This window comes from Pseudarthrobacter sp. NBSH8 (assembly GCF_014217545.1).
GTDB lineage: Bacteria > Actinomycetota > Actinomycetes > Actinomycetales > Micrococcaceae > Arthrobacter.
Map to the genome: position 1 here is coordinate 1,661,075 of NZ_CP043178.1, position 55,749 is coordinate 1,716,823.

Genomic DNA, 55,749 nt, shown 5'->3' on the forward strand with positions numbered 1-55,749 from the left:
TTCTCCAGCGACTTCACTGCGGACAGGTCGGCGCCGGCTACGAGGAAGTAGGGCTTGCCGGTCACGCCTACGCCAACGATCTCGGCGCGGGCCGCACGCGCTTTCAGGCCCTCGAGGACCGTGCCCAGTTCCACCAGGGTATTGGGGCCCAAGGTGGTGGGTTTGGAATGATCCAGGCCGTTGTCCAGGGTGATCAGCGCGAACACCCCAGGGCTCTGCTGGCCGGGGGCAGCTGGCAGCGTGATGTCCTGGACGTACGAGTGGGTGATGGTTTCGTCGGGGAAGAGTCCGGCAAGCTTGGTGAAATCGGCGGCGCTCATGCGGCGGCTCCTTCGGTGGTTGCTACTGTGATTGCTTCGTGGTCGTCTGCTGCGACGGCACCGCTGTAATCGGCGTGACGCGGGTTTTCCCAGATGACAGTGGCGCCCATGCCCAAGCCTATGCACATGGTGGTGATCCCGTACCGGACGGAGGGGTCTTCTTCGAACTGCCGGGCAAGCTGGTTCATTAGCCTGACCCCGGAGGAGGCGAGGGGGTGGCCCACGGCGATGGCGCCGCCGTAGCGGTTGACCCGGGGGTCGTCGTCGGAAATTCCAAAGTGGTCCAGGAAACTCAGGACCTGCACGGCAAACGCCTCATTGATCTCGAAAAGTCCGATGTCCTCAATGCTGAGGCCGGCGTTCTTCAGGGCCTTTTCGGTGGCGGGCACGGGGCCGATGCCCATGACCTCCGGTTCGACGCCGGCGTAGGCGTAGCTGACCAGCCGCATCTTGACTGGCAGGCCCAGTTCCGCAGCCACTTCCGAGGAAGCGAGGACGGCGGCCGTGGCGCCGTCGTTCAGGCCGGCCGCGTTGCCTGCCGTCACGCGGCCGTGGGCGCGGAACGGCGTCCGCAGGGCCGCCAGGTCCTCGAGCGTGGTGCCCGGGCGGGGCGGCTCATCGACGCTGTTCACCGTCCAGCCCTGTCCCGGCTTCAGGGTAGCGACCGGAACGAGGTCGGGCTGGATCTGGCCCTGTGCGTAGGCGGCTGCGAGTTTGTCCTGCGAGGCAATGGCGTAGGCGTCCGAGCGTTCCTTGGTTATGGCGGGAAAACGGTCGTGCAGGTTTTCGGCCGTGTTGCCCATGTTCAGGGCGGCGGGGTCAACCAGGCGCTCGGACATAAAACGCGGGTTTGGATCGGCGCCGGAGCCCATCGGGTGGTTGCCCATGTGCTCCACTCCGCCGGCGATCACGACGTCGTAGGCACCGAAACCGATGCCGCTCGCCGTTGTGGTGACTGCGGTCATGGCGCCGGCGCACATGCGGTCGATGGCGAATCCGGGGACGGTGCGGGGGAGCCCTGCCAGAAGGGCGGCCGTGCGGCCGAGGGTCAGTCCCTGGTCGCCTGTCTGGGTGGTGGCGGCAACGGCGACTTCGTCGATCCGGGCCGGGGGCAGGGTGGGGTTGCGGCGCAGAAGTTCGCGGATGCACTTCACCATCAGGTCATCGGCACGGGTTCCGGCGTAGATGCCTTTCTCGCCGGCCCGGCCGAAGGGTGTGCGGACGCCGTCAACAAAAACGACGTCGCGGACAGTTCGCGGGGATCCGCTGCTTCCGTGGTGGCTCACGTTTACTCCTCATCGAGACGTTGGCGCCGTCCGGAGGCCAACGGGCAGCGCTCGGCAGGACGGCAGTGCACACCATGTTACTCGTCAGTAACATGGTGTGCAAGGCTCGGTGAAGGGGCGTTTACTCCGGCGCCGCGGTTGCCTTGACTTCCTTGGACGGCAGCGGTTGCGGGTTGAGGAACGCGTCCGTAAGAAGCGGTGCCACCACGCCGATCTGCCATTCGCGGGCACCGAGGGTGCGCAGGTCAGCGGACACTGCTTGTTCGGTAATGTCCGACGGCGGACGCCACGCCACGCGGCGCAGGAAGTCCGGCGTCAGCAGGTTCTCCACGGGAAGGTTCAGTTCCTCCGCCTTCGCCTGCAGCAGGGGGCGGGCAGTGGACAGGCGTGCCGCGGCCTCGGGGTCGCGATCGGACCACACCCGCGGCGGGGGCGGTGCGTTGGTTGGCAGGTGCAGCGGCGGGAGGTCCTGAAGGTCGCGGGCAGCGGCGATGCACCGGAGCCACCGGGGTGCCTCACGCTGAGCCGCACGGCCGTGGAAGCCCTTGGTGCCGAGCAGCTGGGGAACGGTGGACGGCATGGCTTTGGCGGCGGACACCAGTGCGGAATCGGGGATCAGCCGGCCCGGCGCCACATCGCGCTTCTGTGCCAGGGAATCGCGCTCCAGCCACATTTCGCGGACGGCCGCCAGCTGGCGCCGGTCGCGGATCTGGTGCAGGCCCGATGTCTTGCGCCACGGGTCAACCCGGGGCGGGGCCACTCCGGCGGCAAGGATCGCGGCAAATTCCTGCTCTGCGTAGTCCAGCTTGCCGTCGGCCTGCAGCAGCTCGATGAGTTCTTCGCGCAGGTCGGTCAGGACTTCCACGTCCAGGGCGGCGTAGCGCAGCCATGGCTCGGGGAGGGGTCGGGTGGACCAGTCTGCGGCCGAATGTTCCTTCGCCAGGCCAAAGCCGAGCAGTTGTTCGATAACGGCGGCCAGGCCAACTCGGGGCAGTCCGGCCAGCCGGGCAGCGAGTTCCGTGTCAAAGAGCCTGTCCGGCCACATGCCCAGCTCGAGCAGGCAGGGCAGGTCCTGGCTGGCTGCGTGCAGGATCCATTCCACCCCCTGTAGCGCATCGTTGATGATGGACAGGTTCTCGAACGGTTCAGGATCGATCAGCCAGGTGCCGGAGCCTTCGCGCCGGATCTGCACCAGGAACGCGCGCTGGCCGTACCGGAATCCCGAGGCCCGTTCTGCGTCAACCCCTGCGGGACCTGTTCCGGCGGCGATGGCTGCCGCACACCGCTCCAGGCCGGACTGCGATTCGATAACCAGCGGCACGCCGTCGCGCGGTGCATTGAGGTCAATGACTACGGGGACCTGGCTATCGAAGCCTTCCACCGTGATGTGGGGAGTCGTATCAGCAGCCGGAGCGCCGGCCGTGGTGTTTTCCGGAATATGAGGGGTCATGATGCCTTCAGTTTACCGACAAGGGACAGCCCTAGTTCCGGCGCCGGCGCGGAAGGGCCTCGACGCCGTCGGGCAGAGGGGGGAGGCCGGCGAACGTGCAGACCATGTCGGACCACGCCTCCAGATGGGCAGTGACGTCCGAAGACGCCGGAGTCCAGGAGGCGCGCAGCTCGATATCGATCGACCCGGGCCGGCCGGAAAGTGTTCCAAAGCTCTCCGAGAGGACCCGCGTGGCGGTCCCGCCGGCCGCCCGGTACGGGGCCTCGTGATTCTCCAGGGCCTCCACCAGCCAGGTCCAGGCGACGGTCCCCAGCATTTCGTCGTTGCCCATTTCGGGCTCAAGTTGGGCCCGGATGTAGGTGACAATCCGGAATTCGCCGTCCCAGACTGCTGAGCCGTCGGGGTCGTGCAGCAGGATGAATCGGCCAGTGGCCAGCTCGGTGTCGTCGTCGTCCTCGGTGCCGGACGCCGCGGCCAGGGCCATGGCGGCAGGTCCGTGGACGGGCGTGGTGCCGCTGCCCGCTCCGGATGCCATGACTTCTGCCCCGAGTGCCACTGCGAACGGTGCCAGGCGCGCCGGGGCGGGAATTTCCGCCAGGCGCAGCTCACCCCGGCATTGGGCCTTCCTGAGGGTTCCCAAGGCGTGGAGAAATTCCTGGGGAACCTGGGCTAGTGCGTTCACCTTCGCAGATTACGCAACAGCAGGGGGCTCGCAGTGCAGGCTCGCCGTGGGCCGGTCCATGCTATCCGGCTTCCGTGCCCGCGTGGTGGGCCGCAAGTTCCCGTCGGATCGCGGCCACAAAGGCGTCGACATCGTCTTCACTCGTGTCGAAGGAGCACATCCAACGGACCTCGCGGGCGGCTTCATCCCAGTCGTAGAACCGGAAGGACTCCCGCAGCCGGTCAGCTACTCCGGCAGGCAGGACGGCAAACACGCCGTTGGACTCCGTCTTCTGCGTGGGATCCACGCCCTCGATTGTGTCCACCGCGGTGCGGAGGCGGGCGGCCATGGCGTTGGCGTGCGACGCCGAACGGAGCCACAGGTCGCCTTCCAGCAGGGCTATGAACTGGGCGGACAGGAAGCGCATTTTGGAGGCAAGCTGCATGTTCATCTTGCGCAGGAATATCAGGCCGTGGGCCGCTTCGGGGTTCAGGGCAACCACCACTTCGCCGTACAGCAGTCCGTTCTTGGTGCCGCCGAAGGAGAGGATGTCCACGCCGGCGTCGCGCGTGAAAGCCCGCAGCGGCACGTTCAGGTGCGCAGCGGCGTTCGCCAGCCGGGCGCCGTCCATATGCAGTTTCATGCCTTTGGCGTGTGCATGATCGGCGATCGCCCGGACTTCATCCGGGGTGTAGCACGTGCCGAGCTCGGTGGTCTGGGTGATGGACACGGCAAGCGGCTGCGCCCGGTGTTCATCGCCCCAGCCCCACGCCTCGCGGTCAATCAGCTTCGGTGTCAGCTTGCCGTCGGGGGTGGGGACATGCAGGAGTTTGATGCCGCCGATCCGTTCCGGAGCACCGTTTTCGTCCATGTTGATATGCGCCGTCGAAGCGCACACCACAGCACCCCAGCGCGGGAGCAGCGACTGCAGGGACAGCACGTTGGCCCCCGTGCCGTTGAACACGGGGAAACATTCGATGCCGGGGCCGAAGTGCTCCTCCATCAGACCCTGCAGCCGGGCCGTGTAGTCGTCTTCGCCGTAGGAGACCTGGTGGCCCTCGTTGGCGGCCGCGAGAGCGGCCAGGACCTCGGGGTGCACACCGGAGTAGTTGTCCGATGCGAAACCGCGGACGGACGCGTCATGCAGCCGGGCTGCGGGAATTTCAAGCCGGGGGGCGGCATCTGCCGTTGTCATTGCTTTGCTCACGTTCTCAGTCTAGGGAGGTCGGGTCCGGCCGGTCAGGCGCCAGTATGCAGAGGGGAGTTGCGGTCAGGGATTTTGCGGTCACGGGGTAAGGAGCAGGCGCCGGCCGTTCAGCTCGGCTGCCGGGCGGCTGAACAGTCCGACGACGGCGGCGGCCAGGTCCACGACGTCGGTGGCACCGGGGAACGTCCGTTCCGGGTGCGCCGTCCGGAGTTCCGCGTCCACCAGCGCTTTCACCACCAGGACGACGGCGGCGCCGCGCAAGGCGGTGCCGTCATCCGCGGCCCCGCGGCCCAGTCCCTCCGCCATCGCAAGCGTCCAGGTCTCGGCGGCGGCCTTCGCCGCCACGTAGCTGGCCGTCGTGGCAGTGGGCTTGTCCACCGCGGTGGAGGACACCATGGCAAACCGTCCGGTTCCGGCGGCGGCCAGGTCGGCGTAGAAGGCCCGGGAGACGTTCCTGAGCGTGGTGATGGCGCCGCGCTCCAGGAAGTCCCAGTCGGCGTCGCTCTGGTCCGTGATGCCCTTGGCACCACGCCAGCCGCCCACGAGGTGGATGACTCCGTCCATCGCTCCGGCGGTGCCCGCCAGGGCCGTCCGGAGGCCCTGGACGTCAGCGGGATCCGCGAGATCGCACACCAGGGGAGTGACGCCGTCGCCCGCTTTTGTTGCGGCGGCATCGATGCGCGTCCTGTCCGAGCCGACCGTGAAGACCCGGAACCCCGCCTGGCGCAGGGCCCGGGCCACCGCGATCCCGGACGGTCCGCTACCGCCGGTGACCAGGACGTTCAGCCCTGGGGTAAGGTCCGGAGCACGGACAACGCGCGGGCCGCCGGGTTCGCTCACAGCGCGGACGCTCCGGTAATGCCGGCAGTGGATTCGATGACCGGTCGCATTTTCTTCTCCAAGGCTTCGTAGAACATGGACAGCGGAAATTCGTCATCCAGCACCTGGTCCGTCAGGCCACGCGGCGGACCGGCAACCGGAAGCGCGTCGGGACCCTTGGCCCAGATTGATGCAGGGTTGGGCGTGACTGTGGCGGAGATCAGCTGGTACGCGGCAAGCCAATGGGCCATCTTTGGCCGGTCAATGGAGCGCCAGTAGAGCTCGTCGATCGAGGCGCCGAGGGCGATCACCGCGTCCGCCACCAGGTCCCAGTCGATGCTGAGCCGGCTGTCGGTCCAGTGCAGGGCGTGGTGCTGGTGCAGCCAGGCGAAGAGCAGCTGCCCGCCGAGGCCGTCGTAGTTGCGCACCCGGTTGCCGGTGATCGCGAAGCGGAAGATCCGGTCGAAGATGATGGCGTACTGCACCAGTTTCGCGTGCCGGCGTGCTTCCGGCTCGGCGTCTTCGTCGTGTTCGATCCTGACCGATTCGCGGAAGGCTGTGAGATCGCAGCGAAGTTCTTCGAGCGAGTACAGGAAGTAGGGCATCCGCTGCTTGATCATGAACGGGTCAAAGGGCAGGTCGCCGCGCATGTGGGTCCGGTCATGGATCAGGTCCCACATCACAAACGTGGCCTCGGTCAGTTCCTGGTCGGCCAGGAGTTCCGCGGCGCCCGCGGGCAGGTCCAGGGAGGTGATGTCCGCGGCCGCGCGCAGGACCCTCCGGAAGCGGGCAGCTTCGCGGTCCGCAAAAATGGCGCCCCAGGTGAACATGGGTGTTTCCCGGACGGCCACGGTTTCGGGGAACAGCACCGCCGAGTTGGTGTCATAGCCGCGGGTGAAGTCCAGGAACCTAATCGGCACAAACAGCTTGTTGGAATAGTCCCCTGCCTCAAGGCCGGCCACAAAATCGGGCCAGATGACCTCGATCAGCACGGCCTCCACCAGCCGGCTGGTGCTTCCGTTCTGGGTGTACATGGGGAAGATGACCACATGCTGCAGGCCATCCCGGCGCTGCTGTTGGGGCTGGAACGCCAGCAGCGACGCCAGGAAGTCCGGCACACCGAAGCCCGTTTTGGCCCACGCTTGGAAATCAGCGACGACGGCGTCAAGGTAGGCCGCGTCATGCGGGAACAGCGGTGCCAGTTCGGTGAGCGACTCTGTAATCTCGGCAACTTCGGCCGCTGCGGCTGGGTGGTGGCCCGCGTCGGGTACGGAGCCGTCCTGGATCTGCAGCTCCTGCAGGGACTCGGCGGCGCTCCGAAGGCGGAGCCAGGCGGGATTTTCGGCGGTGATCCTCGGTGGGGCGCCGGTCACGGTGACGGTCATGGTGCGACTGCCTTTCTCATTGCTTGGGGCATCTACGGTGAGCGTAGCAAGCAACCAGAGTCCCTAACTCAAATAGAGCCTGAGCATAAGAGACTCTCGGGCTCGAGGCGCCCCGTGGGTCCGCCAGACATAGGCCGAACCACGGCTGGCGGACTCAGGACTCCGTGGATTCTTCCCCGGCACCCCCGCGCGGCACCAGCTTCAGGGACGCCGAATTAATGCAAAAGCGCTGGTCCGTGGGCGTTCCGTAGCCCTCGCCTTCAAACACGTGGCCCAGGTGGGAGTCACAGTTCCCGCACCGGACCTCCACCCGCTTCATACCGAGCGTACGGTCGTGGATGTAGCGGACGGTGCCTTTGGCGAGCGGTGCCCAGAACGACGGCCAGCCGCAATGCGAGTCGAATTTTTCGTTGCTCCTGAAGAGCTCGGTTCCACAGGCGCGGCATTGGTAGACACCCTCCGTATGGGTGTCCACATACTCTCCCGTAAAGGGGCGCTCCGTACCCGCCTGCCGCAGCACGTGATACTCCTCCGGCGTGAGTTCCTGCCGCCACTCGGCGTCGGATTTCCGGTATGCAGGTTCCGCAGCGACTCCGTCGGCGGCCGGATCCGGGACCGAATCCGTGGCCTTGTTGTCGAATATGTTCTTACCAAAGATGCTCATATCAGCTCAACGCTCAGGAGTCGCCGATAAATCCCGAACCGGCGTACAGGTGGAGCACGGGGAGCCCTAGCTGGTCCTGGGCCTTGTTGGCCCAGTCCGTGTGGAACGTATCCGCCACTGCGTGCGGACGGGTGACCACCACCGCCTGGGCTGCGCCAAGCTCCTTGACCTTGGCCACGAGGCCGTTGACGGCTCCACCGTCCACCACCTCGCCTGTGACTCCTGCGCCCAGCCCCGCCAGGGCAGCCAGCGAGACGGCCAGCGTCTCCGCAGCCTCTGCCCGTTCAGCGGAGGGGTCCGGGGCGTGGGCGGTCAGTTCGCGGAACGCTTTAGCGACGTCCAGCAGGGAGAGATTTTCGAGAAAATCCACCAGCAGATGCCGTTCAGTGTTTCCCGGAACCAGCAGGACAAGGGGCGTGTCCTGCCCGTCCACCAGTCGTTCTATGTTGACGCGGTCGTCCGCGCCTAGGGGTTCTTCGGTCAGGATGACGATTGGATCGCTCATGGCATCAGCCTAGTCGTGCGTACCGGCGCCTGCATCCATTTGGGGCCGCATGGTGGTTGTGGTCTTATACGCGCGGAGTCCTCGGGGCCGGCAGAATTCCGGCGCCACGGGCCGGACGGAATATGGTCAACCCGCCTGCGGCAGTAAGAATGGTTCCATGGCACCTTCCACGCGCACCCCCACGTTGACGGCGGCAGTTCCGATCCAGGCTGACGGCCGTATGTCGCAGCGCGCCAAATGGGCGCTCGGCGGCGTCATTGGCGGCGGGGCGCTTGCCGGACTGCTGGCCACAGGGTCCTCCGCGCTGGCCCTCTATTTTGCCAGGCGTGTGATTACTCCCGTCCGGCAGCGGACGGCGGACCAGGAAGTCCTCGCTGTGCTCCGGGAAGGCGGCGGCCGGCAGGTCATCCTGACAGCAACTCCGGAGACCACAGTGGAGGGCGTCTATGGGTTGTTTTTCGACGGCGGCAAGGGGCACGCCCGGATCGGGCGGATTGTGTCCTATTCGCCGGCGGACGGCACGGTGCTGCGCGAAGTGGAAGCCGTCTATGCCGGCGATCTCGATACGGCCCGCCGCGGATGGTGGAGCGGTGCGCTTTACCCGGATCCCGCCACCGCCGGCTTTACGGCCGAGGACGTGCTGATTGAGGTCGACGGCGGCACGGCACCGGCATGGCTGGTCCGGGCCGGCGGGACGTCCAGGACCTGGGCAATCATGGTTCACGGCCGCGGGGCCACCCGCCAGGAGGCCCTCCGGGCGGTCGGCCCCGCCCTCGAACTGGGGCTCACCAGCCTGCTTGTCTCGTACCGAAATGACGGGTTGGCACCATCGGCCGAGGACGGCAGGTACGGCCTGGGCTCCACGGAATGGCATGACGTGGAGGCCGCCATTGAGTTCGCCCTGGCCAACGGCGCAGAGGAAATTGTTCTCTTCGGCTGGTCCATGGGCGGCGCCATCTGCCTGCAGACGGCCGATCTCTCGCCGCACCGTCACCTGATCCGGGCCATGGTCCTGGACGCGCCTGTCATCAACTGGGTCAATGTGCTGGCCCACCACGCGCAGATCAACCGTATTCCGTCCCTGGTGGGCCGTTATGGGCAGCTGATGCTGGGCCACCCCGTGGGCCGGAGGCTCACCGGTTTGGCCGCACCCGTGGACCTCAAGGCCATGGACTGGGTGGCGCGCGCCGTGGAAGTCCGGACGCCCACCCTGATCATCCACAGCGTTGATGACGAGTATGTTCCCTATGAACCCTCCGCCCTCCTGGCCGAGCGGAATCCGGACATGGTCACGTTCGAGACGTTCAATCACGCCAGGCACACGAAGGAATGGAACGTCGATCCCGGGCGCTGGGAGAACCTGATCAAGGCGTGGCTTCGGCCCCAGTTGGCTCCGCGTCTCAATCCCGGGCAGAACCGCTAAGGCGTGCGGGTGCCGATGGCGGCTGTCACCGCGGACGTCAGCCGGATGAGGTCCCCCGGCGCAAGCTCGACGTCCAGACCACGCTTACCACCGGAAACCAGCATCGTTCCCAGATCAAGGGCGCTGCTGTCCACCACGGTGGGCGATGACTGCCGCTGGCCAAGCGGCGAGATCCCGCCGAGGACGTAGCCGCTGCGGCGTTCCGCAACTGCGGGGTCTGCCATCGAAGCCTTCTTGGCACCCAGGGCGGTGGCGAATGCCTTGAGGTCAAGGTTTCCGCTGACCGGGACAACCCCGACAGCCAGCCGGCCCTCCACGTCGACCATGAGGGTTTTGAAGACCTTTTCGGGAGCGATGCCCAGGGCCTCGGCGGCTTCCATTCCGTAGCTGGCCGCGGTGGGATCGTGGGCATACGGATGCAGCACAAAGGGAACGCCGGCTCCAGCCAGTGCGGCTGTGGCCGGCGTTCCGTTTGAAGAACTCTTGCGTGCCAAAGCGTTCAGTTCCCTGTCAGGGGATCAGGACACGGGCCGGGAACCAGCAGCGACCTTGCGCTTGATCCGTCCCAGCATGGCGGTCATGCCGCGCATCCGCAGTGGCGTGATGGCCCTCGTCAGGCCCAGCAGCTCCGGCATGTCGTCCGGCACACCCAGGATTTCGGCGGCGCTGAGTCCGTCGAGTCCCTCATGGAGCACACCGGCGAAACCCCGCGTGGTGGGGGCTTCCGGTGGCGCCTTGAAATAGAGCCGAATGGCGCCGGCCGGGCCGGCGTCGTTCTTTTCCGTCTCAATAGCAAGGAACAGCGGCGACTGGCATTCCACCACCTGCTCCAGGAGTTCGGGGTGGTCCTTCAGCCGGTCCGGCAGCTCCGGCAGTTCGCGCGAGAACTCCAGCAGCAACTGAAGCCGGTCAGGTTCGGTCAGGGCCTGGAAGTCGTCAACGATTTCCGCCAATGCGGCGGGCAGGTCATGTGTAGTCATCTGTTCCAGTTTACGCCGGGACCGTGCCGCGTTCGGTGCCCTTCGCGATCGGAACCCGGACGGCGTTGCCCCACTCGGTCCAGGAACCGTCGTAGTTCCGGACAGTTTCAAAACCCAGCAAGTACTTGAGCGCGAACCAGGTGTGGCTGGAACGCTCGCCGATGCGGCAGTACGCCACCACGTCATCGCCAGCGGTCAGGCCGGCCTCGCCCAAGTAAAGGGCTTCGAGCTCTTCCCGGCTGCGGTACGTGCCGTCCGGTGCGGCGGCGCGTGCCCAGGGAATGGATGCTGCCGTGGGAATGTGGCCGCCGCGGAGCGCACCTTCTTCCGGGTAGGCCGGCATGTGGGTCCGCTGGCCGGTGTATTCCTCGGGCGAGCGTACGTCGATCAGAGGCTTGCCGAAATGTGCCAGCACATCGTCCTTGAACGCGCGGATGGGGGCGTCGTTGCGCTCCACCAGCGGGTAGTCGCCGGGCGCCGGGGCAGTCCGGTCCGTGGTCAGGTCGCGGCCCTCGGCGATCCACTTGTCCCGGCCGCCGTCGAGCAGCCGGACGTCCTCGTGCCCGAACAGGGTGAAGACCCAGAGGGCATAGGCCGCCCACCAGTTGGACTTGTCCCCATAGATGACAACCGTGGTGTCGCGGGAGATGCCCTTGGCAGCGGCCAGGGCCGCGAAGGCCTCGCCGTTCACGTAATCGCGCGTCACTTCATCGTTAAGGTCCGTGTGCCAATCGATTTTCACGGCTCCGGGGATGTGGCCGGTCTCGTAAAGGAGGACGTCCTCGTCGGACTCGACCACCACAAGCTTTCCATCCGCAAGGGCGCCGGACTCAAGTGCGGCGGCAAGCCACTCGGTGGATACCAGACGCTCCGGGTTGGCGTAGGCGGCGAACTTCTCGTTTTGTTCAACTGCGTAGGACATGGTGTTGGCCTTTCACTGAGACACAGGGCGGATCTGCTGAAGAAGGAAAACCTGCCTCCCACCCTAGCCACGGCCGGCCGCCCTGTCCGTCACCTTGTTAACAGTGGGAAATATGGCCTTCGTCACGCCATGGCCCCGTGCCGGCCGGATGGCGGGGGGCGCCCGGGCCATTGCCGGTATTCTTTCTGGGGACAACCCACCAGCAGAACGGACCACCTTGGTACAGATCGAACAGCTTGCCGCCCGCACTCCGGCGGTTTCGGTGGATGAGCTCCTCAAAGGGTTTTATCCGTCCCCACGGTTTGGCCAGGTCTCCTTTGCCAGCTACCGGCCGGACCCGAACCAGCCGTCCCAGACGGCGGCGGTCAAGGCCCTGGAAGCGTTCGCCGGGGGAGTTGGAGCCGGTGACGGTGACGGCCTGTTCAAGAAGCTCTTCACCAAGAAGGTCGCAACCAGGGCGGGGATCTACCTCGACGGCGGATTCGGCGTCGGCAAAACCCACCTCCTGGCTTCGCTGTGGCATGCCGCGCCGGGCCCCAAAGCCTTTGGCACGTTTGTGGAATACACCAACCTCGTGGGGGCACTGTCCTTCCGCAAGACTGTTGAAGCCCTGAGCCACTACAAGCTGGTGTGCATTGACGAATTCGAGCTGGATGATCCGGGCGACACAGTGCTGATGTCCCGTTTGATGCGTGAGCTGGCCGACGCCGGCGTCAAGCTGGCTGCGACGTCCAACACCCTGCCGGGTTCGCTGGGTGACGGCCGCTTTGCCGCCGTCGACTTTGCCCGTGAAATCCAGGTTCTGGCGGACCAGTTCGACGTCATCAGGATCGACGGCGAGGACTTCCGCCACCGTGGCCTGCCAGACGCTCCGGCACCGCTGAAGAACAGCCAGCTCGCTGCGCAGATGAGGGCCGAGTTCGACGGCAAGACCGTGGCGGAGGACGAATTCAGTTCACTGATCGGCCACCTTGCCGGTGTCCATCCGAGCCGTTACCGGCAGCTCATCGACGGCATCGACGGCGTCGTGTGGCGCAATGTGGAGACCATCACCGAGCAGGCCGTGGCGCTTCGGTTCGTAGTGTTGGCGGACCGGCTGTACGACAAGGATGTGCCCATCCTGGCCAGCGGCGTCCCCTTCGACAAGCTCTTTACGGACGAGATGATGCACGGCGGGTACACCAAGAAGTATTTCCGTGCGGTGTCCCGCCTGACCGCACTGGCCCGCGAGGGCCAGAACCACGAGCCGTCCTAGGCATCGGCCGCGGAGGCCGGGCCGCCAGTTAAACGACAAAGGCGCGGGTGCCGCCTCCCGGCGGGACCCGCGCCCCCTTGACGTGCTAGGGCAATGCCCTGGCCAAATCCTTGTTACGGAGCCTTGTCAACCGGCGGAACCGGGGTGACTGGCGGAGCCTGCTCGGTGGCAGGTGCATCGCCGGGTGTTCCGTCATTTGCGTCAACGAATTTGGAAGCGCCCTCCTGGACTTTGTCCACGTGACCGGTGTACTTGCCGCCAGTCTTTGAGTCGACGAAATCGCCGGCTTTCGTGATGCCGTCCTTGATGGCCTGCTCGTTGCCGCGGATGAGACCCTGAGCCTTGCCCTTAAGATCGTCAATCAGTCCCACGAGCACCTCCCTTCAATCGCGGAGCCAGTTGGCTCCTCCGCAACCGATCCTAGACCTGTCTGCAGGGCGTGCCAAGGGCTGTGACAAATGCTGTAAAGTCGCGGCCGGCCTTTTCGGGCAACAAAAAAGCAGCTCACGGGGAGCTGCTGTGTGTGGGCGATACTGGGATCGAACCAGTGACCTCTTCCGTGTCAGGGAAGCGCGCTACCGCTGCGCCAATCGCCCGGAACCGGAAGCCCGGCCATTTCGGATTTATTACTGGGGTAGAGAGCGGACGACGAGATTCGAACTCGCGACATCCACCTTGGCAAGGTGGTGCTCTACCAGCTGAGCTACGTCCGCGTATGAAGTACAGCCCGGCGGGTGGCCTGGCGTACTGCATGAAGCAAGTTTCCTTGCTTGGTGGGCGATACTGGGATCGAACCAGTGACCTCTTCCGTGTCAGGGAAGCGCGCTACCGCTGCGCCAATCGCCCATTTCGTCCGGCCCGAACCGGAATCCATGGTTTTCACCGAGGTGGGTACGGGATTCGAACCCGTGTGAACGGCTTTGCAGGCCGCTGCCTCGCCTCTCGGCCAACCCACCGTGTAAGCTCCGATTTCGAAAAACCTTTGCCGTGACAGTGTCCTGCGAGCGGACGACGAGATTCGAACTCGCGACATCCACCTTGGCAAGGTGGTGCTCTACCAGCTGAGCTACGTCCGCATTTGGGCCGCAGAATCCCTGCCGTTTCGGGCATTTCCTCGCGTTCCAACGAGTAAGAACTCTATAGGAGGTTCATTGATTCTCCAAATCGAACGTGCCGCAACGGCGGAAATGCCCCTGGATCCCTGCAATCTAGGGGATTTTTCTAATTACAGGCGTGTAATTCGAGGCTGGTCCCGGCTCGATTTCCATAAACCCCGCCGGGTCGGCTAGCATTCAAAAGCATCGGGGCGATTGGCGCAGTGGTAGCGCGCTTCGTTCACACCGAAGAGGTCACTGGTTCGAACCCAGTATCGCCCACCGAGGAATCTGGTCCGTTTCCGCTCAGCCGAGCGGAAACGGACCTTTTTTGTGTGTGCGCCATTCTGTCAGCCCCCTGTGAAAGAGTCTTGGTATGACTGATCCACTCCTTGCCCACGCCACGGAATACGGCCGGATGTATGCGCGGTCCACCTCCGAGCAGTTTTCCGTTCCGTCCATTACCACCGTCATCGGCCAGCAGCCGCACGGACTGGACGGCTGGTTCGGTTACATGGGGGCCAGCAGCCTGGCGAAGGATCCGCTGCTGGCCGATTGCCTGGGCAGTCCGGCGAAAATCCGGCAGGCCGTCAACCGGGCCTCCAAGGCAGCGGAAAAATACCGCGACGAAGCAGCCAAGCGCGGTGACCGCGTCCATAACTACTGCGAGCAGGTTGCGCTCCGTGCCCTGGGCCGGCCCCACACCATGAGGGAAACGCGCGAGGCCCTGGCAGCCAATGGCGAGGAAGGCTTTGCCCTGCGGTTCGATGAATGGTGGGAGCTCTACGGGGTGGAGCCCATCGCCCCGGAGATCACCGTCTGGAACAAGTCAGTGGGCTACGCGGGGACGCTGGACCTCGTGGCCAAAATCAACGGCCGGATCTGCGTCATTGACTACAAGACCAAAGGCACCACGAGGGACGGCACCGTCAAGCCGCTGGACGACAAAGTGGTCATGCAACTGGTGGCGGGCATGAAGGCCGAAGAAAGCCTTGTGGATGCCGTGGCCGGGGAATGGGAGCCCTGGAAGTACGGCGAGAACCCGCTGCTGCTGGCTGTGGCCATCGGTGAGACGGAAGTCCGTCCGGTCCGCGCCAACCCCGACGTCCTCAAGCACCACTGGTGGAAGTTCTGCGCCCTGCGACGGGTCTGGGAGCTGTCGGCCGATACGCTCGCCGCCGGTTCCGCGCTTCTTCCGGTTGCTCCGCCCGTCTCCGCGCAGGCCCGCAGCGCCTAGCGGGGCACGCATGTCCGGAGTCCGCCTGTCCCCAGTCCCGCGACTGGTGCCCCTGCACCTAAACTGGATAGGTTCGCCATTAACGCCCACCGTGAGGAAAGACAGCACATGGCCATTCTGAATATCCGCATCATTGGTGATCCCGTGCTCCGCACAGTGGCCGATCCCGTGACGGAATTCGGTCCTGAGCTCGCCAAGCTGGTTGCGGACATGACGGAAACCATGGAGGACGTCGACGGCGCCGGCCTCGCTGCCCCGCAGATTGGCGTCAGCCAGAGGGTCTTCACCTACCGGATCGACGGCGTGGAGGGCCACATCATCAATCCGGTCCTGGAAAACAGCGAGGACTTCCAGACGGACCACGTTGAAGGTTGCCTGTCGATTCCTGGCCTGGCGTTCCCGGTCCGGCGTTTCCGCGCCACCCGCGCCACTGGCGTCGACCTTAACGGGAATCCTGTCGCTGTGGAGGGGGAGGGCATGCTGGCCCGTTGCTTCCAGCACGAGACGGACCACCTGGACGGCATCCTGTTCACCGACAGGCTGGAAGGCGTGGACCGGAAGACGGCGCTGCGCTCCATCCGCAATGCAAACTATGACGCCATCACGGAACGCACGACGACGAAGCGCGCCAAGACGGTCGGGTCCAGTTTCGGGGGCGCCAGCTTCGGCGGCGGCACCACCACATGAGGGTACTCTTTGCCGGCACCCCCGCCGTGGCGGTCCCCTCCCTCGAGGCCCTGATTGCGGCCGGCTTTGACATCGTTGCGGTCCTGACCCGTCCCGACGCGCCGATAGGGCGCAAACGGGTGCTTACGCCGTCGCCCGTTGCAGCCCGCGCTGTCGAGCTGGGAATCGACATCATCCACGCCACCCGCGTGGACGAGGCCGTAACGGCGAAGATCGAAGCGGCCAAACCTGACGTTGCTGCCATCGTGGCCTACGGCGGCCTGATTCCGCGCGCCGCCCTGGATGTTCCCCCGCACGGTTGGATCAACCTGCACTTTTCTTTGCTTCCCGCGTGGCGTGGCGCTGCCCCCGTGCAGCGGGCAGTGATGGCCGGCGACGACGTCACAGGTGCTGTCACCTTCCTGTTGGAAGAAGGTTTGGACACCGGCCCGGTCTTAGGAACGCTGACCGAGGGCGTTGGCCCGCAAGACACCGCCGGAGCACTGCTGGAGCGGCTGTCCCACAGCGGGGCTGTGCTCCTCGCCCAGACGCTGTCCGCCGTCGAGGCCGGGAGGGCAGCTGCGCAGCCGCAGGTCGGCGACGTTTCGCTGGCCCCCAAACTGACCATCGATGACGGCCGGCTCGACTGGAAGCAGCCCGCCCTGGCGATCGGCAGGCGCGCCCGCGGCGTAACCCCCGAGCCGGGTGCCTGGACCACCCTGGACGGACAGCGCGTCAAACTCGAACCCGTCCGGCTCCGGCCCGGTGACATTGACCTGCAGCCCGGCGCGGTATTCCTCGACGGGAAGAGCGTCCTGGTGGGCACCGGATCCCATGCCGTGGAGCTTACGAGGATCCAGCCTTCGGGCAAAAAGATGATGGCCGCCGCCGATTGGGCGCGTGGCATGGCAACACTGGAAAGCGTGGTCTTCGAATGAGCGAATCCGGCGGTAATGCAGGCGGCAGGGGCGGCAGCGGAAGCGGCGCCCCAGGCGGCGGACGGGGCAACAGCGGGCGGGGCAAGGGCGGGCCACGAGACTCCAGCCAGCGCAACGCCCAGGGCCGCGAACGTAACCGCCCCTCCCAGCGGAGCTTCACCGAAAACGCCCCGGCGCAGCGGACCCGCCGGGCGGACCCGGCGAGGCTGGTGGCTTTTGAAGTCCTTCGCGCGGTAGCCGCCGAGGACGCCTATGCCAACCTGGTCCTCCCGTCCCGCATCCGCCATCACGGCCTGGACAAGCGCGACGCCGGCTTCGCCACCGAGCTCAGCTACGGGGCCTTGCGTGGCCAGGGCACCTACGATGCCATCCTGGCCCGCTGCGTTGACCGGCCGCTGGACCAGCTTGACCCGGCCATTCTCGACGCCCTGCGGATCGGCACCCATCAGCTGCTGGCCATGCGCGTCCCGGCCCACGCCGCCCTGGATCAGACCGTTGGTCTGGCCCGCGCCGTTATCGGCGCCGGACCCTCCGCCCTGATCAATGCGGTGCTGCGGAAGGTCACGGCGCACACGCTGGCGGAATGGCTGGAGGCCCTTGTCGCCGGTGAAAGCGACGAAACCACCATCGCGTCCCTTCGCTACGCCCACCCCGAATGGATTGTCCGGGCGATGCGCCAGTCCTTGGTGGCCCACGGGCGGTCAGCGACCGAAATCAACGACCTGCTGGAAGCCGATAACGAAGCTCCGGTGGTCAACCTCGTTGCCCTGCCAGGCCTGGGCAGCCTGGATGAAGCCCTGGAAGGCGGGGCCACACTGGGTGAACTTGTTGAAGGCTCGGCGCTCTCCAGCGGCGGAGACCTGGGCCGGCTCGCCTCCATTCGGGAGGGCAGCACGCGCGTCCAGGATGTCGGCTCCCAGCTGGTGGCCCGAGCAATGGCCGCCGTCGACCTTGGTACCGGCAGCGACGGGTCAGGCGAACGCTGGCTCGATCTCTGCGCCGGTCCCGGCGGCAAAGCCGCGCTGCTCGGCGCCCTCGCCCGCCAGCAGGGCGCGACCCTGCTGGCTAACGAGCCCGCACCGCACCGCGCCAAGCTGGTCAGGCAGGCTTTGGCCGCCGTTCCGCACGAGATCTGGCATGTTCGCACCGGCGACGGCCGCGAGGTCGGCACGGAGATGGCGGAGAGCTTTGACCGTGTACTCGTCGACGCGCCCTGCACCGGGCTCGGCGCCCTGCGCCGCCGCCCGGAGTCGCGCTGGCGGCGCACCCCCAAGGACCTGACGGACCTCGGACCGCTGCAGCGCGAACTGCTCAAGTCCGCGCTTGCTGCTGTCAAGCCCGGCGGCGTTGTGGCCTACGTGACGTGCTCACCGCACCCCGCAGAGACCACCGCCGTCGTCAGCGATGTGCTGCGCAAGCGCGACGACCTCGAACTGATCGACGCCGGCGCTGTGCTGGACGGCGTCAGCCTGACGGGCCACCTGGACGCCGGGCACGAACACACCGCGCAACTCTGGCCGCACATCCACAGCACCGATGCCATGTTCCTGGCCCTCATCCGGAAGAAAGGCTGACCCGTGAAAAGTTCCCCCATCCCGCAATGCTGCATCAACCCCAGCATCCTGTCCGCCGACTTCGTCAACCTCGAAGCCGAACTGCAGCGCATCAGCAACGCTGACGCCGTGCACGTGGATGTTATGGACAACCACTTCGTCCCCAACCTCACCTTGGGCCTGCCCGTGGTCCAACGGATCCAGGCGGTCAGCCCCGTCCCGCTGGACGCCCACCTGATGATCTCCGACGCCGACCGCTGGGCGCCGGGGTTCGCCGACGCCGGGCTGGCCTCCGTGACTTTCCACGCTGAGGCCTCCATTGCACCGGTCAAACTGGCCCGCGAACTGAGGGCCCGGGGCTCCAAAGCCGGCATGGCACTGCGCCCTGCCACGGCCGTGGAACCCTACCTGGACATGCTCGAGGAACTGGACATGCTCCTGATCATGACCGTGGAGCCGGGGTTCGGCGGCCAGGCGTTCCTGGACTTCACCCTGCCCAAGATCCGCAGGGCCCGGGCAGCCATTGACGGCTCCGAAATCAATGTCGCTATCCAGGTGGACGGCGGCATTACCGAGGAAACCATTCTGCGGGCGGCCGACGCAGGCGCGAACGTCTTTGTGGCGGGTTCGGCTGTTTACGGCGCGGCGGACCCGGCTGCAGCCATCGGACGGCTCCGCGAAGCCGGCAGCATAAAATTACGTGCTGCGTCCGCGGAATAGTCGGGGACACCTTGTGGTTATGGCACAATAGCAACACACATTACGTGCTCCGGGGTCGGTGTAAGTCCGAACCGGCGGTGATAGTCCGCGACCCGCGAGCCGGCGCTTTCCCCTTCAGGGAAGGAACCGGCGGACGGTTGAACTGGTGAAATTCCGGTACCGACAGTTAAAGTCTGGATGAGAGAAGCACGTACAGCTGTATCTGCGGCGCCCTTTGGCGCTGCGGTCTTCTGCTGTCGTATACCCCCGGAGCCATCGCGGTTCTAGAGGGAAGGAACGACAACACACATGAACCCCTTGCGATGGCTCTTTGAAGCCAGGATTTCCCATGGTCCGGAAACCGAAGCCGCCGAACCGGTTGCTGCCCCATGACCGGGATCGAAAACGTCATGGCGTTCAGCGCCGCCGAAACCGCCGCCATGGACGGAGCGCTCGAAGCAGCCCTGAAGGGTCCTCGCGGGGCGAATCCGCTGGTGGGCGCCGTCGTCATCGATGGTGCCGGCCGCCAGCTGGTGACGGGCTATCACCGCGGCGCCGGCACACCTCACGCGGAAGCGGACGCCATCACACAGGCTGAGGCCGCCGGGCTGGACCTGAGCGGCTGCACAATGGTGATTACGCTGGAACCCTGCGACCACAGCGGCCGCACGGGGCCCTGCACCCAGGCGATCATCCGTGCCGGAATCGCGGAAGTGGTCTACGCCGTCGACGACCCGCATGACCCTGCGGCGGGCGGCGCGGCTACCCTCCGGAACGCCGGGGTGCAGGTCCGCAGCGGACTCGCTGCCGGCGCGTCGTTCGAGTTGAACCGTCAGTGGTTCCTGGGCGTGGCCGCACAACGGCCGTTTGTGACGCTGCACATCGCCCAGACACTGGACAGCCGGATCGCCGCCGAGGACGGCACGAGCCAGTGGATCTCCTCGCCGGAGTCGCTCGCTGACAACCACGGGCTCAGGCGGCGGATTGACGCCATCCTCGTGGGGACCCAGACCGTTCTGGTGGACAACCCCCGGCTGTCAGCCCGGGACGAGTCCGGAGCGACATCGGGCAAGCAGCCGCTGCGTGCCGTGATGGGCCTGCGCGACATTCCGGCCGACGCCGCCGTCCGCGGTGATGACGGTAACGTGCTCCACCTCGCCACGCGGGATCCCCGGGAGGCGCTCTCGCTCCTTTACGCAGAGGGAGTCCGCCACGTCATGGTGGAAGGCGGCTCACGCATCCTCAGTTCATTCCTGGCTGCCGGACTTGTGGACGAACTCATTGTCTACGTTGCCCCCACCCTGCTGGGCTCCGGAACTCCCGCCCTCAACGGACTCGGAATCACCACCCTCGCGGATGCCCGGCACTGGGACTGGGATCCCTGCGACGGCGGCTCCGTCCTGGCTCTGGGCCGGGATCTGAGACTGCACCTCCGACCAGAACCAACCGAAGCTTTTGAACCACAACTATCCCGCACTGCCGCGGAACCAGCCATGGGAGGCTACTGATGTTTACCGGAATTATTGCCGAGCAGGGACAGGTCCTGTCCGTGGAGCGGGACGGCGATGCCAGCGCAACGCTCCGCCTTCGCGCGCCCGGCACCACCGAAGGTCTCGGACTGGGCGGCTCCATCGCTGTCAACGGAGTCTGCCTGACGGCCACCGCAATCGACGGCAAAGAATTCAGTGTTGACGTGATGGGCGAAACCCTCGTCCGCAGCACCATCGGCGAACTTGCCGCCGGTGACCCGGTGAACCTTGAGCGTTGTGTCCCCGCCGGCGGCCGGCTGGACGGCCACGTCGTCCAGGGCCACGTCGACGGCGTCGGGCAGCTGCTGGAGCGCGAGCCGCTCGGCAACTGGGAGCGCCTCCGCTTCGGTGTGCCGGCCAACCTCGCCCGCTATATCGCGGAGAAGGGCTCCATCGCGATAGACGGCGTCTCGCTCACCGTCACGGCAGTCAGCCCGGCCGTGGAGCCGGAGCCCTGGTTCGAAGTGGGGCTGATCCCCACCACGCTGGCGGAGACCGGCCTGGGGGCCAAGAACACCGGCAGCAGGGTCAACCTTGAAGTCGACGTGCTGGCCAAATACACCGAACGGTTGCTGGCATTCAGCACCGGCGCAACCACCGGGGGCGAACGATGAACGCCACCGTCCGGCTGGAACCGGCCGTGGACGCCGGCCCGGTGCCGAGCGCAACCTTCGGACTTGATCCCGTGGAAGATGCCATCCGCGCCATGGCCGCCGGCCGACCCGTGCTGGTGGTGGACAACGAGGACCGCGAAAACGAGGGCGACATCATCTTCGCCGCACAGCATGCCACCCCCGCCCTCATGGGATGGACCATCCGCTACAGCTCCGGCGTCATCTGCGTCCCCCTGCCGGGGGAGCGCGCCGACGCCCTGGCACTGCCGCCAATGGTGGCCGTGAACCAGGATGCGAAGGGCACCGCGTACACCGTTTCCTGCGACGCGGCGGTGGGTGTCAGCACCGGAATCTCCGCCACGGACCGGGCCCTCACGGCCCGTGTCCTCTCAGACCCCGGCGCCGGACCGTCGGCCGTGACCCGGCCCGGGCATATTTTCCCGCTCCGGGCAGTTGACGGAGGAGTGCGGGAACGCCCCGGCCATACCGAAGCGGCCGTGGACCTCTGCCGGCTCGCCGGATTGGAGCCCGTGGGCGTGATCGCCGAGGTTGTGTACGACGACGGTGAAATGATGCGGCTCGACGGGCTGCGCGGATTCGCCGCTGAACATGGGTGCCCCCTGATCTCGATTGAGGATCTGGTGGCTTACCTTGAATCAGGGGTCGGGTCTTCCGCCGACAGTGACACCGGGCCGGACGCCCGGGCGGAGTAGAGGAGTAATGATGACGGCTTCCGGAGTTTCGGACGACAGCCACCAGAACGGCCACCATCAGGGGGCGGCCGGCAATGGCCGGGCCCACCACCCCGTGAGCGGCGGTCCGATTGTGCAGCTGCCCACGGCCTTTGGCGATTTCATTACCCAAGCGTGGACAGACCTGGTCACGGGCGCCGAGCACCTGGCGGTGAGCTCGCCCAACGCGCCCAAGGGTGGCATTGCTCCGCTGGTCAGGTTGCATTCCGAGTGCCTGACCGGCGATGTCTTCGGCTCCTACCGTTGTGACTGCGGCGAACAGCTGGCCTATGCCCTGGAGCTGATCAACGAGTTCGGCGGCACCCTGCTGTACCTGCGCGGGCAGGAAGGCCGGGGGATCGGCCTGGCCAACAAAATCAAGGCCTACGCCCTCCAGGAAGCGGGCTTTGACACCGTGGAGGCCAACGAACAGCTGGGACTGCCGGTGGACGCCCGCTGCTACAAGGCCGCCGCCCAGATCCTGGCCGAGATGGGCCTCCACGAGATCCGGCTCCTGAGCAACAACCCGGACAAAAAGAACAGGCTCGCCAAAGCCGGCGTGAAGGTGGTGGAAATGGTGCCCACCGAGGTGCCGTCCCGCGACCAGAACATCCGCTACCTGCAGACCAAAAAGGACCGCATGGAGCACCGGCTGACGTTGGACACACATATTGTCACGGTGCCGAGCGGCGCCGCCGACGATTTCGACCACGACCAAAACTGAACGGACCAGATTTACGCATGAGCGGACACGGCGCACCAGATATTGACCTCACCACCCTCAACCCTGCGGAAACATCGAAGCTGCGGTTGGCCATTGTGGCAGCTAGCTGGCACACCCAGATCATGGACGGACTGCTGGGCGGTGCCCTGCGCGCCGCCAAAGATGCAGGCATCAGCCAACCCACGGTACTGCGCGTTCCCGGTGCCTTCGAGCTTCCCGTCGCTGCCGCGCGGCTGGCACCGCACTTTGACGCAGTGGTGGCCCTCGGCGTCGTGATCCGTGGCGGTACGCCGCACTTTGAATACGTCTGCCAGGCGGCGACGTCGGGACTGACCGATGTCAGTGTCTCCACCGGCGTGCCGGTGGGCTTCGGCGTGCTGACCTGCGATACGGAGCAGCAGGGACTGGACCGTGCCGGCCTGCCGGGCTCCAGCGAGGACAAGGGCCACGAGGCAGTGACGGCAGCCCTGGCCACCGCAGTGCTCCTCAAGCAGTACAAGTAGCACCGGTTGTTGGCAGCAAGCGGACGGGTGCGGTGTGTGTTCGCTCACATTGCGCCCGTCATGCTGCGGCCCGAAAGGCGCCCCCGGGCCGGCAGCAAGTAGGCTGTAGGGCGTGAAGAATTTCGAGACGCTGTTCGCTGAACTGAGTGAGAAGGCAGCCACCCGCCCGGCAGGCTCCCGCACCGTCGCTGAATTGGAGTCCGGAGTCCACGGCATTGGCAAGAAAGTCGTGGAGGAAGCAGCCGAAGTCTGGATGGCCGCTGAGTACGAATCCGACGAGGCCACGGCCGAGGAAATCTCCCAGCTGCTCTACCACCTGCAGGTTCTGATGCTCGCTAAAGGACTGACCCTGGAAGACGTCTACAAGCATCTGTAGCCACTGCGGCACCCGGCGGCCAACACCTGCCTGCCCGTGCCCTGCGTGGCTCGTTTGCCTGATCCATAGACCTCCCAACCAAGAAAGACCCCCATGCTGCGAGTAGCCGTACCCAACAAGGGCTCCCTGTCCGAAGCCGCCTCCGCCATGCTGTCCGAAGCGGGCTACCGCCAGCGCCGCGACACCCGCGAGCTGGTCATGATGGACCCGGACAACGATATCGAGTTCTTCTTCCTCCGCCCGCGCGACATCGCCGTGTACGTCGGACGCGGAACCCTCGACGTCGGCATCACCGGCCGCGACCTGCTGCTGGACGCCGAGGTGGAGGCCGAGGAGCTGCTGCCCCTGGGCTTCGCTGCGTCCACGTTCCGCTTCGCCGGACCCGTAGGTGACTTCGCCGCCGCGGAAGAGCTGGAAGGCAAGCGCCTCGCCACCAGCTACGACGGGCTGCTCCGCGGCTACCTCGCCGAGCGGGGCATCAACGCCAAGGTAGTCCGGCTTGACGGCGCCGTGGAGTCTTCCGTTCGCCTCGGCGTAGCGGACGCCATCGCCGACGTCGTGGAAACGGGCAACACCCTCAAGGCCGCCGGGATGGAAATCTTCGGCGAGCCCATCCTCAAGTCCGAAGCTGTCCTGATCCGCCGCACCGGCGATGGCGGCGCCGCGAACGGCACGGTCAAGGAGATTGAAGTCCTGATCCGCCGCCTGCAGGGCGTCCTCGTGGCGCGCCAGTACGTGCTGATGGACTACGATATCCGCAAGGAACTCGTGGAACAGGCCGCCGCGCTGACTCCCGGCCTGGAATCGCCCACCGTCTCGCCGCTGCGCGATTCCGACTGGGTGGCTGTCCGGTCCATGGTTCCGAAGAAGGAAACCAACCGGATCATGGATGAGCTCTACGACCTCGGCGCCCGCGCCATCCTGGTCAGCAGCATCCACGCCTGCCGTATCTGAGCGTCCCTCCCGGTTCACGCCGCGCCGCAGAATCCACCCGAGAAGTCCAGGAGTCCCCATGGCTGTAGCTGTACGAGTCATCCCCTGCCTCGATGTCGACGCCGGGCGCGTTGTGAAGGGCATCAACTTCGAGGGGCTCCGCGACGCGGGGGACCCGGTGGGGCTGGCCCACCGCTACGACAATGCGGGCGCCGACGAACTGACGTTCCTGGACGTCACGGCATCCTCCGGGAACCGCGAAACCACCTTCGATGTGGTCCGCCGCACGGCCGAGGAAGTCTTCATCCCCCTGACCGTGGGCGGCGGTGTCCGCGGCGTCGCCGAGGTGGACAAGCTCCTGCGTTTCGGCGCGGACAAGGCCTCCATCAACACGGCCGCCGTTGCCCGGCCGGACGTCATCAACGAAATCAGCCGGCACTTCGGTTCGCAGGTGCTGGTCCTGTCCGTGGACGCCCGCCGGACCCGCCCGGGGTCCCGGCCCACGCCGTCGGGGTTTGAAGTGACCACCCACGGTGGGCGTACGGGTACAGGGATCGACGCCATCGAGTGGGCCAGGGAGGCCGCCGACCGCGGCATCGGCGAAATCCTGCTCAACTCCATCGATGCCGACGGCACGAAGGACGGCTTCGACCTGGAACTGATCCGCATGGTCCGGGCAGCGGTGAAAGTGCCGATCATTGCCTCAGGCGGCGCCGGGGAACCGGCGCATTTCCCGCCTGCCGTTGCCGCAGGAGCGGATGCCGTGCTGGCCGCGTCGATCTTCCACTGGGGACCGGACAACATGATGTCCCAGGTCAAGCAGGCCATCCGCGAAGCGGGCTTCGAAGTCCGTTAGTCCCCATCCGCTCCCTATCCTCGCAAGCTCGGACAGGGAACCCTGCAGGCGTGGGCCCAACAACGCGGGGTCACTTAGCGCCCATAATCCCTTCCGGGATGGGCGCTAAGTGACCCCGCGTTGCTTTAGTTAGAGGCCGACTTCTGCTGACTGCAGCAGGGCGACGGCGTCTGGCTGGCCTTCGAAGGTGACCAAAGCGTGGCGGGTCCGTCCGTGGGCGTGCATGAGCAGTTCGCCGGGCTCACCAACGATCGCCACCGAAACGGGTGCCCGCTTGGCGACGTGCCGCGGCCCGGATGGGCGCACCAGCACAATTCCCAGGTCGACGCCGCGGTAAAGAATGGCTGCCCGTTTGATCAGCTCGTCCCAGAGGGCGTCCGAATAGGCCTCGTCGAGGGCGCGCGGCGCCCAGCGGTCCACGGCCCGGCGGATGTCCTCGGTGTGGACGAAATATTCGATCAGGTTGGAGCTCTCGTCCAATGCCTTGATGTTCATGGGGGAGAGCGCCGGCGGGCCGCCGCGGAAGGTGTTCACCAGGCCGGTGTAGTCGTCAGAAGTTTTCAGCTTCGCCGCGAGCCTGGCGGTGGCCTTGTCAGAAGCCTTGGACAGGCTCTTGATGATGAGGCCCAGCCCCACGGCCGCCTTGCGTTCGCGCAGGTAAAGGTGCGCGGCAAGGTCCCTGGTGCGCCAGCCTCGGCAGAGGGTAGGGGCATCAGGACCGGCCGCCAGCAGGGTTTCGGCCAGGACTTCTCGGGATGGTTCGACGAAATGCATCACTTGTGAAACTAGCACGAGAGCAGCGAAGTTGGGCAGCAGAACCGCCAGCCGGGGGTGCCCTTGTTCACACACTGGTTATATGCCCGCTTGTGCATACTCAGAGGCCGCTGATCAGGCACTAGACTTGGTCTGATGTCTGAGCAGCCCGCCTTCGCCCCCGTCATTGTCCCGGCCCCCGCCACAAGCCCGCTTCCGCCCGCAGTCGCGGACGCATTGAAGCGTGACGGCGCCGGACTCGTGGCCGCCGTCGTACAGCAGTTCGATACGAACGAAGTGCTGATGCTGGGCTGGATGGACGACGAAGCACTGCACCGCACCATGACCAGCGGCCGGGTTACGTTCTATTCCCGCTCCCGCCAGGAGTATTGGCGCAAGGGAGACACCTCCGGCCACGTCCAGTGGGTCAAATCCGTTGCTGCGGACTGCGACGGCGATGCCCTCCTGATCCGCGTAGACCAGGTCGGCGCGGCATGCCACACCGGCACCCGGACCTGCTTCGACGGCAGGGACCTGGAAGTCCAGACCGGCGAGGCACTCTGATCCATGGCCCATGGGCACATGACCGCCCCGCGGACACACACTTTTTGGCAGCAGAAACTCGCGCCGTTCCACACCCGGCGGCAGTCACGAGGCGACACAAGAACAGGCGGCGAAGCATAGCCATGCAGGACCTTGGAATCATCAGCCCGGGCCTCGAGGAGTTCCGCGAACTCGCCGGCAACAGCCGGGTCATCCCCGTCACGCTCAAAGTGCTGGCGGACGCGGAAACCCCTATCGGCCTCTACCGGAAGCTGGCCCAAGGCCAGCCCGGCACGTTCCTGATGGAGTCCGCGGCGGTTGGTGGCACGTGGTCGCGGTATTCCTTCATCGGCGCGAAGTCCCGGGCAACCCTGACCACCAGGAACGGCCAGGCGCACTGGCTGGGCCAGCCACCTGCGGGCGTCCCCCTGGACGGCAACCCCGTGGACGCCATCCGCGACACCATCGAAGCACTGCGGACCAGCAGGTTTGACGGCCTGCCGCCCTTCACCTCCGGACTCGTCGGCTTCCTGGGCTGGGAGACTGTCCGCCACTGGGAACGGCTGACCAGCCCGCCGGAGGATGACCTCCACCTGCCCGAGATGGCGCTGAACCTGGTCACCGACATGGCAGTGCACGACAACCATGACGGCACCGTGCTGCTGATCGCCAACGCCATCAACTTCGATGGAAGCTCCGACCGTGTGGACGAGGCCTGGGCAGATGCCGTAGCACGTGTCAAGGCCCTCCTCACCCGGATCAGCACGCCCGTGGCCCAGCCGGTCTCCGTCCTGGAACCCGCCGCCCTGGATTTCGCCGCCAGCGTCGAAGAACGGTGGGACGAACCCTCCTACCTGGCCGCCCTTGACCGCGGCAAGGAAGCCATTGTGGACGGCGAAGTGTTCCAGGTGGTGATTTCACGCCGCTTCGAGATGGAGTGCGGGGCCTCCCCGCTTGACGTGTACCGGGTCCTGCGGAACACCAACCCCAGTCCGTACATGTACATCTTCAGCCTCGAGGACGCCGACGGGCGGGAGTACTCGATCGTGGGGTCCTCGCCCGAGGCTCTGGTGACGGTGACCGGCGAGGAAGTCATCACCCACCCGATCGCCGGTTCACGGCCCCGCGGCAAAACCGTGGAGGGAGACAAAGCCCTCGCCGAGGAACTGCTGGCCGACCAGAAGGAACGCGCCGAACACCTGATGCTCGTGGACCTGTCCCGCAACGATCTGTCCAAGGTCTGCGTCGCGGGAACCGTGGACGTCACCCAGTTTATGGAGGTGGAGCGCTTCAGCCACATCATGCACCTGGTCTCCACCGTGGTGGGCAAGCTGTCCCCGGCCGCCAACGCCTACGACGTCCTGAAAGCGACCTTCCCCGCGGGCACCCTGTCCGGTGCCCCGAAGCCCCGGGCACTGCGCCTGCTGGACGAGCTTGAACCGCACCGCCGCGGCATCTACGGCGGGGTGGTGGGCTACCTCGACTTCGCCGGCGACATGGATATGGCCATTGCCATCCGCTCGGCCCTTCTCCGCGAAGGACGCGCCTATGTCCAGGCCGGCGGAGGCATCGTGGCGGACTCGGTGAACCCCACAGAAGCGCTGGAGACCGTGAACAAGGCGGCCGCTCCACTCCGGGCCGTGCACACCGCCGGATCGTTGCACAACATTGCGGCGGAATCGCTCCCCGGCACCTCTCAGACCAGCGACGCCGGCACCCCCTCCGGTGAAAGCCAGGGCGGCGAATGACGCCGGCCTGGGCCAGGAAATCCACGCTGGTACTGCTGATTGCCGTCCTTGCCCTGGCCGTGTTCGGAGCCACCACCCAGACCTGGATCACTGTCAGCCTGGACGCCAACCAGATGGGCCAGGCCGCGGGGGACCAGAACACCCTTCCGGTCCAGGGCAGCAAAGCCGCCACTGCGGTGACAGCCCTGGCCGTCGTTGCCCTGGCAGGAGGACTGGCAGCATCCATCGCCGGAAAATTCGCGCGGTGGGTCATCACCGCCCTCATCATATTGGCCTCCGTAGGCATCATCGCTGCGGCCGCCACCGTGCTGGCTGACCCGCTGGGCGCCGCGCAGGGTTCGATCGCCGCTGCCACCGGGGTCACGGGCGGCCACGCGGACGTGGCTATTACCGCCTTCCCTGTCCTCGCCGTCGTCGCCGGTGCCCTGCTGGCGCTGGCCGCCCTGCTGATCATCCCCGCTGGCCGGCACTGGAAGTCGCGGACCAAATATGACGCGGCCACCTATGGGGCGCCCGCCGCCAGCGCGGCGGCCGCCACCGGTCCTGTGGACGAGATCGACAGCTGGGACCGGCTCTCGCGCGGCGACGACCCCACCTGAACCCCGCTCGCAGCTAAAGCCGTGCAGCCCGCTAAAACCTGAGCCCGGTCTGCCGATGGGCAGGTCGCGGCCAAAAAATGGCAGAATGTAAGCAGTATTCATCCCGAGGAGATTCACATGAGCAAAGCACCCGCTTCCGTATCGAGATCAGGCACCCGGACCGTTGCCCCCGGCGTCGTTGACCACAGCCAGGAACTTGGCCACGGCAACAGCCCCGCGGCTTGGACCTGCGTGATCGTTATGCTGGTCGGCGCCCTCATTGCGTCCATCGCCTTTGTCATTGCCAACACCCCCATCTTCATCGCGGGCGCGGCCGTGATGGTCCTCGGCCTCATCCTTGGCTACATCATGCGCAAGGCCGGCTACGGTGTCGAAGGCAGCAAGCTGAAGAGCTCCGGCCACTGATGGCGACTGTTCTCGATGACATCAATGCCGGTGTCAGGGAGGATATGGAGGCCAGGAAGCGTCTCGTTCCGCTGGCGGAACTGAAGGACGTGGCTGCGGCCGCGGCACCCGCCCGGGACGCCTGGGCGGCCCTCGGCGGCACCGCCGTGCAGCGGGACCAGCTGAAGGTCATCGCGGAAATCAAGCGGCGCAGCCCGTCCAAGGGTGACCTCGCCACAATTGTGGATCCGGCATCGCTGGCAGAGCAGTACGCCGACGGCGGCGCAGCCGTGATCAGCGTCCTCACCGAACAGCGGCGCTTCAACGGTTCCCTTGCGGACCTGGACGCCGTGCGTGCCCGCGTGGACATTCCGCTGCTCCGCAAGGACTTCACGCTCGACGAGTACCAGGTCTGGGAGGCCCGCGCCCACGGCGCGGACCTGATCCTGCTCATCGTGGCGTCGCTCTCCGACAGCGAGCTCCGGGACTTCAGCGCGCTCAGCCGCGAACTCGGCATGAACGTGCTGGTGGAGACGCACACGGAAGCGGAAATCGAACGGGCAGTGGCGGCTGAGGCGCGCATCATCGGCGTCAACGTGCGCAACCTGAAGACGCTCGACGTCGACCGTTCAGTTTTCGCCTCCCTCGCCGGACTGATTCCGGCCGAAGCGCTGGTCATCGCCGAATCCGGTGTGCGCGGCGTGGACGACGTGACGCACTACGCCGCCAACGGTGCCAACGCCATCCTGGTGGGCGAGGCCCTGGTCAGCGACGCAACGCCGCGGGACCGGATCGCCGAATTCTCGGCAGCCGGCGCTGCCGCCATCGCCGCCCGGGCCTAGTCCGGGCACCCGCCGGCCCTGGCGCCGACGGCACAACACTTCCGAACGATCAACTGGAACAGGACGGTGAGACTGATGGTTGACGCACCCTCAGAAAACGCTGACAACAACGCTGCGGATGCTTTCCTGCAGGGCGGCTCGCTGAAGCACGCCCCCGGGCCATACTTCGGCGGCTACGGCGGGCGCTGGATGCCGGAATCGCTCATCGCCGCCCTGGACGAGCTCGAAGACACCTTTGAAAAGGCCAAGGCAGATCCCGACTTCCTGGCCCAGCTCGCCGACCTGAACAAGAACTACTCCGGCCGCCCCTCGCTGCTGACCGAAGCCAAGCGGTTTTCCGAGCACGCCGGCGGCGCACGGATCTTCCTCAAGCGGGAAGATCTCAACCACACCGGATCCCACAAGATCAACAACGTCCTGGGCCAGGCCCTGCTCGCCAAGCGCATGGGTAAGACCCGCGTCATCGCCGAGACCGGTGCCGGGCAGCACGGTGTTGCCAGCGCCACCGCCGCCGCGCTCCTTGGCCTGGAATGCGTTGTGTACATGGGCGCCGAAGACTGCCGCCGGCAGGCGCTGAATGTCGCCCGGATGCAGCTGCTGGGCGCCACCGTGGTGCCGGTGGTGAACGGTTCGCAGACCCTCAAGGACGCCATCAACGATGCCCTCCGGGACTGGGTCAGCAACGTGGACAACACGCACTACCTGCTGGGCACCGCCGCCGGGGCGCACCCGTTCCCGGCCATGGTCCGTTTCTTCCACGAGGTCATCGGCGAGGAAGCCCGCGCCCAGATCCTGGAGCAGACCGGCAAACTGCCCGACGCCGTCTGCGCCTGCATCGGCGGCGGTTCCAACGCAATCGGCATCTTCCACGGATTCCTGGATGATCCGTCCGTGAAGATCTACGGCTTTGAAGCCGGCGGCGACGGCGTGGACACCGGCCGGCACGCAGCCACGATCACCCTTGGCAAGCCCGGCGTCCTGCACGGCGCACGCTCCTACCTCATGCAGGACGACGACGGCCAGACCATCGAGTCGCACTCGATTTCGGCAGGCCTGGACTACCCGGGTGTTGGCCCGGAGCACGCCTATCTGGCCGATATTGGACGCGTCAGCTATGAGCCCATCACCGACAGCGAAGCAATGGATGCGTTCAAGCTGCTGTGCCGGACGGAGGGAATCATTCCCGCCATCGAGTCCTCACACGCCCTCGCGGGTGCCATCAAGGTTGGCAAGCGCCTCACCGAAGGCACTGCCAACCCGTCCGAAACGGTGATTATCGTGAACCTTTCCGGCCGCGGAGACAAGGACGTTGAGACCGCCGCTGAATGGTTTGACATGCTCGATGAGGAGGGCAAGGTTAAGGGCACCAACCTGTCCACCCGTAAGCCCAAGGGCCCTGCCGACCGGGCAGAGACTGAAGCCGTGCCCACCACAGCCGCTCCTGCCGGCAGCGCCGCGGACAACAACGAGGACAAGAACTGATGACTGAACAGACGGCCAGCAAGTCCGCCGCTGCCATCGACCGAGCACGGGACGCCGGACGCTCAGCGCTCGTCTGCTATCTTCCTGCCGGGTACCCGGACGTCCAGGCCACCATCGACGCCGGCATTGCCATGGCGAAAAACGGTGCCGACCTGATCGAAATCGGTATTCCCTACTCGGATCCGGTCATGGACGGCCCGGTCATCCAGGCCGCCACCACCGAGGCGATAGCCAACGGATTCCGGGTCGAAAGCGTCTTTGACGTGGTCGCCGGCATCACGGCAGCCACAGACGTCGCCGTGCTGGTGATGACCTACTGGAACCCCGTGGTCCGGCTGGGTGTGGACGAGTTCTCCCGCCGGCTGGCCGAGGCCGGGGGAGCAGGGCTCATCACGCCCGACCTCATCCCGGACGAAGCATCGGAATGGTTCGCTGCGTCGGACAAGTACGGACTGGACCGCGTGTTCCTCGTGGCGCCGTCCTCCACCCCCGAACGCCTGGCCATGACGGTCAAGGCAAGCAGGGGCTTTGTGTACGCGGTCTCCATCATGGGCGTGACGGGTACCCGCCAGGCCGTCAGCAGCAGCGCAGAGAAGCTCGTCGCCGACACGCATGCCGCCGGTGCCGAACGCGTGTGCGTGGGACTCGGTGTCTCCAACGCCAGCCACGTCCGCGAGATCGCAGCGTACGCGGACGGTGTCATCGTGGGCACCGCGCTCGTTGCTGCCATCCGCGACGGGGGAGTAGCCGCCGTCGCGGACCTCACCCGGGACCTGAGCGCCGGACTCGCCAGGGAAGAAGCCTAACCACCATGCAGATCCTCCTTCAGGCCGCCGCCCTGGTGCCGGCCAGCATCCCCAGCCCGGACTGGTCCGGCTTCGACATCCCGCTGCCGTGGGGGACTCTGCGGATCCACGCTTATGCCCTGTGCATCCTCGCCGGGATCATCGCCGGCCTGTGGCTCACGTCCGTCAGGTGGGCCCGCCGCGGTGCGCCTGAAGGCAGCGTCTGGGACATCGTCATCTGGGCTATTCCTTTTGGCATCATCGGCGGCCGGCTCTATCACGTGGTTTCTTCGCCGGACGCCTACTTCGGGCCCGGCTTCGACGGGACCGGGGACCTGGGGCTCATCCCGCAGATCCAGCGCGGCGGCCTCGGAATCTGGGGTGCCGTGGTGCTGGGCGTCCTGGGCGCCTGGATCGGCTGCCGCCGATCCGGCGTGAAACTCACCGCCTTCCTGGACGCCGCGGCGCCCGGACTGCTGCTGGCCCAGGCCATTGGCCGATGGGGAAACTACTTCAACCAGGAACTCTTCGGCGGGCCCACCACCCTGCCGTGGGGCCTGCAGATTGATGCGGACAACGCCAACTTCCCCGCCGGTATGCCGGCGGATACACTTTTCCACCCCACATTTCTGTATGAGTCGCTCTGGAACGTGGCCGGCGTGCTCATCCTGTTGGCACTGGACCGCCGATTCAACTTCCGCCGTGCCCGGCTCTTCTGGATCTACGCCATGTACTACACACTGGGCCGGGTCTGGATCGAAGCGATGCGGATCGACGATGCCGAACAGATCAACCTCTTCGGCATCACCACAAGGCTCAACGTCTGGACCAGCATTTTTGTCTTTGTGGCAGCACTTATCGTGTTCGTCCTCCTGGGATTGAAAGGCCGCCCGGAACCGGACACACCGTTCCTGGCGGGCCGTGAACCGGCAGCAGACGATGCCATGGACGCCTCGGGAGCAGTCAAGGCACCGGTCCGCGATGCGGACTCTTCTGTCTCAGATAGTGAATCGCGTGATAATCTCCCAGATAACCAAAATGGTGCCCGGATCCCTTCCGCCCCAACGGAAGAGGAACCGGCATTCCGGGACGGCGACCAGCCAATTCCGGAATCGCCGGTAACCGGAACTTCCGGCCACAAGGCAACGGAATCCGCGCCGGAGGCAGGCACGAGCAAGTAGTACGCCAGCACGGCAGGGTAGCAGAGTCAACACTCGGAGCGCCCACACACCACAGCGTCGTGGCAATAGGGCCCATCCGGTCGGCAGACAGCAGCTGGCCGGTCAAGCCCGGGTCAGGGACCTGCGTAACTGTTCAGTCAGCAGGCCGGTCTGGCCTACAATTTCCTGTAAATAACACTTTGTTGTGCCCATCACAGAGGCGCTGACGAGTGGGGCCAACGGTGTCCCTTCCATACGCACGATCAGGAGGAAGGACGTCTCCCATGAGCCAAACTCTTCACACTCCCAGCTGGTCCGAACCGGACCAGCCTGAGGCTGCCATGTCCCCGTTCAAGCGCTTTGCCGCGCTGCCCGAGGCCCGGGGTCTATACAACCCGGAGAACGAAAAAGACGCATGCGGCCTGGCGATCATCGCCACGCTCCGCGGCGAGCCCGGCTACGACATTGTGGACGCCGCCCTGACTGCGCTCCGCAACCTGGAGCACCGTGGAGCTGTGGGTGCCGACGAGGGAACCGGTGACGGCGCCGGTCTGCTGATGCAGATCCCGGACGAGTTCTTCCGCGCCGTCACAGAATTCGAACTCCCCGCACCGGGCCAGTTCGTTGCCGGTACCGCGTTCCTCCCTGCCGAGCAGCGCGAAGCCGACGCCGCCAAGGCCGGCATTGAAGGCCTTGCCGCCGATGAAGGCCTGACCGTGCTCGGCTGGCGCGAAGTGCCCATCGTCGCTGACCTCGTGGGCGCCATGGCCCGTGCCTGCATGCCCTACTTCTCACAGCCCTTCCTGGCCTCGGCAACCGGCGAGGAACTGGACCGCAACGAGCTGGACTCACGCGCCTGGCGGGTCCGCAAGCGCGCGCAGAACAAGTTCGGCGTGTACTTCCCGTCGCTGTCCTCCCGGACCATCGTCTACAAGGGCATGCTCACTACCGCGCAGCTCGAACCGTTCTACCCGGACCTTTCGGACAAGCGTTTCAAGACCAAGCTGGCAATCGTCCACTCCCGCTTCTCCACCAACACCTTCCCGTCGTGGCCGCTGGCACAGCCGTTCCGGACGATCGCACACAACGGTGAAATCAACACCGTCAAGGGCAACCGCAACTGGATGCGCGCCCGCCAGTCGCAGCTCGCGAACCCGCTGCTCGGTGAGTCCCCGGAAGAGCTGTACCCCATCTGCACTCCTGGTGCGTCAGACTCCGCGTCCTTCGACGAAGTCGCCGAGCTGCTCTGGCTCTCCGGCCGCCCCATCACGCACTCGATCATGATGATGATCCCCGAGGCCTGGGAAAACCACGCCACCATGGATCCGGCGCGGCGTGCGTTTTACGAATACCACTCCCTGCTGATGGAGCCGTGGGACGGCCCCGCGGCCGTCTCCTTCACCGACGGCAACCTTGTCGGTGCCACCCTGGACCGCAACGGCCTGCGCCCCGGACGTTACTGGATCACCGAAGACGGGCTGATCATCTTCGCCTCCGAGGTGGGCGTGATCGACGTCGAACCAGCCAAGGTGGTCAAAAAGGGCAGGGTTTCCCCGGGCAAGATGTTCCTGGTGGACACCGAGGCCGGCCGCATCATCGATGACGAAGAGGTCAAGGCCGAGGTCGCTGCCGCGAACCCGTGGTCCGAGTGGGTCAAGGACAACCTGATTGACCTCAAGGACCTCCCCGAGCGCGAGCACGTGGTCCACACCGCAGCGTCCGTCAACATCCGCCAGCGGACCTTCGGGTACACCACCGAAGAGCTCAAGATCCTGCTCGGGCCGATGGCCCGCACCGGCGCCGAGCCGCTGGGTGCCATGGGTTCGGACACCCCGATTGCAGTGCTGTCAAAGCGTCCCCGGCTGCTGTTCGACTACTTTGTGCAGTCCTTCGCGCAGGTCACCAACCCGCCGCTGGATGCCATCCGGGAAGAGCTGGTCACGTCGCTGACGTGCGCCATTGGCCCGAACGGCAACCTGCTGGACACGAAGCAGGTCCGCCAGCCGCAGGTCATGCTGCCGTTCCCGGTGATCAACAACGACCAGCTCGCCAAGATCGCCAACATCGAAACGCCTGACGGCGACCGGGTAGCCATGAAGGTCCGCGGCCTTTACCGCCCCGAAGGCGGCGAGAACGCGCTGCGTGCCCGGCTCACCGAGATCTGCGAGCAGGTGTCCGGCGCGATCAACCGCGGCGTGCAGTACGTTGTGTTGTCCGACCGTGACTCGAACGCGCAGTGGGCCCCGATTCCTTCGTTGCTGCTGGTCAGCGCCGTGCACCACCACCTGCTGCGCAGCGCCAACCGCACGAAGACCGCACTGGTGGTCGAGGCCGGCGACGTCCGCGAGACGCACCACGTGGCTGTCCTGATCGGCTACGGCGCCTCTGCCGTGAACCCGTACCTGGCCATGGAGTCAGTGGAGCAGCTCATCACCGCCGGTGACGTTGTTGGGGTCACGCCGCAGGACGGCGTCTACAACCTGATCAAGGGCCTTGGTAAGGGCGTCCTGAAGATCATGTCCAAGATGGGCATCTCCACGGTTGCGTCCTACACTGGCGCGCAGACGTTCGAGGCCCTGGGCCTCGGACAGGAACTGGTGGACGAGTTCTTCGCCGGCACGCATTCCCAGCTGGGCGGCGTGGGCCTGGATGTCATCGCCGCCGAGGTTTCGGCTCGGCACCAGATGGCCTACCCCGAAGGCGGCATCGAAATGCCGCACCGCCCGCTCCTGGGCGGCGGCGAATACCAGTGGCGCCGCGACGGTGAGCCGCACCTGTTCAACCCGGAGACCGTCTTCCGGCTCCAGCACGCCACGCGTGAGCGCCGCTATGACATTTTCAAGGCGTACACCAAGGGCGTGGATGACCAGTCCGAGAACCTGATGACCCTGCGCGGGCTGCTCAAGTTCAAGAACGACCGTCCCGCGGTTCCGTTGGAGGAAGTGGAGCCCGTCTCCAGCGTTGTGAAGCGCTTCTCCACCGGCGCCATGAGCTACGGGTCCATCTCCAAGGAAGCCCACGAGACCCTCGCGATCGCCATGAACCAGTTGGGCGGCAAGTCCAACACCGGGGAAGGCGGCGAGGACGTGGACCGCTTGCTCGACCCGAAGCGCCGCTCTGCCGTCAAGCAGATCGCGTCGGGCCGGTTCGGCGTCACCAGCCTGTACCTGACCAACGCTGATGACATCCAGATCAAGATGGCCCAGGGTGCCAAGCCCGGCGAGGGCGGCCAGCTGATGGCGCAGAAGGTGTACCCCTGGGTTGCCCGGACACGCCACTCGACACCCGGCGTCGGCCTGATTTCGCCGCCGCCGCACCACGACATCTACTCGATCGAGGACCTCGCGCAGCTCATCTACGATGCGAAGCGCGCCAACCCCTCGGCCCGTGTGCACGTCAAGCTCGTCTCCGAAGTGGGGATCGGCACTGTGGCATCGGGTGTCACCAAAGCGAAGGCCGACGTCGTACTCGTCTCCGGCCACGACGGCGGAACCGGCGCGTCCCCACTGAACTCGCTCAAGCACGCGGGTGTGCCGTGGGAGCTCGGACTCGCAGAGACGCAGCAGACGCTGATGCTCAACGGGCTGCGCGACCGTGTGGTGGTCCAGGTGGACGGCCAGCTCAAGACCGGCCGCGACGTTGTTATCGCCGCGCTGCTCGGCGGCGAGGAATTCGGTTTCGCCACAGCCCCGCTGGTGGTGGAAGGCTGCATCATGATGCGCGTCTGCCACCTGGACACCTGCCCGGTGGGCGTCGCTACACAGAACCCCGAACTTCGGGCCCGCTTCACCGGCAAGCCCGAATTTGTGGTCAACTTCTTCGAATTCCTGGCTGAGGAAGTCCGCGAGATCCTCGCGGAACTCGGTTTCCGGAGCATCGAGGAGGCCATCGGCCACGCCGAGGTCCTGGATGCCCGCGAAGCGATCAACCACTGGAAGGCCGACGGACTGGACCTGGACCCGATCCTGCACGGGCTCGAGTTCGACGACGACGCTCCGCTGCGCAACATGACCTCGCAGAACCACGAGCTGGACAAGCACTTTGACCAGCGGCTGATCACCATGGCCACGGAGGCGCTGACCGACCGCAGCCCGGTGAAGATCGCGGTGGACGTGATCAACACGGACCGCTCGGTAGGCACCATGCTGGGCCACACGGTGACCAAGACGTTCAGCACGGACGTGCTGGCGACGGACACCATCGACATCACCCTGACCGGTACCGCGGGACAGTCGCTGGGCGCCTTCCTGCCCGCTGGCATCACGCTGCGCCTCTTCGGTGACTCGAACGACTACGTGGGCAAAGGCCTTTCCGGCGGACGGATCATCGTCCGGCCGGACCGCACCAACGTGTTCAAGGCCGAAAGCAACGTCATTGCCGGCAACGTGATCGGCTACGGCGCCACCAGCGGCGAGATGTTCCTGCGCGGCCAGGTGGGCGAACGTTTCCTGGTCCGCAACTCCGGAGCCACCGCAGTTGTTGAAGGCATCGGCGACCACGGCTGCGAGTACATGACCGGCGGGCAGACGCTGATCATCGGCCGCACCGGCCGAAACTTCGGCGCCGGCATGTCCGGCGGCACCGCCTATGTGCTGGACCTGCAGACCACTCAGGTCAACAAGGACGCCCTGCAGTCCGGCGAACTCCAGCTCGTTGAACTCGACGCCGAAGACCGGGACATTGTTCACGGCCTCCTGGCGAAGCATGTCGAGGAAACGGAATCGCTCCACGCGGCACGGTTGCTGGAGAACTTCGACGACACGGCTGCCCGCATTACCAAAGTGCTGCCGCGCGATTACGCGGCAGTCCTGCAAACCCGACTGGACGCCATCGAAGAGGGCCTTGACCCCGATGGCGAAGAAGTATGGGCTCGAATCCTGGAGGTAACCGGTGGCTGATCCACGCGGATTTCTTAAAGTACGCCAGCGTGAAACCCAGCCGCGCCGCCCCGTTCCGGTCCGCATCATGGATTGGAAGGAAGTCTACGAGGCGCAGGAAAAGGGCGTCCTGAAGGCCCAGGCCGGACGCTGCATGGACTGCGGCGTGCCTTTCTGCCACCAGGGCTGCCCGCTCGGCAACCTGATCCCCGAGTGGAACGACCTCACCTGGCGGGACAAGGGCGAGGAAGCGATTGAGCGGCTGCACGCCACTAACAACTTCCCCGAGTGGACCGGCCGGCTTTGCCCGGCACCCTGTGAGGCGTCCTGCGTGCTGGGGATCAACCAGCCTGCTGTGACCATCAAGCAGGTTGAAGTCTCCATCATCGACGAAGCGTTCGAAAACGGCTGGGTCAACCCGCTGCCTCCGACGCGCCTGACCGGAAAGACCGTTGCCGTCGTCGGCTCCGGCCCTGCCGGCCTGGCCGTGGCGCAGCAGCTGACCCGGGTGGGGCACACCGTTGCGGTGTACGAGCGTGACGACAAGATCGGCGGCCTCCTCCGCTACGGCATCCCCGACTTCAAGATGGAGAAGGAGCAGGTGGACCGCCGCGTTGAGCAGATGAAGGCCGAAGGCACCCGCTTCCGCACCGGCGTCGCTGTAGGCACCGACGTGACGTGGGAGCAGCTGCGACGCCGCTACGACGCCGTCGTGGTTGCCACTGGCGCTACCGTCCCGCGGGACCTGCCCATCCCGGGCCGCGACTTTGAGGGCGTGCACTTTGCCATGGATTACCTGGTGCCGGCCAACCGTGTTGTCGCGGGGGAGACGGTGGAGAACCAGATCCACGCGAAGGGGAAGCACGTGGTGATCCTGGGCGGCGGCGATACCGGTGCTGACTGCCTCGGTACTGCGCATCGGCATGGAGCCGCATCGGTGACCACCCTGGCCATCGGCAAGCAGCCATCGGCGGAACGTGCCGGGCACCAGCCCTGGCCCACGTTCCCCACCCTGTTCGAAATGGCCAGCGCCCACGAGGAAGGCGGCGAACGTACGTACCTCGCCTCCACCGTGGAGTTTGTCGGAGAGAACGGCAAGCTCACGGGCGTCAAGGTTGCCGAAACGGAATTCGTTGACGGCAAGCGGCTCCCCAAAGCCGGCACCGAACGGATCATCCCGGCGGACCTGGTCTTCCTGTCGCTGGGCTTCACCGGAGCGGAGCCTGCGGGCATCACCGAGCAGGTCAGTGCCGAGTTCGACGGGCGCGGCAACGTGACCCGCGACGGGTACTACATGACCAACACGGAGGGCATTTTTGTGGCCGGTGACGCCGGCCGCGGGCAGTCGCTCATTGTGTGGGCCATCGCCGAAGGCCGTGCCTGTGCCGCCGCCGTGGACAATTTCCTCATGGGCAGCACCATCCTGCCGGCGCCGGTGGCTCCGACGGACCGGGCCATCACGGTTCTCTGATACCCGTCAGTTCGCCGGGGATTAACCCCCACAACAACTTAACCAATGCAGGACACTACTAGGGTAGGTATATGAGACGCGCTAAGATTGTGGCCACTTTTGGCCCGGCAATTGCCAGCTTTGAGAACACGCTCGCGGTGTTGGAAGCCGGTGTGGATGTTGCTCGGATGAACATGAGTCACGGCGACTACGCCGTGCACGACAACACCTACGAGAATGTCCGCAAGGCAGCAGCCCAGCTGAGCAAGCCTGTGGCAATCATGGCTGACCTCCAGGGCCCGAAGATCCGTCTTGGGCGCTTTGTGGACGGCCCCCACGCCCTGGCGGAGGGTGACATCTTCACCATCACCACCGAAGACGTGCCGGGCACCAAGGACATCTGCTCCACCACGCTGAAGAGCCTTACCGAGGACGTCAACGTGGGGGATGCACTGCTGATCGACGACGGCAAGGTGGCCCTGCGGGCGACCGAGGTCGACGCCGTGAAGGTTGTCACCGTCGTAACCGTCGGCGGAATGGTGTCCAACAACAAGGGCATCAACCTTCCCGGCGTTGCGGTCAACGTGCCGGCACTGAGCGAAAAGGACGAGGATGATCTCCGCTGGGCCATGCGCCGCGGCGTTGACCTGATTGCCTTGTCGTTCGTCCGTGACGCCTCGGACATCGTCCGCGTGCACGAGATCATGGACGAAGAGGGCCGACGTGTGCCGGTCATCGCCAAGATCGAAAAGCCGCAGGCAGTGGAGCAGCTCCACGAGATCATCGACGCCTTTGACGCCATCATGGTGGCCCGTGGCGACCTCGGTGTGGAACTTCCGCTGGAGGAAGTGCCGATCGTGCAGAAGCGCGCCATCGAACTGGCTCGCCGCTGGGCGAAGCCGGTCATCGTGGCCACGCAGGTCCTCGAATCGATGATCGACAACCCGCGCCCCACCCGCGCAGAAGCTTCGGACTGCGCCAACGCCGTGCTCGACGGTGCAGACGCCGTCATGCTGTCCGGCGAGACCAGTGTGGGCAAGTACCCGATCGAAACCGTCAAGGTCATGGCCAGGATCATTGAATCCACCGAGGTCCACGGCCTGGAACGCGTTCCGCCGCTGGGCACCAAGCCAAAGACCCGTGGTGGTGCCATCACGCGGGCCGCCGTCGAAATCGCCGACCAGCTGGAAGCAAAGTACATCTGTACTTTCACCCAGTCCGGTGATTCCGCACGCCGCCTGTCACGCCTGCGTCCCATCCGGCCGGTGTTCGCTTTTACCCCGGTGGAGCACGTGTGGAACCAGCTGGCACTGACCTGGGGCATCCAGCCGGTGCTGGTCCCCATGGTGGGCCACACCGACGAGATGACCGCGCAGGTTGACCGCAGCCTGCTCGAAATGAAGCTCGTCGAGGACGGTGACCTGGTGATCATTGCCGCCGGGTCCCCTCCCGGAAAGGCCGGTTCCACCAACTCGCTGAAGGCGCACAGGGTGGGCGACTTTGCAGACGCCGGCAGCTTGGGCGACGCCAGCGAAGGTGCTCCCAGGGAGAAGCTCGGGCCCTGGCCGACGGCATAGCAGCCTAAAAAGGAAGGACCCCTGCCGGCTGGCAGGGGTCCTTCCTTTTAAGAGCTAGTGGCTTAGTTGACCTGGTTGATGATGGTTTCGGCAACCTCGCGCATGCTGAGGCGGCGGTCCATGGAGGTTTTCTGGATCCAGCGGAACGCTTCCGGCTCCGTCAGGCCCATCTTGGTGGTCAGCAGGCTCTTGGCGCGCTCGACGAGCTTGCGGGTGGCGAACTGCTCCTGCAGGTCCGACACTTCGCTTTCGAGGGCCTTGATTTCCTCGTGGCGGGAGAGCGCGATTTCCAGGGCAGGGATGAGGTCTGCCGGGGTGAAGGGCTTGACCACGTAGGCCATCGCGCCAGCGTCACGGGCGCGCTCCACGAGTTCCTTCTGGCTGAAAGCAGTCAACAGCACTACGGGGGCGATACGGGCCTTGACGATCTTCTCGGCCGCGGTGATGCCATCCATGATGGGCATCTTGACGTCCATCAGAACGAGATCCGGCTTGAGTTCCTCGGCCAGCTGCACGGCCTTCTCGCCGTTGTCGGCTTCGCCCACCACGTCATAGCCTTCGCCGCGCAGGATCTCGATGATGTCGAGTCGAATGAGGGTTTCATCCTCGGCCACAATGACGCGGCGCGCCGGCTGGGACGTGGGTTTTGACTCCGTTTGTTCAGTCACGGGATCTCCTTGGAAATGTACGGCGAGGACATCACCATCTTAGGCGCGCCATCGGCCGTACTTTGATCTGCATGGTCTATTGCGGCGTCAGCGGCGCGATTCTGGAATTCAGCCTATCTGCATGTAGAGTAAATCCGCGTACGTGAAGCGATCGCGTTGCTCACAATCAGCTGTGGGCGTACCGGTTTGCACAACGTATTCCGCGCCCGAGTGGCGGAATTGGCAGACGCGCCGCACTCAAAATGCGGTATCGAAAGGTGTGTGGGTTCGAGTCCCACCTCGGGCACAGTGTTACCGCAGGTCGGTGGCCTTTTTTGTGTTTTTTTCGTGTGGACAGTGTCCACACTCTTGCCTCTGATCTGATGTTCCGGGTGTGTGGGGTCCCGTATAGACCTATTCGGTTGTGTGGGGGAGTTGCTGGCTACGGCGGACCGGGTACCGCCCTGCGGTCCCTCCTGGGTGTTCATCCTCGTTCGTCCTTCCGTCGGGTTTCGCGTTCACTACTTCATGATGGCTAGAGCCGCGTACAACATGACTTGCTGATTATTCTTTAGATGGACCTGGGCTTGCGGCCCGTCCAGCATTCCCGCTCTGATACGTGTTCATGCAGGACTGCGGTCGCAACGGCCTGACCTGGCAACTGGTCCGGAGCTGATCATGAGGACGCTGGTTCTGGCCAGTTGGCAGGCGGGGCCGGCTTCGAGGGCGATTTGCAGGAACTGGTGGGCCTTGCTGCCGCTGTCTTCCCAACAGCTATCCGGCCGCCGCTGCCATCATTTTCCCGTCATTGCCACATCCGGCTTCTGGGTATCCGGCGTTGCTGTTCTCGCTGCTTTGGCGGTGGGAGCTGGCAACGCTGCCCTCAACCAGATCCCGACGATCTCGGCCTCCCCGGCGCCAACGCATGCTGGGCGAGCAGCGCGGCGACGACCCAGACCGGATCTTTACCGATCGCCCGCGTGCGATTGCAGCGGTCGTTCGTGGGATACGAGGGCGTATCTCCGCACTCCGCCAGGCCGGTCTAATCCACCAGTACTACACCGGAACCTCACGCCTGGACGTTCTGCGGCGCCGCGACCTAGACACAGCCTTCCTGGGCTTCCTGGACTCCGTCATCAGCGCCGCGGCGGAGACTTCAACGTCTGCTCGCTGAGAAAACGACAGCTGCGCCATAATCACGGCTGTCGGCGGCGTTGCGACAGACCTTACAGACTGCTCGGTCGCCGACTCGAAGGGTCGCGGGAGAGCGTGCCCTTGTGCATCCCCTGTCTAGGAGTCAGTTGGTCGCCTTCTTTAACCCCGCATCGGGATGGCCCCCAAACTGTCCGTCGGTGGTACCGCCTAAACGTAGAAGCGGGCGAGGAATTCGGCCACGACGGCGGGTCTTTCCTGGCCCTCGATCTCTATCGTGTTCGCGACCTTGATCTGGGCGCCGCCCTTGACCTCGGTGACTTCGGCGATGGTGGCCTGCATCCGGATGCGCGAGCCTACCTTGACAGGTGAGGTGAAGCGGACCTTGTCCAGGCCGTAGTTGACCTTGGCGGTGACGCCGTCGACGTCGAACAACTCGCCCCAGAGCGGGATGATCAGGGAAAGGGTGAGGAAGCCGTGGGCGATCGGGGCTCCGAACGGTCCGTCCTTGGCGCGCTCGGGGTCGACGTGGATCCACTGGTCGTCGCTGGTGGCGTCAGCAAATTTGTTGATCTGTTCCTGGGTGATTTCGACGTAGTCAGTGACGCCGAGGTCGGTGCCGGCGAGGGTGAGCAGTTTGTCGAAATCGACGACAAGATTGGGCATAGTGTCCTCCTGCGGTTGGATGGGGGTTTCTTGTGACTTCCTGCTCACTAAGCCGCAACGTCGATGTCGAGTTCGAAGCGGCTTGATGAGCAGCGATGGCCACGTCAGCCGATCTTTGCCGGCTGCTCGGTGTTCAGCTCCTCCGGGAGCGGGAGGAAGTCCTCGCCGACGCTCTGGAGCTTGTCACCGAAGAGCGTGCCGAAGTCCTCCACCAGGTCCTGGTAGCCCCAGCCGCCCTCGCGGTATTCGGTGACGGCAGCCTCGGGGTGGGTCCAGAGCTGCAGCCGGTCACCGCCGGCGCCGATGACCTGGCCGGTGATCCCGGCGGCCGAGTCTGAGGCGAGGAAGGCGATGAGTCCGGCGACGTCGTCGGCGGTGCCGAAGCCGAGCTCGTGGCGGAAGAAGGCGGGCATGGTCTCGCCGCGTTCGTCCGCTTCGACGGCCTTTTGGAAGTACGGGACGGTTTTGGTCATGGCGGTGGCGGCGACGGGGATGACGGCGTTTGCGGTGACGCCGGCCTTTTTCATTTCGAGCGCCCAGGTGCGGACCATGCCGACGATCCCGGCCTTGGCTGCAGCATAGTTGGTCTGGCCGAAGTTGCCGCGCTGGCCGGTGGGGGAGCCGATGGTGATGATGCGGCCAGCGATGCCGTTCTCCTTGAAGTAACCGAACGCTTCCCGGACACAGGTGAAGGTCCCCTTGAGGTGGACGTTGATCACGTCGTCGAAGTCCTCGTCGGTCATCTTCAGCAGGGATTTGTCCCGCAGGATGCCAGCATTGGTGACCAGGATGTCCAGCCGGCCGAAGGTCTCCACCGCTGTCTGCACCAGCAGCCGGGCGGATTTGGTGCTGCCCACCGGTACGACGACTCCGACAGCACGGCCGCCGTCGGCCTCGACGGTCCGGACGGCGTCAGTCACCGACTCGGTGCCTTGGCCATTGATGACCACGGCAGCGCCCTGGCGGGCGAGCTCCCGGGCGTAGGCGAGGCCGAGGCCTCGTCCGCTTCCGGTGACGATCGCTACTTTTCCTGACAGGTTCATCTCGAGCTCTCTAATAGGGGCGTCTAGACCGGCTGATACGGGCTACCAACCGGTTTAGGTGCAGGTCCGGCAGCTGTCGGCTTCTACGGCGCCAGAGGCTATGCGACCCGGGCGCCGGAGGCGAGCTGAACGGCGACGTCGACGATCATGTCTTCCTGTCCGCCGACGTAGCCGGCGCGGCCGATTTCCTCGAGGATCTGCCAGGCCGGGACGCCGTAGCGTTCGGCGGCACGTTCGGCGTGGATGAGGAAGGAGGAGTACACCCCGGCGTAGCCCTGCATGATGGAGGCGCGGTCCATGATGGGCATGCGGGTGATGATGGGCTTGACGATGTCATCAGCGGCGGCCATGACGGCGTGGACGTCAACGCCGGTCTCGATGCCGAGGCGTTCGAAGGCTGCAGCGAGGACTTCGGTGGGTGAGTTGCCGGCCCCGGCGCCAAGGGCCAACAGGGTCCCGTCGATCTGCTTGGCCCCGGCTCGGGCGGCAAAGACGGAGTTCGCGACGCCGAAGCTGAGGTTCTGGTGGCCGTGGAAACCAACCTGCGCGTCGTTGCCGAGTTCGGCGACGAGGGCGGAGACGCGGTCGGAGACGTCTTCGAGGATGAGGGCTCCGGCGGAGTCCACGACGTAGACGCACTGGCAGCCGGCGTCTGTCATGATCCGGGCCTGTTCGGCGAGTTTTTCCGGGGTGGCGCGGTGGGAGAGCATCAGGAACCCGACGGTCTCCATGCCGAGTTTGCGGGCGTGCTGGAAGTGCTGGATGGAGACGTCGGCCTCGGTGCAGTGGGTGGCGATCCGGGCCACCGATGCGCCGGCCTCGTGGGCCTGGTTCAGGTCGTGGATGGTGCCCAGGCCGGGCAGCATGAGTACGGCGATTTTTGCGTTGCGGGATTCGTCGACGGCGGCCCGGACCAGGTCCAGTTCGGGGGTGAGCGAGAAGCCGTAGTTGAAGGATGACCCGCCGAGGCCGTCGCCGTGGGTGACTTCGATGATTTCGACTTTGGCGTCGTCGAGGGCGCGGACGACGGAGCGGACGTGGTCTTCGGTGAACCGGTGGCTCATGGCGTGGGAGCCGTCGCGCAGCGTGGTGTCGGTCAGCCGGACGCTGAGTTTCTGTGCTGTGGTGGCGGAGATGGGGGTCATGGTTATGCTCCTACGGGTGTGGCGGAAAGGGCGGCGTCCATGCGCTCGGCCAGCAGGTCTGCCGTCCGGGTGGCGGCGGCGGTGATGATGTCCAAGTTGCCGGCGTATTCGGGCAGGTAATCGGCTGCACCCTTGACCTGGATCCAGATCCCGACCCGGCCATTGCCGCTCCAGTCCTCGCGGGCTGCGTCGAACTGGGGCTCGACGCGCAGCGAATAGCCGGGCACGTAATCCTGGATCTTCACAACGGCCTCGTCGATGGCGGCACGGATTTTGTCCTGCAACTGCCCGGGTTCGGCGGCTGCGGCCGGGATGGCGCAGTAGACGGTGTTGCGCATGATCATGGGCGGTTCCACCGGGTTGATGATGATGATGGCCTTGCCGCGCTTGGCTCCACCAACCACTTCCAGGGCTTTGGCCGTGGTCTCGGTGAACTCGTCGACGTTGGCGCGGGTGCCCGGGCCGGCGGATTTGGAGGCGATGGAGGCGACGATCTCGGCGTAGTCGACCGGGACCACGGAGGAGACCGCGGCGACGATCGGCGTGGTGGCCTGGCCGGCGCAGGTGATCATGTTGACGTTCAGGACGTCCTCGAGGGCGTCCAGGTTCACCACCGGGCATAGGTAGGGGCCGACAGCGGCCGGGGTCAGGTCGATCGCGTGGATCCCCGCGGCCTTGTACTTCGGGGCATTGATCTGGTGGGCCTTCGCGGAGGTGCATTCGAACACGAAGTCCGGGAGCTCGTCCTGGGCCAGGAGCCAGTCCACGCCCTCGGCGGAGGTGGTCAGGCCGAGCCGGGCGGCGCGGGCGAGCCCGTCAGAGGCCGGGTCGACGCCGATCATGTATTTGACTTCGACGTTTTTGCTGCGGCGCATCAGCTTGAACATCAGGTCGGTGCCGATGTTTCCTGAGCCGACGATGGCTGCTGTTTTCTTTGCCATGGTGGGGGTCCTTAGTCTGTGAAGTGAAGGGTCAGTGAGCCCAGCAGGCCGAAGTCCGCGACGGCGGTGCTTCCGGCGGTCACGGGCTCGGCCTTGGTGAAGGAACCGGGGAGAATTAGCTGGCCGGCTTCAAGCGCAACGCCCTCTTCGCCGAGGACGTTGGCCAGCCAGGCCAGCGGTGCCACGGGGTTGCCCATCACGTCGGAGCCCGTGCCGGAGCCGGTAACCTCGCCATCGATCACCAGCGAGCAGGGGACGTCCAGCAGCGCCGTGGGGTCGACGTCGAGCGGGGTTGAGCCGACGGCGATCGCGCCGCAGGAGGCGTTGTCCGCGACCGTGTCCACGAGCTTGATGTCCCAGTTTGTGATGCGGGAATCGATGATCTCGATCGCCGGGTACACTGCGGCAATGGCGGCAGCGGCCTGTTCCAGGGTGACGCCCGGGCCCTGCAGGGAGTGCTTCAAAACAAAGCCGAATTCCGGCTCCACTTTGGGCTGGATAAATCCGGACGCCGGGATGTTGGCGCCGTCGTAGTGGACCATGTCCTTGAAGAAGAACCCGAAGTCCGGCGAATCAACGCCGAGCTGTTTCTGCATGGCCAGCGAGGTCAGGCCCACCTTGCGGCCGGCCAGCACACGCCCGGCAGCCGTGTGGTGCTCAAGCTGCACGGTCTGCACGCGGTAGGCGTCCGCGAGGGTCAGCCCTTCGAGCCTGTCGCGCAGCGGCGCAACCGGTACGAGGGACTCGGTGGCGGCCAGCAGTTCCTGGCCGAATTTCTCCAGCTGTTGCTGGCGGGCCTCCGGGGCAGCGGGGGCAGCGGCGGTGTCTGCCGGGGCAGTGGTTCCGCTCGTCATCAGCGCAGCACCGCCGTCGTCACGCCAAATCCGGCGATGTATTCCTTGATCGGCTTGTAGAACTCGTAGGTGACGTCGTATTCGCCGCAGGCGCGGAGGGCAGAATAGGCCGCCACCCAGGTGCGGACCTCGTGGGAGGAGTGGCCGGCTACGCGGGACATCTCTTCCGGGTCGTAGGCGTCGAAGCCCGTGACATCGCCTGACCTGCAGACGTCAAGGAACGCGCGGTCCCACTCGGGATTAAGTTCCATGATGTCTGCCTCGCCCCGGGCGAAAGCCTCCGCTGTGGCGATGGTGCGGGCCTGGCGTGCGGCGCGCGCCTCCGCAGTGGGGCGGCGTCCGTCGGTGAGGAACTGGCGCTGTTCGTCGGTGGCAGTGGCGATCTGCGGCACCGGCGGATCATGGGAGAGCCCGCCGGAACCGATGAACAGCACCTTTTTGTCCGAGTTCTTGAAGTACTCGCCGATGGCCGCGCCGAACTGGCGGACGCGGCGCACCTTGGAGAAGGGCGGGGCCACAGAGTTGATGAAGACCGGAATGAGCGGCTTGGCGGCAGCGTCGCCGCTGTAGAGAATCTCCATGGGCTGCACGGCTCCGTGATCCACCTCCATCCTGCGGGAGATCGCAGTGTCGATGTCCTGGGTGATGACGTACTGGGCCAGTTCTTCGGCGATCACGGTGGGGACGTCCAGTTTCCCGGCAAACGAGTCGTAGTCGCCGGTCCCGTGGGCTTCATAGCCGATGCAGAACGGGGGCATCAGGTCGTAGAAGAACCCGTTGTAGTGGTCGGGGCCGAAGTTGACGACCAAGTCCGGATCAAAATCCTTGACGAAGGCGCGGACCTGGTCGAAGGCGGACTCGACGGCGGCTTTTACCTCGGCCGGAGGGTTGGCGTGTTCGAGCAAAGGGCTGTGGGACATGCACACCAGTGCCTGGGTCATGAGGGGGCTCCTTCTTGATGGGCGTGTGGCCGGGGAGGCGCTTGCTGACTTCCATTCCAATCCCGGCGCTGCCGGTGAGTCAGGTCTGTGTTCCGTACGGCGGGACAGAAAAAGTCGGGCTACTACTTGTTGCCGACCGCGCGCTCTTTGATGGCGTACGTGAACGTGGAGTGAAGCAGCTGCTTGCCGTCGGCGTCGGCCACCGACACTTCTGCCACGGCCACGGTGTTGCCGCCGCGCAGGATGCGGGCGGTAGCGATGGCGGGGGATGCCTTCGAATTGGACATGAAGTTGATGTTCGACTGGACGGCCAGGGGAAACTGCCCGCTGCCGGCATACGTCTGCATGGCAAGGAACGTGCCGGTGATGTCTGCGGCGCCGAAGAGCGCTGCGGCGGAGAACATCCCCGAGGCTTGGGCATACGCGTCCTGCAGCGGCATGGACATGCTCACGGTGGAGTCCGTCACGGCGTGCGGTTCAAGGCCAAGTGTTGCTGCGATGTCATCGAAGCCGCGCTTTGCGGTGAACTTCTCAACGAATGCGCTGAATTCCTCAAGGGAGGAGGGGTGAGCCATCTGATTGCTCCTGGGCTTAATGCGGAAGGGTTCGGAATCAGGCTAACGACGCCGGCACCCGCCCAGGAAGGGCGAGTGCCGGTGTGCGGAACGTGATTCTTCTACAGGCTGGCAGCCTGCTCCTGGACTTCCCGTTCGGCCGTGGCTGCGCGATGTGCCTTGCTCCGGGTCTCCTTGGAGAGAAACACCGAAAGTGCGGCGATGGCGATCAGCACGATGAAGTACCAGGCGATGTTGCTGGTCTTGCCGCCGTTGGGCAGGCCCATGAGCATCGTGGCCATGAGCGGGGCGGTGCCGGCGCCGATGACGGAACCCAGTTGGAAAGTCAGGGACACGCCGGTGTACCGGTCCTGCGTTTCGAACTTCTCGGCCAGGAAGGCGCCGATGGGTCCATACATCGAGGCCTGGATGATCGGATTTCCCACAATGAAAGCCAGGGCGATCAGCCAGAAGTTGCCGGAGTTCAGCAGGGCGAACATGGGGAACACCAAAACCACGGAGACCGCTGCTCCGGCGAGCATGACCGGCCGCCGGCCGAACTTGTCAGAGAGCCAGGCGAAGAAGGGGATCGCGAAAATGTGCAGCACTGACGAGACTGTCAGCATCATCAGTGCGTCCTGGCGGGAAACCACACCCTGCGCAGCGACATAGGGCACAGCCCAGATGGCGAGGAGGGCCTGCATGAAGAGCGGACCGGCTACTGCGAGGGTGCCGAAGAGCGCGGACAGCGGGTACTTTTTCAGCACCCGCACGATCGGTACGCCGGTGTGTACTTCGCCGGCGGCGCGGGCCCTCTCAAAGTCGGGTGATTCGGTGACCTTGTACCGCAGGTACAAACCGATGATCACGAGGGTGGCGGAGAGCAGGAACGGGACGCGCCAGCCCCACGTAAGGAACTGCGTGTCCGGCAATCCCGCGAACAGGCCCAAGACCAGGGTGGCGAAAACCGAGCCCGTGGGACCGCCGGTGACAGCGATCGACGCCGCGAACCCGCGGTTCTTCTCCTTGACGTGCTCGGCCGCCATGAGGGTGGCGCCGGCCCACTCGCCGCCCACAGCGAGTCCCTGGATGACCCGGAGCAGGACCAGGATCAGCGGGGCGGCAATACCGATGGTCTGGTACGTGGGCATGAGCCCGATCGCCACGGACACGATACCCATCATCATCAGCGTGATGAAGAGCATATTCTTGCGGCCAAACTTGTCACCGAAGTGGCCGAACAGAATACCGCCCACCGGGCGGGAGACGTAACCGGCCAGCAGGATGACAAAGGAAAGGGACGTGCCAAGCACCGGATCCATACCGGCAGGGAAGAACAGTTTGGGGAAGACCAGTCCGGCGGCGGCGCCGTACAGCAGGAAGTCGTAGTACTCCACGGTTGAGCCGAGGAAGCTGGACACCAGGGCGCGGCGGGTGTCCTTCTTGGTGCCCGCCGTCGAATCTGCGGCGAGAGGGGATTGCGTCATTGCATGCTCCAAAAGGGGTGCGGTTGCGTCGGGAGATGGACGAACGTATGCGCTGAGAATGTCCCGCCCCCGCGCCTGTGACCAATGACATGTTCCGTACCGCGGAACGGTTTCGTTCCCAGGCCTGACTCTTTCGGGCCCGCGCCTGTGACAATGAGGCCCTTCGCAGTCCACGAAAGGAAACGCATGTCCGGGAAATCCGCTAATGTCCTCACCAAGCGCCACGGCCCCGTGCTGGTGGTGACGATCAATCGGCCTGATGTCCTCAACGTCATTGATACCGAGACGGCCACGGCACTGGGCGAAGCCTGGGAATCGGCCGCCGATCCCGGGGTCAGGGCCTTGATCCTCACGGGAGCCGGGGACAGGGCGTTCTGTGCCGGCGCGGACATGGACGCCCTGGCCCGCGGTGAACTTCTTCGCTCCACCGCCCCGGGAGGAAACGAGTGGGGTTTTGCGGGGGTCGTCCGCCACGAAGTCACCGTCCCCGTCATCGCGGCGGTCAATGGCGTTTGCCTGGGCGGCGGAATGGAGTTGGTGCTGGCAGCAGACCTGGCGGTCGCGGCGCCACGTGCCCGGTTTGGCCTTCCCGAGGGCAAAATCGGTGTGTACGCGGGCGGCGGAGGGGCATTCAGGCTCCCGGCCCAGATTCCTTCGAAGGTGGCCATGGAGATCCTGCTCACCGGACGCATGGTGGAAGCTGACGAGGCCGTCCGCTGGGGACTGGTCAACGCGGTGGCCGAAGATCCCCTGGCCGGCGCCCTGGAACTGGCGGGGCGTGTGGCCGCCTGCGCGCCCTTGAGCGTGGCCGCCACCAAACGGATCGCACGAGGCCTCGATTCCCGGCCGGACGGGACCCTGATACGACAGGGCGAGGACCCGCATTGGCAACGCAACGAAGGGGAGGGACCGGGTGTCCTGGGGTCGGCTGACTGTGCTGAAGGAGTGGCCGCATTCAGGGCCCGGCGGGCGCCGGTCTGGAGCGGAAGATAGCCCTGCTTGAGGCGATTGACAGACCCTAGTGTTCCGAGGTTCGGCACAGCGGCTGGCGGCAGGGCCCGGCTGGGGTGTCCTATGAGACTCAGGAACACCAGCACCCCGAATTGAATGGAGGGTCCCGCACATGACCACCACGGACTCCTGCCCCCCGCAGGCCAACCCCGCCATCGGCAGGATGCCCCGGCCCGCGACAATGACCACCAACATCGACGTCGCCACGCTCGTTGATGCCGACGGCGGACTCATCGACCGGTCGATCTACTCGCACCCCGGCATCTACCAGCAGGAACTGCGCCGGGTCTTCGCGCGCAGCTGGCTGTTCCTCGCCCACACCAGCCAGTTCAGCAAGCCCGGGGATTTCTTCACGACGTTCATGGGGGAGGACCCCGTCATTGTCACGATGGACAAGGGCAAGAACATCAAGGCCTACCTGAACTCATGCCGTCACCGCGGGGTGCGGCTCTGCCGGGCCGACGCCGGTGCCACTAAAATGTTTACCTGCTCCTACCACGGCTGGTCCTTCGACTTGGCGGGAGCCCTGCAGTCCGTGCCCAACGAGCAGGCCTATCCCGAGGACTTCGAAAAGAAGGACTGGAGCCTCCTCGAGGTTCCCAACGTGGCCTCCTACAAGGGATTGATCTTCGGCAACTGGGATCCGAACGCAGCGCCGCTGGAGGAAACGCTTGGCGACATGCGCTACTACATGGACGCGATGCTGGACCGCGACCCCGAGGGCACCGAAGTCATCGGCGGAGTCATGAAGTGGGAGCTTGAGGGAAACTGGAAGCTGGCGGCCGAGCAGTTCGCCACCGACTGGTATCACGTGAACATGTCCCACGCCTCAGCGCTGATGGTCATGTCCCCGACGGGCCGCGGACCCAAGCCGGACATCGCAGCTACCCCGGGCCGCCAGTTCCTCGCACCGAACGGCCATGGCGCAGGATTCCCCACCCACCCCAAATCACGTTTCGACTCCCGCGCCGTCCACGAGTACTACGACTACACCGCCCTTCGGGAGCGGCTGGGTGACGCGGCTGTTGAAGGCCCCATGACCACCGGACACGCCACCGTCTTTCCGAACTTCTCCTACCTGCCGGTCAACGGCTCCATCCGGGTTTGGCACCCTAAGGGACCCAACAAGATTGAAGTCTGGGCCTGGATCTTGGTGGACAAGTCAATGCCGGATGACGTGAAGGACGCTCAGCGCCTCTACAACCTGCGCACCTTTGGCCCCTCCGGCATCTTCGAAGCCGACGACGGCGAGAACTGGTCGGAAATCCAAGCCATCTCAGGTGGCTTCGTCACCAACCAGGTTCCCCTGAACTTCCAGATGGGAATCGGCAGCGAGAAGGAAGACGGAACGTACCCCGGCCAGACGAGCGAACTGTATTCGGACGCCGCCGGACGCTCCTTCTACCGCCACTGGGCCAACGTGATGAACGACCCCGCGTGGCACGAGAACACCGCAAAGACCAACACCCCAGGAGATACCCCGTGAGCGAATCCATCAACATCGGAACCGTCGAGGACATCGACGAGGGCGAAGCCACAGTAATTTCAGCCGAGGAAAACGGTACCGGCGAAGACATTGCGGTCTTCCACGCCGAGGACGGCAATTTCTACGCGCTGAACGACAACTGCACCCACGAGACCGCGTCCCTGGCAGATGGCTGGATCGAAGGCACAGAGGTCGAATGCCCCGTCCATTCCGCCAAGTTCTGCCTCAAGTCCGGCACGGCCCTGTGCATGCCCGCCACCATCGCAGCCCGCACCCACAAGGTGGCGGTCCAGGACGGCCACGTCATGCTCTACCCCAATGTCAGCGCAGTCGTCTAATGGCACCCGCCAACGACGTGACGCCGCTGAACTCCATCACGATAGTGGGAGGCGGCATGTCCGGGTTCTCCCTGGCCAAGGAGCTCCGCAGCCGCGGTTTCCAGGGAGAGCTGACCATCATCGACCCCGCCGGCATCCCGTACGACCGCCCGCCGCTCAGCAAGGATTACCTGCTCGGCTCACGCGGCGCGAAGGACATCGAGCTCGCGGCAGCAGAGTGGTTTACCGAAAACCGGGTGACGGTGGTCACCGGGCGTGCCACGGCACTCCGCCCTGACGAGGCCACAGTGGTTCTCGACGACGGGCGGGAGATCACCGGCGACAAGGTTGTCCTCGCCACCGGTGGAGCCGCCCGGCGGCTCGCCATCCCCGGCGGGGACCTTGATTCGGTGCTCGAGTTGCGGACCCGCGAGGATGCCGACAAACTGCGCTCAGCCCTCAAACCCGGTGCCCGGCTGGCGATTATCGGAGCCGGCCTCATCGGTGCGGAGGTCGCTTCGTCTGCCCTGCCGTTCGGCGCCGAAGTAGTCCTCATCGATCCCGTGGATCCGCCCCTCGTGCCGGCCGTCGGCCACGAACTGGCCCGCCTGCTACACGACATGCATCCGGAACGCGGTGTCGAGGTCGTCACGGGCGTTCCCACCTCCATTACCCGGGACAGCCAGGGCCATCATGTTGCCATGGCCTCGGGCGAAACCATTGACGCGGACGCCGTGCTGGTCGGCATCGGAATTATTCCGGAAACCGGTCTGGCCGAAGATGCCGGCCTGGCGACGGACAACGGCACCCTGGTTGACGAGTCACAGCGCACCGCCCACCCCAACGTCTACGCAGTGGGCGACAGTTCCCGCATCCGACTGGCCGACGGTACCCTGCTCCGCCGTGCCGAGCACTGGGAGCATGCTGTGAACACAGGCGCGACCGCCGCCGCTGCCCTTCTGGGGCAGGAGCTACCGAAGCACGGAGCCAGCTGGTTCTGGTCGGACCGCCACGGCGTTCACGTGGAGGGAGTCGGCAGCATGACCGGGGAAGGGACCACCATCGTCCGCGAAAAGGACGGGGAGCCCTCAGTGGTGTTCCGGCTCGACCCCAGCGGTTATCTGGCCGGCTGCGCCGCCGTCGACGGAGGGCTGTCCGTCAGGGCCGCGCGCCGCCTCATCGACCGCCGGATCCTGGTGGAGCCCCAGAAGCTCGCAGATCCGACTATCGACCTGAAAAAGCTCACGAAGTAACAGGACCGGCTCCAAGGAAGGAACCATGACAGAACATGTTGTTGCCGGGGCCGCCGCCACGGCCGTGGACGAAATCGAAGGCAGGCTCGCCGACGCTGAGCTCGCCTACCGGGTCCAGCAGTTTTACTTCTACGAGGCTGAACTGCTCGACGACGGGCGGTTCGCGGACTGGCTGGAAATCTTCGCCGAGGACCTGACGTACTGGGCCCCGCTCCGTACCAACAGGCTCCGGCGCCAGGCCGCACTGGCCATCGGCGCCCGCGGTGAAGCTGCGTACTTCGACGAGACCAAGGAATCCCTGGCGTGGCGCATCCGGCGATACGATTCGGGCATGGCCTGGGCAGAGGATCCGCCCTCCAGAACACGCCATCTGGTCTCCAACGTCACCGTCCGCCACAGCGGCACGGACCAGCTCAAGGTTCGCTCGGCATTACTTGTCTACCGGAACCGGCTCCAGACCGAAACCGACATCTATGCCGGCGGCCGCACGGACATCATCCGCGTCGAGGCGGACGGCAGCTTCCGTGTCGCCCAGCGCGAACTGCTGTTTGACGCCAACGTCCTGCAAGCGAAAAATCTCAGTACATTCTTCTAGCAAAAACGCTCCTGATGCCATTCCATTTCCAGCATCAGCCGCGATAGAGAGGTAACTATGAGCGGAAATTCTTCCGCAGGGTGGCTCAACAGTGACGTCGCCCTCATAACCGGCGGCGGTTCCGGCA

Annotated in this window: 55 protein-coding genes, 7 tRNA genes and 1 riboswitch (2 of these 63 only partly in view); of the genes, 34 read left to right on the forward strand and 28 right to left on the reverse strand. The window is 65.5% G+C overall.

Translation table 11 applies throughout. The features are described 5' to 3' along the window. From FYJ92_RS07555 to FYJ92_RS07595, 9 genes are all read right to left on the reverse strand, one after another. Window positions 1–320 carry the 5' portion of a 3-hydroxyacyl-CoA dehydrogenase NAD-binding domain-containing protein gene (locus tag FYJ92_RS07555; protein ID WP_185263296.1) on the reverse strand. It extends 1,858 nt beyond the left edge of the window, so the window shows 320 of its 2,178 coding nt (coding positions 1–320); its start codon is at window positions 318–320; its stop codon lies off the left edge, out of view. Further along, window positions 317–1,606 carry a thiolase family protein gene (locus tag FYJ92_RS07560; RefSeq protein WP_185263297.1) on the reverse strand — a complete coding sequence of 430 codons (1,290 nt, stop codon included), beginning with the start codon at window positions 1,604–1,606 and terminating at the stop codon, window positions 317–319. The genes FYJ92_RS07555 and FYJ92_RS07560 overlap by 4 nt, the downstream gene beginning before the upstream one ends. 121 nt (window positions 1,607–1,727) lie before the next feature. Next, window positions 1,728–3,056: a ribonuclease D gene (locus tag FYJ92_RS07565; RefSeq protein WP_185263298.1), complete on the reverse strand. Its 1,329-nt coding sequence runs from the start codon at window positions 3,054–3,056 to the stop codon at window positions 1,728–1,730. Between the two features lie 31 nt (window positions 3,057–3,087). Next, complete coding sequence (locus FYJ92_RS07570) at window positions 3,088–3,738, reverse strand: DUF3000 domain-containing protein (RefSeq protein WP_185263299.1); 651 nt, start codon at window positions 3,736–3,738, stop codon at window positions 3,088–3,090. A 61-nt stretch (window positions 3,739–3,799) separates the two neighbouring features. Next, entirely contained in the window at window positions 3,800–4,912 is a 1,113-nt protein-coding gene (locus FYJ92_RS07575) for a low specificity L-threonine aldolase (RefSeq protein WP_185263716.1), read from the reverse strand. Between the two features lie 90 nt (window positions 4,913–5,002). Further along, complete coding sequence (locus FYJ92_RS07580; RefSeq protein ID WP_185263300.1) at window positions 5,003–5,764, reverse strand: SDR family oxidoreductase; 762 nt, start codon at window positions 5,762–5,764, stop codon at window positions 5,003–5,005. Further along, complete coding sequence (locus tag FYJ92_RS07585; RefSeq protein WP_185263301.1) at window positions 5,761–7,128, reverse strand: DUF6421 family protein; 1,368 nt, start codon at window positions 7,126–7,128, stop codon at window positions 5,761–5,763. Before FYJ92_RS07585 ends, FYJ92_RS07580 begins: the two co-directional genes overlap by 4 nt. Window positions 7,129–7,282: 154 nt before the next feature. After that, window positions 7,283–7,792, reverse strand: a complete 510-nt coding sequence (gene msrB, locus FYJ92_RS07590; RefSeq protein ID WP_185263302.1) for a peptide-methionine (R)-S-oxide reductase MsrB — start codon at window positions 7,790–7,792, stop codon at window positions 7,283–7,285. A 13-nt stretch (window positions 7,793–7,805) separates the two neighbouring features. Continuing rightward, on the reverse strand, window positions 7,806–8,297 hold the full coding sequence (locus tag FYJ92_RS07595) for a hypothetical protein (RefSeq protein ID WP_185263303.1): 492 nt from the start codon (window positions 8,295–8,297) through the stop codon (window positions 7,806–7,808). A 157-nt stretch (window positions 8,298–8,454) separates the two neighbouring features. Here FYJ92_RS07595 and FYJ92_RS07600 point away from each other — a divergent pair, with 157 nt between their 5' ends. Beyond that, complete coding sequence (locus tag FYJ92_RS07600) at window positions 8,455–9,720, forward strand: S9 family peptidase (protein WP_185263304.1); 1,266 nt, start codon at window positions 8,455–8,457, stop codon at window positions 9,718–9,720. On the opposite strand, the gene ybaK is transcribed toward FYJ92_RS07600, so the two are convergent. From ybaK to FYJ92_RS07615, 3 genes are read right to left on the reverse strand one after another with little or no spacing between them, the layout of a single operon-like run. Further along, complete coding sequence (ybaK, locus tag FYJ92_RS07605) at window positions 9,717–10,214, reverse strand: Cys-tRNA(Pro) deacylase (protein ID WP_185263305.1); 498 nt, start codon at window positions 10,212–10,214, stop codon at window positions 9,717–9,719. The two genes, FYJ92_RS07600 and ybaK, sit on opposite strands and share 4 nt — an antisense overlap. Window positions 10,215–10,238: 24 nt before the next feature. Further along, window positions 10,239–10,700, reverse strand: a complete 462-nt coding sequence (locus FYJ92_RS07610) for a SufE family protein (RefSeq protein ID WP_185263306.1) — start codon at window positions 10,698–10,700, stop codon at window positions 10,239–10,241. A 10-nt stretch (window positions 10,701–10,710) separates the two neighbouring features. After that, on the reverse strand, window positions 10,711–11,622 hold the full coding sequence (locus tag FYJ92_RS07615; protein ID WP_185263307.1) for a sulfurtransferase: 912 nt from the start codon (window positions 11,620–11,622) through the stop codon (window positions 10,711–10,713). A 217-nt stretch (window positions 11,623–11,839) separates the two neighbouring features. Here FYJ92_RS07615 and zapE point away from each other — a divergent pair, with 217 nt between their 5' ends. After that, window positions 11,840–12,877: a cell division protein ZapE gene (gene zapE, locus FYJ92_RS07620; RefSeq protein WP_185263717.1), complete on the forward strand. Its 1,038-nt coding sequence runs from the start codon at window positions 11,840–11,842 to the stop codon at window positions 12,875–12,877. 113 nt (window positions 12,878–12,990) lie between these two features. On the opposite strand, the gene FYJ92_RS07625 is transcribed toward zapE, so the two are convergent. From FYJ92_RS07625 to FYJ92_RS07650, 6 genes are all read right to left on the reverse strand, one after another. After that, on the reverse strand, window positions 12,991–13,248 hold the full coding sequence (locus FYJ92_RS07625; RefSeq protein WP_185263308.1) for an antitoxin: 258 nt from the start codon (window positions 13,246–13,248) through the stop codon (window positions 12,991–12,993). A gap of 153 nt (window positions 13,249–13,401) precedes the next feature. Next, a tRNA-Val gene (locus tag FYJ92_RS07630) sits at window positions 13,402–13,473 on the reverse strand. Between the two features lie 44 nt (window positions 13,474–13,517). After that, a tRNA-Gly gene (locus FYJ92_RS07635) sits at window positions 13,518–13,590 on the reverse strand. A 58-nt stretch (window positions 13,591–13,648) separates the two neighbouring features. Then, window positions 13,649–13,723: transfer RNA gene (locus FYJ92_RS07640), tRNA-Val, on the reverse strand. A 39-nt stretch (window positions 13,724–13,762) separates the two neighbouring features. Then, window positions 13,763–13,833 (reverse strand) — tRNA-Cys (locus FYJ92_RS07645). Window positions 13,834–13,880: 47 nt separating this feature from the next. Then, window positions 13,881–13,953: transfer RNA gene (locus tag FYJ92_RS07650), tRNA-Gly, on the reverse strand. A 228-nt stretch (window positions 13,954–14,181) separates the two neighbouring features. On the opposite strand from FYJ92_RS07650, the gene FYJ92_RS07655 reads away from it, so the two are divergent. The 14 genes from FYJ92_RS07655 (at window position 14,182) to hisF (ending at window position 25,330) form a co-directional block, all read left to right on the forward strand. Continuing rightward, window positions 14,182–14,253 (forward strand) — tRNA-Val (locus FYJ92_RS07655). Window positions 14,254–14,347: 94 nt separating this feature from the next. Next, a complete protein-coding gene (locus tag FYJ92_RS07660) occupies window positions 14,348–15,208 on the forward strand; it encodes a cytochrome (protein WP_185263309.1) in 861 nt (286 codons plus the stop codon). A gap of 108 nt (window positions 15,209–15,316) precedes the next feature. Next, a complete protein-coding gene (gene def / locus FYJ92_RS07665; protein WP_185263310.1) occupies window positions 15,317–15,895 on the forward strand; it encodes a peptide deformylase in 579 nt (192 codons plus the stop codon). Next, window positions 15,892–16,812, forward strand: coding sequence for a methionyl-tRNA formyltransferase (fmt, locus tag FYJ92_RS07670; RefSeq protein WP_185263311.1), 921 nt, complete (start codon window positions 15,892–15,894; stop codon window positions 16,810–16,812). Before def ends, fmt begins: the two co-directional genes overlap by 4 nt. Next, complete coding sequence (locus tag FYJ92_RS07675) at window positions 16,809–18,386, forward strand: RsmB/NOP family class I SAM-dependent RNA methyltransferase (RefSeq protein ID WP_185263312.1); 1,578 nt, start codon at window positions 16,809–16,811, stop codon at window positions 18,384–18,386. Before fmt ends, FYJ92_RS07675 begins: the two co-directional genes overlap by 4 nt. A gap of 18 nt (window positions 18,387–18,404) precedes the next feature. Continuing rightward, window positions 18,405–19,085, forward strand: coding sequence for a ribulose-phosphate 3-epimerase (gene rpe / locus FYJ92_RS07680; protein ID WP_185263718.1), 681 nt, complete (start codon window positions 18,405–18,407; stop codon window positions 19,083–19,085). A 40-nt stretch (window positions 19,086–19,125) separates the two neighbouring features. Then, window positions 19,126–19,279: riboswitch (FMN riboswitch) on the forward strand. 174 nt (window positions 19,280–19,453) lie between these two features. After that, on the forward strand, window positions 19,454–20,572 hold the full coding sequence (ribD, locus tag FYJ92_RS07685) for a bifunctional diaminohydroxyphosphoribosylaminopyrimidine deaminase/5-amino-6-(5-phosphoribosylamino)uracil reductase RibD (protein WP_185263313.1): 1,119 nt from the start codon (window positions 19,454–19,456) through the stop codon (window positions 20,570–20,572). After that, window positions 20,572–21,207 (forward strand): riboflavin synthase, encoded by a 636-nt coding sequence (locus FYJ92_RS07690; protein WP_185263314.1) that lies wholly within the window; start codon window positions 20,572–20,574, stop codon window positions 21,205–21,207. Before ribD ends, FYJ92_RS07690 begins: the two co-directional genes overlap by 1 nt. Next, on the forward strand, window positions 21,204–21,920 hold the full coding sequence (gene ribB, locus FYJ92_RS07695; protein ID WP_185263315.1) for a 3,4-dihydroxy-2-butanone-4-phosphate synthase: 717 nt from the start codon (window positions 21,204–21,206) through the stop codon (window positions 21,918–21,920). Before FYJ92_RS07690 ends, ribB begins: the two co-directional genes overlap by 4 nt. Window positions 21,921–21,930: 10 nt before the next feature. Beyond that, a complete protein-coding gene (ribA, locus tag FYJ92_RS07700; protein WP_185263316.1) occupies window positions 21,931–22,662 on the forward strand; it encodes a GTP cyclohydrolase II in 732 nt (243 codons plus the stop codon). Window positions 22,663–22,679: 17 nt separating this feature from the next. Further along, window positions 22,680–23,165 (forward strand): 6,7-dimethyl-8-ribityllumazine synthase, encoded by a 486-nt coding sequence (gene ribH / locus FYJ92_RS07705; protein WP_185263317.1) that lies wholly within the window; start codon window positions 22,680–22,682, stop codon window positions 23,163–23,165. A gap of 112 nt (window positions 23,166–23,277) precedes the next feature. Next, window positions 23,278–23,541, forward strand: coding sequence for a phosphoribosyl-ATP diphosphatase (locus FYJ92_RS07710; protein WP_056345618.1), 264 nt, complete (start codon window positions 23,278–23,280; stop codon window positions 23,539–23,541). 93 nt (window positions 23,542–23,634) lie between these two features. After that, window positions 23,635–24,495, forward strand: a complete 861-nt coding sequence (gene hisG / locus FYJ92_RS07715; RefSeq protein ID WP_104061999.1) for an ATP phosphoribosyltransferase — start codon at window positions 23,635–23,637, stop codon at window positions 24,493–24,495. Between the two features lie 58 nt (window positions 24,496–24,553). Then, on the forward strand, window positions 24,554–25,330 hold the full coding sequence (hisF, locus tag FYJ92_RS07720; RefSeq protein WP_185263318.1) for an imidazole glycerol phosphate synthase subunit HisF: 777 nt from the start codon (window positions 24,554–24,556) through the stop codon (window positions 25,328–25,330). A 129-nt stretch (window positions 25,331–25,459) separates the two neighbouring features. On the opposite strand, the gene FYJ92_RS07725 is transcribed toward hisF, so the two are convergent. Then, window positions 25,460–26,104 (reverse strand): TIGR03085 family metal-binding protein, encoded by a 645-nt coding sequence (locus tag FYJ92_RS07725; RefSeq protein ID WP_185263719.1) that lies wholly within the window; start codon window positions 26,102–26,104, stop codon window positions 25,460–25,462. 135 nt (window positions 26,105–26,239) lie between these two features. On the opposite strand from FYJ92_RS07725, the gene hisI reads away from it, so the two are divergent. The 11 genes from hisI to pyk all read left to right on the forward strand — a co-directional run bounded on the left by hisI (window position 26,240) and on the right by pyk (window position 41,530). Next, the gene (gene hisI, locus FYJ92_RS07730) at window positions 26,240–26,647 is read left to right on the forward strand and encodes a phosphoribosyl-AMP cyclohydrolase (protein WP_185263319.1); all 408 of its coding nucleotides are present in this window, start codon (window positions 26,240–26,242) and stop codon (window positions 26,645–26,647) included. 122 nt (window positions 26,648–26,769) lie between these two features. After that, entirely contained in the window at window positions 26,770–28,374 is a 1,605-nt protein-coding gene (locus FYJ92_RS07735) for an anthranilate synthase component I (RefSeq protein ID WP_185263320.1), read from the forward strand. Next, a complete protein-coding gene (locus tag FYJ92_RS07740) occupies window positions 28,371–28,973 on the forward strand; it encodes a Trp biosynthesis-associated membrane protein (protein WP_185263321.1) in 603 nt (200 codons plus the stop codon). The genes FYJ92_RS07735 and FYJ92_RS07740 overlap by 4 nt, the downstream gene beginning before the upstream one ends. 117 nt (window positions 28,974–29,090) lie before the next feature. Continuing rightward, a complete protein-coding gene (locus tag FYJ92_RS07745) occupies window positions 29,091–29,378 on the forward strand; it encodes an HGxxPAAW family protein (protein ID WP_185263322.1) in 288 nt (95 codons plus the stop codon). Beyond that, on the forward strand, window positions 29,378–30,199 hold the full coding sequence (gene trpC, locus FYJ92_RS07750) for an indole-3-glycerol phosphate synthase TrpC (protein ID WP_185263323.1): 822 nt from the start codon (window positions 29,378–29,380) through the stop codon (window positions 30,197–30,199). The genes FYJ92_RS07745 and trpC overlap by 1 nt, the downstream gene beginning before the upstream one ends. Before the next feature lie 75 nt (window positions 30,200–30,274). After that, window positions 30,275–31,681, forward strand: a complete 1,407-nt coding sequence (gene trpB / locus FYJ92_RS07755) for a tryptophan synthase subunit beta (RefSeq protein WP_227007452.1) — start codon at window positions 30,275–30,277, stop codon at window positions 31,679–31,681. Further along, window positions 31,681–32,487 carry a tryptophan synthase subunit alpha gene (trpA, locus tag FYJ92_RS07760; protein WP_185263324.1) on the forward strand — a complete coding sequence of 269 codons (807 nt, stop codon included), beginning with the start codon at window positions 31,681–31,683 and terminating at the stop codon, window positions 32,485–32,487. The genes trpB and trpA overlap by 1 nt, the downstream gene beginning before the upstream one ends. Before the next feature lie 5 nt (window positions 32,488–32,492). Continuing rightward, window positions 32,493–33,647, forward strand: coding sequence for a prolipoprotein diacylglyceryl transferase (lgt, locus tag FYJ92_RS07765; protein WP_185263325.1), 1,155 nt, complete (start codon window positions 32,493–32,495; stop codon window positions 33,645–33,647). Window positions 33,648–33,910: 263 nt separating this feature from the next. Then, window positions 33,911–38,524 carry a glutamate synthase large subunit gene (gene gltB / locus FYJ92_RS07770; RefSeq protein ID WP_185263326.1) on the forward strand — a complete coding sequence of 1,538 codons (4,614 nt, stop codon included), beginning with the start codon at window positions 33,911–33,913 and terminating at the stop codon, window positions 38,522–38,524. Continuing rightward, window positions 38,517–39,974, forward strand: a complete 1,458-nt coding sequence (locus tag FYJ92_RS07775; protein WP_185263327.1) for a glutamate synthase subunit beta — start codon at window positions 38,517–38,519, stop codon at window positions 39,972–39,974. Before gltB ends, FYJ92_RS07775 begins: the two co-directional genes overlap by 8 nt. A gap of 71 nt (window positions 39,975–40,045) precedes the next feature. Continuing rightward, complete coding sequence (gene pyk / locus FYJ92_RS07780) at window positions 40,046–41,530, forward strand: pyruvate kinase (RefSeq protein WP_185263328.1); 1,485 nt, start codon at window positions 40,046–40,048, stop codon at window positions 41,528–41,530. A 62-nt stretch (window positions 41,531–41,592) separates the two neighbouring features. On the opposite strand, the gene FYJ92_RS07785 is transcribed toward pyk, so the two are convergent. Beyond that, complete coding sequence (locus FYJ92_RS07785) at window positions 41,593–42,198, reverse strand: ANTAR domain-containing response regulator (RefSeq protein ID WP_056345656.1); 606 nt, start codon at window positions 42,196–42,198, stop codon at window positions 41,593–41,595. Between the two features lie 204 nt (window positions 42,199–42,402). On the opposite strand from FYJ92_RS07785, the gene FYJ92_RS07790 reads away from it, so the two are divergent. Continuing rightward, a tRNA-Leu gene (locus FYJ92_RS07790) sits at window positions 42,403–42,484 on the forward strand. Window positions 42,485–43,539: 1,055 nt separating this feature from the next. Here the strand turns inward: FYJ92_RS07790 and FYJ92_RS07795 are convergent. The 8 genes from FYJ92_RS07795 to FYJ92_RS07830 form a co-directional block, all read right to left on the reverse strand. Continuing rightward, a complete protein-coding gene (locus FYJ92_RS07795) occupies window positions 43,540–43,995 on the reverse strand; it encodes a MaoC family dehydratase (RefSeq protein WP_185263329.1) in 456 nt (151 codons plus the stop codon). Between the two features lie 104 nt (window positions 43,996–44,099). Further along, entirely contained in the window at window positions 44,100–45,038 is a 939-nt protein-coding gene (locus tag FYJ92_RS07800; RefSeq protein WP_185263330.1) for an SDR family NAD(P)-dependent oxidoreductase, read from the reverse strand. Window positions 45,039–45,136: 98 nt separating this feature from the next. Further along, window positions 45,137–46,183 carry a 4-hydroxy-2-oxovalerate aldolase gene (gene dmpG, locus FYJ92_RS07805; RefSeq protein ID WP_185263331.1) on the reverse strand — a complete coding sequence of 349 codons (1,047 nt, stop codon included), beginning with the start codon at window positions 46,181–46,183 and terminating at the stop codon, window positions 45,137–45,139. 2 nt (window positions 46,184–46,185) lie between these two features. Then, complete coding sequence (locus FYJ92_RS07810; protein WP_185263332.1) at window positions 46,186–47,124, reverse strand: acetaldehyde dehydrogenase (acetylating); 939 nt, start codon at window positions 47,122–47,124, stop codon at window positions 46,186–46,188. A gap of 11 nt (window positions 47,125–47,135) precedes the next feature. Further along, window positions 47,136–47,978 (reverse strand): 2-keto-4-pentenoate hydratase, encoded by an 843-nt coding sequence (locus FYJ92_RS07815; protein WP_185263333.1) that lies wholly within the window; start codon window positions 47,976–47,978, stop codon window positions 47,136–47,138. Beyond that, window positions 47,978–48,919, reverse strand: a complete 942-nt coding sequence (locus tag FYJ92_RS07820) for a 3-carboxyethylcatechol 2,3-dioxygenase (protein ID WP_185263334.1) — start codon at window positions 48,917–48,919, stop codon at window positions 47,978–47,980. Before FYJ92_RS07820 ends, FYJ92_RS07815 begins: the two co-directional genes overlap by 1 nt. Before the next feature lie 122 nt (window positions 48,920–49,041). After that, window positions 49,042–49,494: a PaaI family thioesterase gene (locus FYJ92_RS07825; RefSeq protein WP_185263335.1), complete on the reverse strand. Its 453-nt coding sequence runs from the start codon at window positions 49,492–49,494 to the stop codon at window positions 49,042–49,044. Between the two features lie 101 nt (window positions 49,495–49,595). Further along, window positions 49,596–50,960 (reverse strand): MFS transporter, encoded by a 1,365-nt coding sequence (locus tag FYJ92_RS07830; protein ID WP_185263336.1) that lies wholly within the window; start codon window positions 50,958–50,960, stop codon window positions 49,596–49,598. Between the two features lie 186 nt (window positions 50,961–51,146). Between FYJ92_RS07830 and FYJ92_RS07835 the strand changes: the two genes are divergently transcribed. The 6 genes from FYJ92_RS07835 to hcaB all read left to right on the forward strand — a co-directional run. After that, window positions 51,147–51,953: an enoyl-CoA hydratase-related protein gene (locus FYJ92_RS07835; RefSeq protein ID WP_185263337.1), complete on the forward strand. Its 807-nt coding sequence runs from the start codon at window positions 51,147–51,149 to the stop codon at window positions 51,951–51,953. Window positions 51,954–52,083: 130 nt separating this feature from the next. Further along, complete coding sequence (locus tag FYJ92_RS07840; RefSeq protein ID WP_185263338.1) at window positions 52,084–53,457, forward strand: aromatic ring-hydroxylating dioxygenase subunit alpha; 1,374 nt, start codon at window positions 52,084–52,086, stop codon at window positions 53,455–53,457. Further along, window positions 53,454–53,795 carry a bifunctional 3-phenylpropionate/cinnamic acid dioxygenase ferredoxin subunit gene (locus FYJ92_RS07845; RefSeq protein WP_185263339.1) on the forward strand — a complete coding sequence of 114 codons (342 nt, stop codon included), beginning with the start codon at window positions 53,454–53,456 and terminating at the stop codon, window positions 53,793–53,795. Before FYJ92_RS07840 ends, FYJ92_RS07845 begins: the two co-directional genes overlap by 4 nt. Next, window positions 53,795–55,027: an NAD(P)/FAD-dependent oxidoreductase gene (locus tag FYJ92_RS07850; protein ID WP_185263340.1), complete on the forward strand. Its 1,233-nt coding sequence runs from the start codon at window positions 53,795–53,797 to the stop codon at window positions 55,025–55,027. The genes FYJ92_RS07845 and FYJ92_RS07850 overlap by 1 nt, the downstream gene beginning before the upstream one ends. A gap of 25 nt (window positions 55,028–55,052) precedes the next feature. Next, window positions 55,053–55,622 (forward strand): 3-phenylpropionate/cinnamic acid dioxygenase subunit beta, encoded by a 570-nt coding sequence (locus FYJ92_RS07855; RefSeq protein WP_185263341.1) that lies wholly within the window; start codon window positions 55,053–55,055, stop codon window positions 55,620–55,622. Between the two features lie 57 nt (window positions 55,623–55,679). Then, window positions 55,680–55,749, forward strand: the beginning of a protein-coding gene (gene hcaB, locus FYJ92_RS07860) for a 3-(cis-5,6-dihydroxycyclohexa-1,3-dien-1-yl)propanoate dehydrogenase (RefSeq protein ID WP_185263342.1). It continues 782 nt past the right edge of the window; only the first 70 of its 852 coding nucleotides appear in the window; the start codon lies at window positions 55,680–55,682; the stop codon falls past the right edge of the window.

What these genes read in the sequence shown, in the direction of transcription:
- FYJ92_RS07565 (WP_185263298.1), bottom strand. Translation starts at nt 3,056, where the DNA reads ATGACCCCTCATATTCCGGAAAACACCACGGCCGGCGCTCCGGCTGCT.
- FYJ92_RS07575 (WP_185263716.1), bottom strand. Translation starts at nt 4,912, where the DNA reads ATGACAACGGCAGATGCCGCCCCCCGGCTTGAAATTCCCGCAGCCCGG.
- FYJ92_RS07585 (WP_185263301.1), bottom strand. Translation starts at nt 7,128, where the DNA reads ATGACCGTCACCGTGACCGGCGCCCCACCGAGGATCACCGCCGAAAAT.
- msrB (WP_185263302.1), bottom strand. Translation starts at nt 7,792, where the DNA reads ATGAGCATCTTTGGTAAGAACATATTCGACAACAAGGCCACGGATTCG.
- FYJ92_RS07595 (WP_185263303.1), bottom strand. Translation starts at nt 8,297, where the DNA reads ATGAGCGATCCAATCGTCATCCTGACCGAAGAACCCCTAGGCGCGGAC.
- FYJ92_RS07600 (WP_185263304.1), top strand. Translation starts at nt 8,455, where the DNA reads ATGGCACCTTCCACGCGCACCCCCACGTTGACGGCGGCAGTTCCGATC.
- FYJ92_RS07610 (WP_185263306.1), bottom strand. Translation starts at nt 10,700, where the DNA reads ATGACTACACATGACCTGCCCGCCGCATTGGCGGAAATCGTTGACGAC.
- FYJ92_RS07615 (WP_185263307.1), bottom strand. Translation starts at nt 11,622, where the DNA reads ATGTCCTACGCAGTTGAACAAAACGAGAAGTTCGCCGCCTACGCCAAC.
- FYJ92_RS07660 (WP_185263309.1), top strand. Translation starts at nt 14,348, where the DNA reads ATGACTGATCCACTCCTTGCCCACGCCACGGAATACGGCCGGATGTAT.
- def (WP_185263310.1), top strand. Translation starts at nt 15,317, where the DNA reads ATGGCCATTCTGAATATCCGCATCATTGGTGATCCCGTGCTCCGCACA.
- fmt (WP_185263311.1), top strand. Translation starts at nt 15,892, where the DNA reads ATGAGGGTACTCTTTGCCGGCACCCCCGCCGTGGCGGTCCCCTCCCTC.
- FYJ92_RS07675 (WP_185263312.1), top strand. Translation starts at nt 16,809, where the DNA reads ATGAGCGAATCCGGCGGTAATGCAGGCGGCAGGGGCGGCAGCGGAAGC.
- ribD (WP_185263313.1), top strand. Translation starts at nt 19,454, where the DNA reads ATGACCGGGATCGAAAACGTCATGGCGTTCAGCGCCGCCGAAACCGCC.
- FYJ92_RS07690 (WP_185263314.1), top strand. Translation starts at nt 20,572, where the DNA reads ATGTTTACCGGAATTATTGCCGAGCAGGGACAGGTCCTGTCCGTGGAG.
- ribB (WP_185263315.1), top strand. Translation starts at nt 21,204, where the DNA reads ATGAACGCCACCGTCCGGCTGGAACCGGCCGTGGACGCCGGCCCGGTG.
- ribA (WP_185263316.1), top strand. Translation starts at nt 21,931, where the DNA reads ATGACGGCTTCCGGAGTTTCGGACGACAGCCACCAGAACGGCCACCAT.
- ribH (WP_185263317.1), top strand. Translation starts at nt 22,680, where the DNA reads ATGAGCGGACACGGCGCACCAGATATTGACCTCACCACCCTCAACCCT.
- hisG (WP_104061999.1), top strand. Translation starts at nt 23,635, where the DNA reads ATGCTGCGAGTAGCCGTACCCAACAAGGGCTCCCTGTCCGAAGCCGCC.
- hisF (WP_185263318.1), top strand. Translation starts at nt 24,554, where the DNA reads ATGGCTGTAGCTGTACGAGTCATCCCCTGCCTCGATGTCGACGCCGGG.
- FYJ92_RS07725 (WP_185263719.1), bottom strand. Translation starts at nt 26,104, where the DNA reads ATGCATTTCGTCGAACCATCCCGAGAAGTCCTGGCCGAAACCCTGCTG.
- hisI (WP_185263319.1), top strand. Translation starts at nt 26,240, where the DNA reads ATGTCTGAGCAGCCCGCCTTCGCCCCCGTCATTGTCCCGGCCCCCGCC.
- FYJ92_RS07735 (WP_185263320.1), top strand. Translation starts at nt 26,770, where the DNA reads ATGCAGGACCTTGGAATCATCAGCCCGGGCCTCGAGGAGTTCCGCGAA.
- FYJ92_RS07740 (WP_185263321.1), top strand. Translation starts at nt 28,371, where the DNA reads ATGACGCCGGCCTGGGCCAGGAAATCCACGCTGGTACTGCTGATTGCC.
- FYJ92_RS07745 (WP_185263322.1), top strand. Translation starts at nt 29,091, where the DNA reads ATGAGCAAAGCACCCGCTTCCGTATCGAGATCAGGCACCCGGACCGTT.
- trpC (WP_185263323.1), top strand. Translation starts at nt 29,378, where the DNA reads ATGGCGACTGTTCTCGATGACATCAATGCCGGTGTCAGGGAGGATATG.
- trpB (WP_227007452.1), top strand. Translation starts at nt 30,275, where the DNA reads ATGGTTGACGCACCCTCAGAAAACGCTGACAACAACGCTGCGGATGCT.
- trpA (WP_185263324.1), top strand. Translation starts at nt 31,681, where the DNA reads ATGACTGAACAGACGGCCAGCAAGTCCGCCGCTGCCATCGACCGAGCA.
- lgt (WP_185263325.1), top strand. Translation starts at nt 32,493, where the DNA reads ATGCAGATCCTCCTTCAGGCCGCCGCCCTGGTGCCGGCCAGCATCCCC.
- gltB (WP_185263326.1), top strand. Translation starts at nt 33,911, where the DNA reads ATGAGCCAAACTCTTCACACTCCCAGCTGGTCCGAACCGGACCAGCCT.
- pyk (WP_185263328.1), top strand. Translation starts at nt 40,046, where the DNA reads ATGAGACGCGCTAAGATTGTGGCCACTTTTGGCCCGGCAATTGCCAGC.
- FYJ92_RS07795 (WP_185263329.1), bottom strand. Translation starts at nt 43,995, where the DNA reads ATGCCCAATCTTGTCGTCGATTTCGACAAACTGCTCACCCTCGCCGGC.
- FYJ92_RS07800 (WP_185263330.1), bottom strand. Translation starts at nt 45,038, where the DNA reads ATGAACCTGTCAGGAAAAGTAGCGATCGTCACCGGAAGCGGACGAGGC.
- dmpG (WP_185263331.1), bottom strand. Translation starts at nt 46,183, where the DNA reads ATGACCCCCATCTCCGCCACCACAGCACAGAAACTCAGCGTCCGGCTG.
- FYJ92_RS07810 (WP_185263332.1), bottom strand. Translation starts at nt 47,124, where the DNA reads ATGGCAAAGAAAACAGCAGCCATCGTCGGCTCAGGAAACATCGGCACC.
- FYJ92_RS07815 (WP_185263333.1), bottom strand. Translation starts at nt 47,978, where the DNA reads ATGACGAGCGGAACCACTGCCCCGGCAGACACCGCCGCTGCCCCCGCT.
- FYJ92_RS07820 (WP_185263334.1), bottom strand. Translation starts at nt 48,919, where the DNA reads ATGACCCAGGCACTGGTGTGCATGTCCCACAGCCCTTTGCTCGAACAC.
- FYJ92_RS07825 (WP_185263335.1), bottom strand. Translation starts at nt 49,494, where the DNA reads ATGGCTCACCCCTCCTCCCTTGAGGAATTCAGCGCATTCGTTGAGAAG.
- FYJ92_RS07830 (WP_185263336.1), bottom strand. Translation starts at nt 50,960, where the DNA reads ATGACGCAATCCCCTCTCGCCGCAGATTCGACGGCGGGCACCAAGAAG.
- FYJ92_RS07835 (WP_185263337.1), top strand. Translation starts at nt 51,147, where the DNA reads ATGTCCGGGAAATCCGCTAATGTCCTCACCAAGCGCCACGGCCCCGTG.
- FYJ92_RS07840 (WP_185263338.1), top strand. Translation starts at nt 52,084, where the DNA reads ATGACCACCACGGACTCCTGCCCCCCGCAGGCCAACCCCGCCATCGGC.
- FYJ92_RS07850 (WP_185263340.1), top strand. Translation starts at nt 53,795, where the DNA reads ATGGCACCCGCCAACGACGTGACGCCGCTGAACTCCATCACGATAGTG.
- FYJ92_RS07855 (WP_185263341.1), top strand. Translation starts at nt 55,053, where the DNA reads ATGACAGAACATGTTGTTGCCGGGGCCGCCGCCACGGCCGTGGACGAA.